This window comes from Micromonospora sp. NRRL B-16802, from assembly GCF_001279555.1.
GTDB lineage: Bacteria > Actinomycetota > Actinomycetes > Mycobacteriales > Micromonosporaceae > Micromonospora > Micromonospora profundi.
Window position 1 is genome coordinate 1 of sequence record NZ_LGEB01000054.1, and the last position, 57,302, is coordinate 57,302.

Annotated in this window: 50 protein-coding genes (1 of these 50 running past the window's edge); 21 read left to right on the forward strand and 29 right to left on the reverse strand. The window is 70.5% G+C overall.

What is annotated here, in order from left to right:
- From ADK66_RS12990 to ADK66_RS13020, 8 genes are all read right to left on the reverse strand, one after another.
- A partial coding sequence (locus ADK66_RS12990) for a hypothetical protein (RefSeq protein ID WP_197281509.1) occupies nucleotides 1-194 on the reverse strand: 194 nt, incomplete at its 3' end.
- Nucleotides 195-454: 260 nt separating this feature from the next.
- Complete coding sequence (locus ADK66_RS12995) at nucleotides 455-1,219, reverse strand: hypothetical protein (RefSeq protein WP_053655090.1); 765 nt, start codon at nucleotides 1,217-1,219, stop codon at nucleotides 455-457.
- Between the two features lie 158 nt (nucleotides 1,220-1,377).
- A complete protein-coding gene (locus ADK66_RS13000) occupies nucleotides 1,378-8,148 on the reverse strand; it encodes a polymorphic toxin-type HINT domain-containing protein (RefSeq protein WP_082377433.1) in 6,771 nt (2,256 codons plus the stop codon).
- Between the two features lie 82 nt (nucleotides 8,149-8,230).
- On the reverse strand, nucleotides 8,231-11,704 hold the full coding sequence (locus ADK66_RS13005; protein WP_197281510.1) for a laminin G domain-containing protein: 3,474 nt from the start codon (nucleotides 11,702-11,704) through the stop codon (nucleotides 8,231-8,233).
- A 92-nt stretch (nucleotides 11,705-11,796) separates the two neighbouring features.
- A complete protein-coding gene (locus ADK66_RS13010) occupies nucleotides 11,797-14,955 on the reverse strand; it encodes a DNRLRE domain-containing protein (protein ID WP_369814789.1) in 3,159 nt (1,052 codons plus the stop codon).
- Nucleotides 14,956-15,227: 272 nt separating this feature from the next.
- Complete coding sequence (locus tag ADK66_RS13015) at nucleotides 15,228-16,193, reverse strand: N-acetylmuramoyl-L-alanine amidase (protein ID WP_053655096.1); 966 nt, start codon at nucleotides 16,191-16,193, stop codon at nucleotides 15,228-15,230.
- The gene (locus ADK66_RS31875; protein WP_167945702.1) at nucleotides 16,193-16,345 is read right to left on the reverse strand and encodes a hypothetical protein; all 153 of its coding nucleotides are present in this window, start codon (nucleotides 16,343-16,345) and stop codon (nucleotides 16,193-16,195) included. The genes ADK66_RS13015 and ADK66_RS31875 overlap by 1 nt, the downstream gene beginning before the upstream one ends.
- A 132-nt stretch (nucleotides 16,346-16,477) precedes the next feature.
- The gene (locus tag ADK66_RS13020; RefSeq protein WP_053655098.1) at nucleotides 16,478-17,263 is read right to left on the reverse strand and encodes an aldo/keto reductase; all 786 of its coding nucleotides are present in this window, start codon (nucleotides 17,261-17,263) and stop codon (nucleotides 16,478-16,480) included.
- Nucleotides 17,264-17,357: 94 nt separating this feature from the next.
- Here ADK66_RS13020 and ADK66_RS13025 point away from each other — a divergent pair, with 94 nt between their 5' ends.
- Both ADK66_RS13025 and ADK66_RS13030 read left to right on the forward strand, forming a co-directional pair.
- The gene (locus ADK66_RS13025) at nucleotides 17,358-18,407 is read left to right on the forward strand and encodes a DNA polymerase ligase N-terminal domain-containing protein (RefSeq protein ID WP_053655100.1); all 1,050 of its coding nucleotides are present in this window, start codon (nucleotides 17,358-17,360) and stop codon (nucleotides 18,405-18,407) included.
- A gap of 14 nt (nucleotides 18,408-18,421) precedes the next feature.
- The gene (locus tag ADK66_RS13030; RefSeq protein WP_053655235.1) at nucleotides 18,422-19,612 is read left to right on the forward strand and encodes a threonine synthase; all 1,191 of its coding nucleotides are present in this window, start codon (nucleotides 18,422-18,424) and stop codon (nucleotides 19,610-19,612) included.
- 49 nt (nucleotides 19,613-19,661) lie between these two features.
- On the opposite strand, the gene ADK66_RS13035 is transcribed toward ADK66_RS13030, so the two are convergent.
- The 4 genes from ADK66_RS13035 to ADK66_RS13050 all read right to left on the reverse strand — a co-directional run bounded on the left by ADK66_RS13035 (nucleotide 19,662) and on the right by ADK66_RS13050 (nucleotide 24,666).
- Complete coding sequence (locus ADK66_RS13035) at nucleotides 19,662-21,038, reverse strand: pectate lyase (RefSeq protein ID WP_053655102.1); 1,377 nt, start codon at nucleotides 21,036-21,038, stop codon at nucleotides 19,662-19,664.
- A gap of 256 nt (nucleotides 21,039-21,294) precedes the next feature.
- On the reverse strand, nucleotides 21,295-23,091 hold the full coding sequence (locus ADK66_RS13040; RefSeq protein WP_053655104.1) for a glycoside hydrolase family 15 protein: 1,797 nt from the start codon (nucleotides 23,089-23,091) through the stop codon (nucleotides 21,295-21,297).
- Nucleotides 23,092-23,119: 28 nt separating this feature from the next.
- On the reverse strand, nucleotides 23,120-23,509 hold the full coding sequence (locus ADK66_RS13045; RefSeq protein WP_053655106.1) for a cupin domain-containing protein: 390 nt from the start codon (nucleotides 23,507-23,509) through the stop codon (nucleotides 23,120-23,122).
- Between the two features lie 263 nt (nucleotides 23,510-23,772).
- Complete coding sequence (locus ADK66_RS13050) at nucleotides 23,773-24,666, reverse strand: sulfotransferase domain-containing protein (protein ID WP_053655107.1); 894 nt, start codon at nucleotides 24,664-24,666, stop codon at nucleotides 23,773-23,775.
- A gap of 91 nt (nucleotides 24,667-24,757) precedes the next feature.
- Here ADK66_RS13050 and ADK66_RS13055 point away from each other — a divergent pair, with 91 nt between their 5' ends.
- Nucleotides 24,758-25,816, forward strand: coding sequence for a beta family protein (locus ADK66_RS13055; RefSeq protein ID WP_053655109.1), 1,059 nt, complete (start codon nucleotides 24,758-24,760; stop codon nucleotides 25,814-25,816).
- Nucleotides 25,817-25,819: 3 nt separating this feature from the next.
- On the opposite strand, the gene ADK66_RS13060 is transcribed toward ADK66_RS13055, so the two are convergent.
- Both ADK66_RS13060 and ADK66_RS13065 read right to left on the reverse strand, forming a co-directional pair.
- A complete protein-coding gene (locus ADK66_RS13060) occupies nucleotides 25,820-26,101 on the reverse strand; it encodes an adhesin (protein WP_053655111.1) in 282 nt (93 codons plus the stop codon).
- Between the two features lie 197 nt (nucleotides 26,102-26,298).
- A complete protein-coding gene (locus ADK66_RS13065) occupies nucleotides 26,299-27,348 on the reverse strand; it encodes an NAD(P)-binding domain-containing protein (RefSeq protein ID WP_231640021.1) in 1,050 nt (349 codons plus the stop codon).
- 132 nt (nucleotides 27,349-27,480) lie between these two features.
- On the opposite strand from ADK66_RS13065, the gene ADK66_RS13070 reads away from it, so the two are divergent.
- Nucleotides 27,481-28,212 carry an MIP/aquaporin family protein gene (locus ADK66_RS13070; protein WP_053655114.1) on the forward strand — a complete coding sequence of 244 codons (732 nt, stop codon included), beginning with the start codon at nucleotides 27,481-27,483 and terminating at the stop codon, nucleotides 28,210-28,212.
- Between the two features lie 51 nt (nucleotides 28,213-28,263).
- Nucleotides 28,264-29,847: a D-alanyl-D-alanine carboxypeptidase/D-alanyl-D-alanine-endopeptidase gene (gene dacB / locus ADK66_RS13075; RefSeq protein ID WP_053655116.1), complete on the forward strand. Its 1,584-nt coding sequence runs from the start codon at nucleotides 28,264-28,266 to the stop codon at nucleotides 29,845-29,847.
- 33 nt (nucleotides 29,848-29,880) lie between these two features.
- Here the strand turns inward: dacB and ADK66_RS13080 are convergent, their stop codons facing one another.
- The 3 genes from ADK66_RS13080 to ADK66_RS13090 all read right to left on the reverse strand — a co-directional run bounded on the left by ADK66_RS13080 (nucleotide 29,881) and on the right by ADK66_RS13090 (nucleotide 32,117).
- On the reverse strand, nucleotides 29,881-30,210 hold the full coding sequence (locus ADK66_RS13080) for a hypothetical protein (protein WP_231640022.1): 330 nt from the start codon (nucleotides 30,208-30,210) through the stop codon (nucleotides 29,881-29,883).
- 125 nt (nucleotides 30,211-30,335) lie between these two features.
- Nucleotides 30,336-31,307: a hypothetical protein gene (locus tag ADK66_RS13085; RefSeq protein WP_197281511.1), complete on the reverse strand. Its 972-nt coding sequence runs from the start codon at nucleotides 31,305-31,307 to the stop codon at nucleotides 30,336-30,338.
- A 216-nt stretch (nucleotides 31,308-31,523) separates the two neighbouring features.
- Nucleotides 31,524-32,117 carry a pentapeptide repeat-containing protein gene (locus ADK66_RS13090; RefSeq protein WP_053655119.1) on the reverse strand — a complete coding sequence of 198 codons (594 nt, stop codon included), beginning with the start codon at nucleotides 32,115-32,117 and terminating at the stop codon, nucleotides 31,524-31,526.
- A gap of 94 nt (nucleotides 32,118-32,211) precedes the next feature.
- Here ADK66_RS13090 and ADK66_RS13095 point away from each other — a divergent pair, with 94 nt between their 5' ends.
- Nucleotides 32,212-33,444 (forward strand): serine hydrolase, encoded by a 1,233-nt coding sequence (locus ADK66_RS13095; RefSeq protein WP_053655121.1) that lies wholly within the window; start codon nucleotides 32,212-32,214, stop codon nucleotides 33,442-33,444.
- 124 nt (nucleotides 33,445-33,568) lie between these two features.
- Here ADK66_RS13095 and ADK66_RS13100 read toward each other — a convergent pair whose 3' ends face one another.
- Both ADK66_RS13100 and ADK66_RS13105 read right to left on the reverse strand, forming a co-directional pair.
- The gene (locus ADK66_RS13100; RefSeq protein WP_053655123.1) at nucleotides 33,569-34,033 is read right to left on the reverse strand and encodes a PPOX class F420-dependent oxidoreductase; all 465 of its coding nucleotides are present in this window, start codon (nucleotides 34,031-34,033) and stop codon (nucleotides 33,569-33,571) included.
- A gap of 44 nt (nucleotides 34,034-34,077) precedes the next feature.
- Nucleotides 34,078-34,716 (reverse strand): DUF6642 family protein, encoded by a 639-nt coding sequence (locus ADK66_RS13105; protein WP_053655239.1) that lies wholly within the window; start codon nucleotides 34,714-34,716, stop codon nucleotides 34,078-34,080.
- Between the two features lie 304 nt (nucleotides 34,717-35,020).
- Here ADK66_RS13105 and ADK66_RS13110 point away from each other — a divergent pair, with 304 nt between their 5' ends.
- Nucleotides 35,021-35,800 carry a D-Ala-D-Ala carboxypeptidase family metallohydrolase gene (locus tag ADK66_RS13110; RefSeq protein ID WP_053655125.1) on the forward strand — a complete coding sequence of 260 codons (780 nt, stop codon included), beginning with the start codon at nucleotides 35,021-35,023 and terminating at the stop codon, nucleotides 35,798-35,800.
- A 97-nt stretch (nucleotides 35,801-35,897) separates the two neighbouring features.
- Here ADK66_RS13110 and ADK66_RS13115 read toward each other — a convergent pair whose 3' ends face one another.
- The 3 genes from ADK66_RS13115 to ADK66_RS13125 form a co-directional block, all read right to left on the reverse strand.
- Complete coding sequence (locus tag ADK66_RS13115) at nucleotides 35,898-36,386, reverse strand: hypothetical protein (RefSeq protein ID WP_053655127.1); 489 nt, start codon at nucleotides 36,384-36,386, stop codon at nucleotides 35,898-35,900.
- Between the two features lie 167 nt (nucleotides 36,387-36,553).
- On the reverse strand, nucleotides 36,554-37,285 hold the full coding sequence (locus tag ADK66_RS13120) for a response regulator transcription factor (RefSeq protein ID WP_053655240.1): 732 nt from the start codon (nucleotides 37,283-37,285) through the stop codon (nucleotides 36,554-36,556).
- Nucleotides 37,264-38,517 carry a sensor histidine kinase gene (locus tag ADK66_RS13125; protein WP_053655130.1) on the reverse strand — a complete coding sequence of 418 codons (1,254 nt, stop codon included), beginning with the start codon at nucleotides 38,515-38,517 and terminating at the stop codon, nucleotides 37,264-37,266. Before ADK66_RS13125 ends, ADK66_RS13120 begins: the two co-directional genes overlap by 22 nt.
- A gap of 132 nt (nucleotides 38,518-38,649) precedes the next feature.
- On the opposite strand from ADK66_RS13125, the gene ADK66_RS13130 reads away from it, so the two are divergent.
- From ADK66_RS13130 to ADK66_RS13145, 4 genes are read left to right on the forward strand one after another with little or no spacing between them, the layout of a single operon-like run.
- A complete protein-coding gene (locus ADK66_RS13130; RefSeq protein ID WP_053655132.1) occupies nucleotides 38,650-39,546 on the forward strand; it encodes an ABC transporter ATP-binding protein in 897 nt (298 codons plus the stop codon).
- On the forward strand, nucleotides 39,543-40,337 hold the full coding sequence (locus tag ADK66_RS13135) for a hypothetical protein (protein WP_053655134.1): 795 nt from the start codon (nucleotides 39,543-39,545) through the stop codon (nucleotides 40,335-40,337). The genes ADK66_RS13130 and ADK66_RS13135 overlap by 4 nt, the downstream gene beginning before the upstream one ends.
- 2 nt (nucleotides 40,338-40,339) lie before the next feature.
- Nucleotides 40,340-41,089 (forward strand): hypothetical protein, encoded by a 750-nt coding sequence (locus ADK66_RS13140; RefSeq protein ID WP_053655136.1) that lies wholly within the window; start codon nucleotides 40,340-40,342, stop codon nucleotides 41,087-41,089.
- Nucleotides 41,090-41,121: 32 nt separating this feature from the next.
- Nucleotides 41,122-41,685 (forward strand): heme-binding protein, encoded by a 564-nt coding sequence (locus tag ADK66_RS13145; protein ID WP_053655138.1) that lies wholly within the window; start codon nucleotides 41,122-41,124, stop codon nucleotides 41,683-41,685.
- An 8-nt stretch (nucleotides 41,686-41,693) separates the two neighbouring features.
- On the opposite strand, the gene ADK66_RS13150 is transcribed toward ADK66_RS13145, so the two are convergent.
- Both ADK66_RS13150 and ADK66_RS13155 read right to left on the reverse strand, forming a co-directional pair.
- Entirely contained in the window at nucleotides 41,694-44,123 is a 2,430-nt protein-coding gene (locus ADK66_RS13150; RefSeq protein WP_053655141.1) for an ABC transporter permease, read from the reverse strand.
- Nucleotides 44,117-44,902, reverse strand: coding sequence for an ABC transporter ATP-binding protein (locus ADK66_RS13155; RefSeq protein WP_053655242.1), 786 nt, complete (start codon nucleotides 44,900-44,902; stop codon nucleotides 44,117-44,119). The genes ADK66_RS13150 and ADK66_RS13155 overlap by 7 nt, the downstream gene beginning before the upstream one ends.
- A gap of 169 nt (nucleotides 44,903-45,071) precedes the next feature.
- Here ADK66_RS13155 and ADK66_RS13160 point away from each other — a divergent pair, with 169 nt between their 5' ends.
- From ADK66_RS13160 to ADK66_RS13170, 3 genes are read left to right on the forward strand one after another with little or no spacing between them, the layout of a single operon-like run.
- Complete coding sequence (locus ADK66_RS13160) at nucleotides 45,072-46,229, forward strand: sensor histidine kinase (RefSeq protein ID WP_231640023.1); 1,158 nt, start codon at nucleotides 45,072-45,074, stop codon at nucleotides 46,227-46,229.
- Nucleotides 46,226-46,909: a response regulator transcription factor gene (locus tag ADK66_RS13165; protein WP_053655145.1), complete on the forward strand. Its 684-nt coding sequence runs from the start codon at nucleotides 46,226-46,228 to the stop codon at nucleotides 46,907-46,909. Before ADK66_RS13160 ends, ADK66_RS13165 begins: the two co-directional genes overlap by 4 nt.
- Nucleotides 46,910-46,937: 28 nt before the next feature.
- Nucleotides 46,938-47,477: a DUF1697 domain-containing protein gene (locus ADK66_RS13170; RefSeq protein ID WP_053655244.1), complete on the forward strand. Its 540-nt coding sequence runs from the start codon at nucleotides 46,938-46,940 to the stop codon at nucleotides 47,475-47,477.
- 34 nt (nucleotides 47,478-47,511) lie between these two features.
- Here ADK66_RS13170 and ADK66_RS13175 read toward each other — a convergent pair whose 3' ends face one another.
- Complete coding sequence (locus tag ADK66_RS13175) at nucleotides 47,512-48,477, reverse strand: MBL fold metallo-hydrolase (protein WP_053655146.1); 966 nt, start codon at nucleotides 48,475-48,477, stop codon at nucleotides 47,512-47,514.
- Nucleotides 48,478-48,630: 153 nt separating this feature from the next.
- Nucleotides 48,631-49,548, reverse strand: a complete 918-nt coding sequence (locus ADK66_RS13180) for a serine hydrolase (RefSeq protein WP_053655149.1) — start codon at nucleotides 49,546-49,548, stop codon at nucleotides 48,631-48,633.
- A gap of 47 nt (nucleotides 49,549-49,595) precedes the next feature.
- Here ADK66_RS13180 and ADK66_RS13185 point away from each other — a divergent pair, with 47 nt between their 5' ends.
- A complete protein-coding gene (locus ADK66_RS13185) occupies nucleotides 49,596-50,558 on the forward strand; it encodes a LysR family transcriptional regulator (protein WP_053655151.1) in 963 nt (320 codons plus the stop codon).
- A 98-nt stretch (nucleotides 50,559-50,656) separates the two neighbouring features.
- Nucleotides 50,657-51,508 (forward strand): aldo/keto reductase, encoded by an 852-nt coding sequence (locus ADK66_RS13190; RefSeq protein ID WP_231640024.1) that lies wholly within the window; start codon nucleotides 50,657-50,659, stop codon nucleotides 51,506-51,508.
- Nucleotides 51,509-51,587: 79 nt separating this feature from the next.
- Here the strand turns inward: ADK66_RS13190 and ADK66_RS13195 are convergent, their stop codons facing one another.
- The gene (locus ADK66_RS13195) at nucleotides 51,588-52,097 is read right to left on the reverse strand and encodes a GNAT family N-acetyltransferase (protein WP_053655155.1); all 510 of its coding nucleotides are present in this window, start codon (nucleotides 52,095-52,097) and stop codon (nucleotides 51,588-51,590) included.
- 133 nt (nucleotides 52,098-52,230) lie between these two features.
- Between ADK66_RS13195 and ADK66_RS13200 the strand changes: the two genes are divergently transcribed.
- From ADK66_RS13200 to ADK66_RS13210, 3 genes are read left to right on the forward strand one after another with little or no spacing between them, the layout of a single operon-like run.
- Nucleotides 52,231-52,785, forward strand: a complete 555-nt coding sequence (locus ADK66_RS13200) for an NADPH-dependent FMN reductase (protein ID WP_053655246.1) — start codon at nucleotides 52,231-52,233, stop codon at nucleotides 52,783-52,785.
- 25 nt (nucleotides 52,786-52,810) lie between these two features.
- Entirely contained in the window at nucleotides 52,811-53,824 is a 1,014-nt protein-coding gene (locus ADK66_RS13205; protein WP_053655157.1) for an ATP-binding cassette domain-containing protein, read from the forward strand.
- Nucleotides 53,821-54,678 carry an ABC transporter permease gene (locus tag ADK66_RS13210; protein WP_053655159.1) on the forward strand — a complete coding sequence of 286 codons (858 nt, stop codon included), beginning with the start codon at nucleotides 53,821-53,823 and terminating at the stop codon, nucleotides 54,676-54,678. Before ADK66_RS13205 ends, ADK66_RS13210 begins: the two co-directional genes overlap by 4 nt.
- Nucleotides 54,679-54,728: 50 nt before the next feature.
- On the opposite strand, the gene ADK66_RS13215 is transcribed toward ADK66_RS13210, so the two are convergent.
- Nucleotides 54,729-55,634 carry an AraC family transcriptional regulator gene (locus tag ADK66_RS13215; RefSeq protein ID WP_053655162.1) on the reverse strand — a complete coding sequence of 302 codons (906 nt, stop codon included), beginning with the start codon at nucleotides 55,632-55,634 and terminating at the stop codon, nucleotides 54,729-54,731.
- Between the two features lie 148 nt (nucleotides 55,635-55,782).
- On the opposite strand from ADK66_RS13215, the gene ADK66_RS13220 reads away from it, so the two are divergent.
- Both ADK66_RS13220 and ADK66_RS13225 read left to right on the forward strand, forming a co-directional pair.
- Nucleotides 55,783-56,088, forward strand: a complete 306-nt coding sequence (locus ADK66_RS13220) for a putative quinol monooxygenase (protein WP_053655164.1) — start codon at nucleotides 55,783-55,785, stop codon at nucleotides 56,086-56,088.
- A 34-nt stretch (nucleotides 56,089-56,122) separates the two neighbouring features.
- A complete protein-coding gene (locus ADK66_RS13225) occupies nucleotides 56,123-57,076 on the forward strand; it encodes an alpha/beta hydrolase (RefSeq protein ID WP_053655165.1) in 954 nt (317 codons plus the stop codon).
- A 67-nt stretch (nucleotides 57,077-57,143) separates the two neighbouring features.
- Here the strand turns inward: ADK66_RS13225 and ADK66_RS13230 are convergent, their stop codons facing one another.
- Nucleotides 57,144-57,302: the 3' portion of an AAA family ATPase gene (locus tag ADK66_RS13230; protein ID WP_053655167.1), read on the reverse strand. Its footprint extends 3,126 nt past the window's final position; the window shows 159 of its 3,285 coding nt (coding positions 3,127-3,285); its start codon lies off the right edge, out of view; it ends in the stop codon at nucleotides 57,144-57,146.

Genomic DNA, 57,302 nt, shown 5'->3' on the forward strand with positions numbered 1-57,302 from the left:
GTGAGCAGGTGACGCGCGAGCGAGGTGAGCCCAGCCGCGTTGCCCGAGATCAAGATCGTCTTCGCCGTCGTCTCGAGCACCTCTATTCGCAGGACGGTGCCGTCGTCCCAGTCGCTGATCAGGCCACGCCGGGGGTCGTACGGGATGACTCCGACGACGGCCGGCTCCTTCGGCGGCTCGTCAGGGTCGTTCACAGCTGGCAGACCTGAGCATCCACATCTTCGGAGCTTGCCGCAAGCCCGAAGGAGACGGTTTTCATTTCGAGGAGCGTTTGTTCGGTTTCGCCGGCGGTGTTATCACGGGAATGACGTACCGCCCCGCGCGCCCAGCCCCGCGCGATCCGCCGTTGCCCTCTATCTGACCGCTGGGGCATCTGGCCTCGCCAAGCTGTGCTCGGCGAGGCCAGTTCGCATCCACCCAACAGAGACGCCTGAGGCTACAACAACATACTAGATCACGGCATAGCCTTCAATCGGACGCCCGCATCCTCGGCCGCACGTTCTGCTGCGCTGATTATTGAATCAACTTCCCGCGAATACAATCCGAGGTCCTCTACTGCCTGCACAAACGTCATGATCTTTGCATGCAGCATGAGATCGTCCGGCGCATCGATAGCGTCGGCCGATTGAGGTAGAAGCACGTCTCGGACGACGGCCTCCGCAAGAATCCGGTCCAGCCGAGGGTCGCGAGAGGATTTCGCCACCCGAGCCGCGAACCTGCTCACAAGATCCGCGGATGAAGGAGGCGGAAATCGTTCCCGCAGCACGGCAGTGACGGCCCGGTCAATGAGGTCAGCCGCCGCCTCGCGGGACTCCTCATCAGGCAGCGCTGACAGTAGTTGTCGGTCATAGGAGGCTTGCGCTTTGAGGATCTGTCCGACCACCGTCTTGGGCCCACTCGCAGGCAGGGCACCTCCAAGCTCTGCAGTCGTGGGCCTCTTGCGGACTTTGCGACGCAGTCGGTCGGCCCGCATTTCGGCCGCGCGCACCAACTCGGCACACTGCTCGCCACTCGGGAACTGGCTCTGCGCCAAGTCGACGAGAATCGGCAGCATGTCCTTCTTCACTTTCCGGCTCGCAGCAGGGGAATTGTTGAAAGCTAGTTCAATTAACTCAGTAGTGTCGAGATCAGACGCCGACCTGCCCGTTCGGTTGATCACGCCCTCCAGGTACACGGCTACACGCTGGCCGGACGCCTCTCGGGAGAACGTGCGGCGCATTGCTAACACCCATGCTTGAAATATCAATTCCGGCGTGGATTTGGGATGCACCAGCAACCAAATGGCATGCGCACGGTCTCCATCTCTGAGAAACCGCCATACTGCACGCCCTGCGGAACTGAGCATGTGCTGAGGACCGTCATTGACGCCATGATTCATCATTTCCGCCCTCTGAAGACCCCTCTGGCGATCACAACTATGCCCAGAATACCACCAAGGACCGGATCATCCGCGGCCTGCTTCAGGGCCTTTTCCGCCCCCCTTACCGGAGCCTCGCTGCGCGTACGGCGCTCCTTGATACCTTCTGCGCTACGGACAATTCGATTATCTTCAGTAAGATTTGCCTCTTCCGTCCGATCACAGGTACAGCCCTGCGGCTCCCGCAGATCGCGGTTTGGCACAGATGTTGGCCCTCCGTGTACCGCGCAACTCGCATTAGAATTGTGGACGAGGACTGATGTGTCACCGGCACCCACATAATACGTGTGAATGTCGTCGACCGTGAGGTTGTATACCGTTTGTTGGGCGGTCCAACGCTCGATTGCGGAGACTTGAACAAGAGTGCCGGCCGAGGTGCGGAGCCACTGGCCAACCGACAGGTTTGTGGCATCCACCCATTCGCGCAGATCTGGGACCCAGAACGGATGCTCGTCCGTAGCTACCACACTGCCGGCACTGTCTTCGCCTTGCCCAGCGACACCAACCGTGATGCGGACCAGGTTCTTGGCTCCCGATCCGATGATGGTTGCCACCACCTGCTTGGCGGCAGTACCACCAGACAGCGCATCGGTGGCCAGGATCACATCTCCGGGCTGGATGTCCTCAATCGGCTTCCGCGTGCCGTCAGCCATAAGAACAAGAGTTCCTGGGGCGAAACTGTTGCACTTACCGAGCTTCAAGAAGTCCTTGGCACCGTCGATCAGGTCGCCGAGAAGGCCCTTGGTTCTCGTGACGAGGTTGCCGAACTTCTTCCACTTCCATGGAGCGCCGTATCTAGCCGCCAGCTTGCCGATTGCTCCACCGATGGCCGAGGTGGCGACGTTGATGGCGGTGTTGAGACAGCCGCCCATGTCGCCCTTGAGGAAGCAGTCCAGGGCATCGGTGATGCCCAACTCGTCCATCAGGATCTTCGCGAGGGCCTTGGCCGCGTTCAGGAGCTTCTGCTTCGCCCGCGCGATGCGAGCCTGGCGCTCCTTCTCGGCTGCTGCTGCCGCGGCCGCACGGCGGTCCTTTTCGCTGGCCCGGGGGTTGTTCCACGCGTTGATCGTGGGCTCGTCCGGGTCGTACGCCTTCGAGCAGCCACCACAGCCGTCGTTGTGTCCCTTGACCTTGTGGTAGTTGCCGTACATGTCCTCGTAGTCGGCACCGGGACCGCAGGCGTCGTCGGAGCACGCCTTGAGGCCGTCGGGGTCGGAGTACGAGATCGGGTTGTTGTTGGCGTACGCGTACCCGTGCATCTGCTGCGGGTCGTTGACGTCGATGATCGGGTCGACGGAGATGAACCGACCGGTGACGGTGTCGTACTCGCGGGCGCCGATGTTCACCAGGCCCGTTGTCGAGTCCTGGTTGCCGTTGACGAAGCCCTTCTCCGTCGGCCACTGCCCCGGTGTTGGTGGCGTGCCTCGGGACTCACCGAACGGCGTGCTGCGCCGGTGCACGATCGCACCGTTCTCGTCGACAGTCGCCTGACCCGTGCCGTGGTGGTCGGAGGCGACGTAGTGCAGACCGTTGATCTTCCGAACGATCGTGCCGCCGCCCGGCAGGGAGTAGTAACGGGTGCCGTCGGTCGCCCTGGTGGTGTGGTCGAGCCGGACCTCCATGCCCGGCAGGTAGAGCGTCGTCGCGGTCGGCTCCTTGCGGAGCATCCGGGAGCCGTCGACGTCGTACAGGAAACTGGTCTTTTTGCCCGTGGCGTCGGTGACGGACTCGAGGTTGCCCTCGGCGTCCCACTTCAGGGTCTGGTCCTCGCCGACCTTCGTCCGCTTCGTGGTGTTGCCCGCCGCGTCGTAGCCGTACTCGTGGAGCTTCGAGCCCGCCGGCGTCGTCTCGGTCATCTTGCTCAGGGTGTGCGGCTGCGGCTGGCCCGCGGTCGGATAGGTGTAGACGCGCTCCTTGAGCGAGGTGCCGTTTGCGGCGAACTGCGACTCGGTCTTGCGGTTGCCCACCACGTCGTAGGTGTAGGAGTGGTGGTACGGGGCCACCCCACCCACACCCGTCGTCGACGGGCCTCCGGCACACGGGTCGGTGGCGGTGCTCGCCGACGTCCAGGCCCGCTCCATGCGGCGCAGGTAGTCATAGGAGAAGCACTGCACGTCCCGGGTGCCCGAGGGCGTGTCGGCGATCCGGGTGATGTTGCCGGAAGCGTCGTAGCTGTACTGCGCGTCGATGTCGATGACCGGCGCGCCGCTGCGGTCCAACCGCTGGTGGGTGAGCCGCTTGGAGCCCTGCTCGTACCCGTAGGTCGACCAGACCTTGTTGGCGCCGAGCTTCGCCTCGGTCTGGATGACCTCACTGGTCGCCGAGTAGTCGACGTCCGTCAGGTACGGCACGTCGCCCTCGGTCGCGGTCAGCCGCTCCATGCTGTCGTACGTGTAGGCGATGCTCTCGAACGGCAAGCCTCCACCGTCGGACATGCCCGTCGCCCGAACGGTGCCGTCCTCGTTGTACTCGGCAGCGAAGCTGTACAACCCAGCGAGTTCCGCGCCGGCGTGCTCGGGCACCTGGTAGTAGGTGGCGTGCGGCCGGTAGAGCTCGTCGTAGGCGGTGTAGTAGGTGGCGTACTCCGCCCCGTCGATCCACCGGCTCGTCATGGAGAGCTGCCCGAGCATCTCCAGGTCGTACGTCCAGCTGCTGAGCAGTTCGCCGGTCTCGGCCGCCCCCTTGTAGCTGGCGGTGGTCCGGCCGATCGCGTCGTACGTGGTGCTGATCGTCTGCTGCACACCGTTCGTGGTGCTGGTGAGCCGGTCCAGGTTGTCGTACGTCATCGTCGACGTGCCGGCATCCGGGTCGATCGACTTGACCTTGCGGCCGAGCTGGTCGTACTCGTGCTTCCAGACGTTGCCGGCGGGGTCGGTGACCGTCGCGAGCTGGCCGGAGCGGTTGTAGGTGTAGAGGGTCTTGTCCGAGGCGCCCGACGGCCCAGTGCCCTTGTACTGCAACAGTTGGGTCGTCTGCCCGAGAGCGTTGGAGATCGCCGTGGTGGGGGTGCCGCCCTCCGGCGGGTCGACCGAGACACGGTCACCGCCGTACGTGGTGCTGGTGCGCCACTTCTCGTTACCCGCTACCGCGAAGATCTCCGCCTTGACCCGGTCGGCCCCGTCGTAGACGTAGAGCGTCTGGCCGTCGACCTCACCGTTGCGGGCGGGGAAGATGGCGTCCGTCGGAGCACCGGCGGCGTTGTAGGTCGCGTACGTCTTGTCGAGGTTGCCGGTCGCTGTGTAGAAGGTGTCCGCGATCATCCGGGTGCCGTTCGGCCCCTCGGTCTGCACCTGGCGGGGCCGCAGCAGACCGTCGTGCAGCTTGTACTCGACGCTGTACGAGCCGTCGTTCTGCCTCTTCTCCGTCTTGACCGCCACCGGCTTGTCGGTGCGGATCAGGTAGCTGTACTTGATGCTCGGGCTGTCGCCGCTGCGGTCCGGCATCCACACGTTGGACAGCCGGCCCAACGCGTCGTACTGCAACCTGCTGACCAGGTTGTTCGGGTCGGTCTGCTTGACCGGGCTGCCCCAGGCCGGGGCGTACTCGGTGGTGGTGACGTGCTCGAGCGGGTTCGTCTCGACCACCTTCGTGGTCAGACCGTTCGTCTCGGTGTACGCGGTGGTGGTGGTCTTGCCCATCGCGTCGGTGGCGCTGAGCGGCCGACCGTACGCGTCGAAGGTTCCCGACGCGGTGGTGATGTAGGTGGCGGTGGTGCCGTTGTGGCTTGCCATCCGCTCCGACTTGGTCGGGTTGCCAAGCGTGGGCGCCACCCCGAACGCCTTGCCGTCGTAGAGGGTGCGGGTGTCGGAGATGACCTGGGTCTTGCGGTCCACCGGCGAGGTGCCGCACGACACCGACAACGACTCGGTGCGTGCCACCAGGCTGTACAGGTGAAGGCTGGGGTTGTCGGCGTAGGTGGTGGTGTTGCACGCCTCGTCGCCTGCGACGTCGACGTCACCGAGGTTCTCGGTCTTGGTGACGCGGCCGAAGTCCGTCTCGAAGCTCGAGATGTTCTTCGTCTCCCGCCAGCCACCGGCGGCGAGCGCCACGAAGTTCCTGGTCACCGAGGTGTTTGTGAACCAGGCCTTCTTGTCACCCCAGCTGTGCGACTCGGTGGCGGTGTTGTGCCGCCACGGGGTGGCGATGCTCCGGCTGACCACCGACGCGCCGTCGTAAACGGTGCTCTCCAACTGGTGGCCGGAGAACTGGTCGTAGTCGACGTGCTCGACGCCGGCGGAGTCCTTCACCCGGACGTCCCGGGTGTCGCTGCTGCTCGGAATCTTGTCGCCGTGCATGCCGCGCAGATAGCGGTACTCGGTCTTGGTGGTCTGGGTCTGACCGTTGCCGACGGTGACGACGACCTTGCCGTAGCCGCGCCACTCACCCCAGGTGAGGTCCTTCGGGTCGGAGATCCCGTCGGGGTCGGACTTCCGCCAGGCGGCGCCGTCCTGGTAGTCGTACCTGGTGACCATGTCCGGTGCGCCACCGGTCCGGTCGGTCTCGATGACGGCGGCGACCACGTACTTGAAGAACCAGTCGGTGATCGGATCACCGCTGCCGTACGGGTTCCACTTCACCGGGTAGCAGCGCTTGGTGCTGTTGCCCTCGGTCGGAAGCGCGCTCTTGGAGCAGTCCGGTGCCGCGTAGTTGACGTCGATCTGGGCACCGGTGTCCGTCCACACCGTGGCGAGCCGGGGCCGCACCAGCGGACCGATGTTGTCGTCGTCCCGGTCGACCCGGTTGGGCAGCTGGAGGTTGCCCAGCTCGACCGACGGCATGGCGATGTCGTCGCCGTACATGCCGGTGTGGGTGATCTTGTGAAGCCAGAGGGTGCGGGAGGCGTCCCCGTTGTCCAGGAGCTGGTGGTCGAGCTTCCAGTTGTCGACGGCCGTCCAGCCGCTACCCTCGCGGATCTCGGTAGTGATCCCCGTGAGCCGGGCCCGGGTCCAGAAGGTGGGCGTGATCTGGTCGGTCTTGCACTTGGTGTCCTTGTTGCAGTTGCGGTCGAAGGGCACGTCCGGCCAGTGCGGCGCGGTGGTCGCGTTCAGATCCTGCGGGTCGCAGTCGACGGAGCCGTTCGGCAGGCAGCGCTCCTTGACGTCGAACCGCACGCGCGCCGGGGCGTTCGTGGTGTAGACGGCGTTGTCCCGCTGGCCGTAGTCGATCCGCTTGAGGTAGCCGCCGCGGTGGTACGGCACGCCGTTGGCATCGGTGCGCTTGCCGCGGGCGTAGTAGTTCGTCTCGGGCGTGTAGAAGTACGAGCTGACGTTGCCGTAGCGGTCCTTGACGTAGTCGAGGCTCCAGCGCCACGCCTGGTCACAGTGCGAGGCGGTGAATCCACCGGACGTGCTGTTGCACGGCTCGTTGGCGTCGTCGCCGTAGACCGGCAGCGTCCAGGTCGACCCGGTCACCTCTTTGCCGCTGCTCCAGCCCGGAAGCTTGTTGAGGCCGAAGAAGTACTGCGTGCCGTCGGTAGTGGTGACCTTCCAGTGCTCACCGTCGTTGTCGCCGTTGTCCGCGCCGGTGAGCCGCTCCACCTTCGAGCCGTCATCGGTGGCGAACCTCCAGGTGCTGCCGCTCTTGACCAGCTCGGTCGACTTGCCGTTGAGCAGGATCGTGGCGTTGTCGTACGCCCAGCACTGGTCGGCGTACTGGTCGTGCCCGTCCTCGGCACAGGACTTGTAGCGGCGTTCGATGTGCCCCGGCTCGTAGTTGAAGCCCTCACCCACCCAGGAGCCCTGGTTGTTTGTGGCTGCGGTACGCCCGTCGACGGACTGCGACGAGTACGCGAGCGTGATGCCCGGAGCGCCGCCACCCGGAACCGGGGGCGTACGCATCGGGTAGCTCCAGGAGAAGCCGCCGGTGGACGGGGCCACCGACCACTTCGACGACGGCGCGAGCTTCGTCGCGCCGAAATCGCCCTGCGAGGAGGATTCGGCTGCGGCCAGCGCGAATGTCGTACCCGCCGCCGCGGCGCTGACCGTGGCGAAGACAGTGCGGGATGCACTGTCGTTGACTGTCGGCACCGGCTCTATCGCGCAGCCGGCCTTCTCCGGGGTGGTGAGCGCACACTCTGGCAGCTTCACCAGCTTCAGGCGGGCACCGAAGTCACCGCCGAACGCACCGGCAAGGCCGTCGTAGCTGACCCCCAACCGGACGTCGCCAGCGCCCTGCTGGCCGTCGGTGCGGTTCAACTTGATCAACGGACCGTCGACGCGGGCCCGTTCGGACGCGGCGCGGTCGAGAACCTCGACACGTACCTTCGTGGGCGCGGGAACCGGAGGCGTTGCCGCCTTGGCGCCGGCCTTCGGCGCTGGCGGGGCAACAGCCGACAGCGACACGGCGAGTCCGCCGGCCTTGCCGGTCGCGGCCGGTCCCGCGTCGGTTGCGGAAGCGCCGGTACGCGCGCCGGCCTGCGCCGGCGTCCCTGTCGGGGCAGGGACAGCGATCTCACTGGCTCCGGCCGACGGCCAGGTGACAGTGACGGGAGTCGTCGTGGCGGGGGCGGCCCCCGGGTTTGCCGTGCGCGGCTTGACGCCAAGCGGCGCACGATTCGGCACTGTCTTGCCGACGTCGGTCGCCGTCGGGCGTTGGCGTTCGGCGGCAGTCGATGCGGGGGCATTGGCGACCTGGATGATGCTCGCGGTCATCACGACAGTCATTGCCCAGGACACTGGTCGCACCGCCCGGCGCTGCAACACGCCGGACGCGCCCAGAAATCGGGAGAACATCCACCCTCCCCAGGGTTGGTTTGGAAAGAAGGCACGGGGTGTCGGGGCCGCCCCCGAAGGGACGGCCCCAACGCCGGTGGTGTCAGAGGTTGGGCTGCTCGACGACGAGGCTGGTCCGGTCGATCTTGACCTTGTCCGCCATGCCGTTGTAGATCCGGATGTCGTCTATCGCGCCGGAAAGGTTCTCCCGCTCGCTGCCGTTGGCGAAGGCCCGGCCGAACTGGACGTTGCTCACGGCGGGCAACGGCTTCTCCAACTGGAATCCGAGAACCTGGCCGTTGAGGTAGAACAGCAGCTCCCGGTTGTATCCGTTGTAGACAAGGGTGATGTGGTCGCCCTTGCCGACCCTGGACGGTTCCCGGTCGTGCTGGGTCGCCTCGTACACCGGCGCGGCGCCGGTGTCGGTGGTGGCAGCCATCTCCCACAGGCCGTCGGTGTTGGCCCGAAGGACCACGACGCTGTTGTTGTTGGTGCCCTTGATGGAGATCGCCGTCATCGGATGGTTCTTCGAGCCGCTCGTGAACCGGACCCGGGCGGAGATGGTGAAACTGCCCGCCGGGTCGATGAGCGGGGTGGCCGTCTCGGCGTACTGCCCGGCCTGGCCCTGGAACTGGAGGTAACCGGCGCCCATCATCCCGGTGATCGGGTTGCCCCGGACGAGGCTGCTCTCCTGCCCGAGGCGCAACGCCTCGCCGCCCGCGTCGTAGTTCGGGCTGGACTTGTTGGCCTGGGTGCTCAACTGCCAGTAACCCTTGCGGTCGAGCTTGTGCTTCTCCAGGCCGGCCACGTCCTCAGCGACGACCGGGCGGTCGAACACGGAGACGTCCGCCATCGCGCCCTTCCAGAAGTCGGAGTACCCGCCGCCCTTGAAGGTGTGGCGGCCGAACTGGAGAGCACCTCGGGCCTGGACCAGCGAACGCCGGTCCTTGACGGCTGGAGTGCCCGAACCGACCTGGAGGGAGATCTTCTTGTTCGGTCCGTCGAAGATCGCCGTGATGAAGGTCCAGGCGGTGGTCGCCGGACCCGCCGTCACCTTCCACTCACCCAGGTTGATGACGTCGTTCGTGGGCATCCGGAAGAACCAGGACCCTTGCTCGACGCCCAGGCTGAAGCCGGGTTCCCCGGTGGCGTCCTGGCTCACCGCGACCTGGCGTCGATTGGGGTCGTCCACCCGGTACCAGCCCGTTATGGAGAAGCTCTGGTCGGTGCCCACCACCGAGTTCTCGGTGACGAGGTACGCGTTCGACGTGCCGTCGAAGGTCGCGGCCGTGTCCCACGTGCCGAGCGACCCCGGTACGCCGAACGTGACGCCACTGCCGATCCTGGCGTCGTGCGAGCCCATCTGGTCGTCTGCCGCCCTTGCGCTGGCGATGTCCGACAGCGGCCACTGCGCAACCGGCGGGCGCTTACCCACCCGGAAGGTGCAGGTGGCAATGGTGCTGGACCGCTTCGCCATGTCAATCGCCTTGACGAAGAGTTGGCGCGGCCCCTCCTTGTCGGGCGTCCACCTGATCGTCACCGGTCCACCGTTTGTGGTCGGCTTGACCGAGGTCGAGGCACCGCCGTTGAAGTTGTACACGTACTCGACCACGTCGGTGGCAGCCGAGTCGAAGGTGAAGCTGCCCTGGACACCGATGGAACCGCGCCACTGGTCGTCGTCGAGGCAGTCCGCTGTGGTGTCGGCGGCATCCCCGGGCAGATACTCCGGCGAGTCCACGTCCGGCGCGCTCGGGCTGGTCTTGTCGTAGTAGAACTGGCAGACGTTGCGTGAGCCTTCGGAGCTCCACGGCCCCCAGCTCACCCCGTCACTCGCCCGGACCTCCCAGGAGATCGGTACGTTCTGCGCGATGTCGCTTGGCACGTAGTAGTTGAAGAGGGAACCGCTCGCCTTCAGCGGCGTGACGTAGCTGCGGGTCTGCAGGCTCCCGCCGGCCGGCGTCCAGGTGACCTTGAACTCGGCCTTCACCTGCTCGGTGTGCGCCGACGAGTGGTCGGGGTCCCGCAGGATGGCGTTGAGCCGCGGCGGCACGTCGGTGTAGGGCGCGCCCGTGCCGTACACGCAGCCACCACCGGGTGACATCGTGAGTTCCGACTGGTTGGCGATCACCGGGGCGCGGTTGTAGCGGACCGAGAGAACGCCGTTGTCGCAGAACCGCTTGGTGTGGCTGGATGCGGTCTCGCTTACCGAGCGCAGACCGAGGGTGATGTTGCTCCAGCCCTTGCTGACCGCCTGCTGAACCGCCGGTTTGGCTTCCCATTCTGTGTTCTGGTTCGTCGAGGTGCAGCTCGACTGCACCTTTGTCGGCGAGTTGGTCGCGAGGTGCGTGGCCCCCGACCAGCTCGATCCGCCGGGCTGGTTGCTCCAGTTCGTACTGGACTTGATCCCGGAGGGCATCAGGTAGAGAGCAGCCGCACGGGCAGTGCTGTTGTAGACGTGCTGGAGGGTCACCCGGAACTTGGCCTCCAGGATGGTCTTGCCGGCGTACGGCGTGGCCAACTGGTAGAAGAGGCGCTTGACCTTGGAGTTGTTGCAGGACTCCGGGCAGAGACCGACGCGCTCGTGCCGCTTGGTGTCGAACTTCCAGTACTCCTCGGACGGGTAGCCGCTGTCGACCATCGCCCAGGCGCTGTTGGTGCTGCTCTGCCACACCGGGTCGACGTACACCGGGAAGGTGGTGGCCGGGTCGGCGAGCATCGCGGCGTCCGGGGTGAGGCTCAGCGTGCCGGAGCTGTAGTCGAGGCCCACCTGCTCCACCCGGGAGGTCTCCCCCGGGCCCCGCGCCGAGGCGTCGTTCGGATCCGCTGGCTCGGTGGTCGCGGCGGAGGCCCGCTGGGCTTCGCCGCCACCCTCCTGGTTGCCGCTGTCCCACATGGTCGGGGCGTCGGCCTCCATCACCGGGTTGCCGGTCGCCGGGTCGAGAGCGACGACGCCCCCCTCGGCGGTCTCTTCGATGTCGAGGCCCTCACCTGTCACCCCGAGCCGGAGGTCCCGCAGCTCGGGCAGGTTCGCCGCCTCGGGGGTCTTCAGCACCAGGACGTGGGAGAAGCCCTCGACGGTCACGTTGGCCACCAGGTCGACGTCCGGAAACACCTCCGGGTAGGTGGCCTGGTCGCCACTGATGGTCGGGGTGGGCAGCGCGTTCGGCCAGGTGAGCGTCATGACCCGGAAGTCACGCTCGATCACCATGAGGGGCGTGGTGCCACCTCCGGACAGACGCATGTTGAGCAGTGCGGCGGTCGGCGTGATCGTCCCGTCCGACTGGGCTACGAGGGCCGCGTTCGCCGGCACCCAGGTGTCGCCCTGCAGGACCCGTACCGCCTGGTTGTACTCGTTGGCGATCAGCGTCCCGTCCGGCTGGGCGAAGACATCCCGGTATTCGCCGCGCTGCGCGAGGACCTCGACTGGCTGGTTGAGGTCCGCCGCCGCGATCAGCGCCTCGGCTTCGGTGTCGCGGACCGGATCGGTTTCCACTGCGGCCACCGGCGCGGACGGCAGGGATGGTTCGGGCACGGCCACGTAGGCGGTGCTCGCGAGCAGGCCGGCGAGGCCCGCCATGAGGCCGAGCGTGAAGAGTCGACCCCGCTTTCTCGTACGACCGGCCACCGCCAGGTCCTCCCCCGTTGTACTGCGCGAATTCATGCTCTTCATCAGTTGACCGCCGCCCCGAACGTGCTCACGCTGGCGGGGATCCCGTTCACGCCTGGCTGCCAGGTCTGGCTGGGCGTCGTCGAGCCGCCGGCCAGGCTGGCCCACGTGAAGCCGTAGACGGCGTCAGTGCCGTACGGGGTGCCGACCAGCAGCCGCTGCGACGTGGCGCCGAACGAGGTGCCGACGATCTCGCTCGCCCGGACACTGCCCGGCAGGCTCGACCCGTTGCGTTGGAGCACCACCGGCGTGCCGATCGAGGTGACAAGTGCGGGAAGTACCAACACCTGGCCGAAGTCGGTCACCGAGGTGTCACCCGACGAACCGTCCTTGCCGGGCATCCCCAGCGCCATGAACATCGTCGAGTTGGTGCTCTCGACGGACGGGTTCGTGTTTGTCACAACGACCTTCTCGCCCAGGTAGTCACCGCCGGTCACGAGCGGGTTCTGCGGGTTGTGGGTGATCGCCGGACCCACCTCGGTGTAGGTGTTGCTTGCGGTGATGTGGAAGCGCTGCACCATTCCGGCATCCGACTGCGCCGGTTCGATGTCCTCACCGGGCACTCCGACCACCAGCAGGGAGCTCGCCGCGTCAGCGGCCGTTCCGGCTGGGCGGTACGGCGCGATGGCGATCGACTTGCCGAAGTTGTCGTTGGCCTCGGAGGTGTCCGAGACCGACGTCGCGTTCTGGTTGAGTTCGGCGGCGAGCGTGGGTAGCCCGTTGGTGAGCGTGTGGCTGTAGACGTTCACCGCACCGGCGAACTCGGCAGTGCCGATCGCCTCGCCCGGAGAGCTGACAGCCCAGTGGTGCTTGGACGCGGCCACCGCGTACCCCGTGCGGTCGTCGATCTCGGCAGCGCCGGGGACGCCGGCGCCCTGGCTCATCGCCACGTTCACGGTGCCCCGGATGTAGTGGACGATGCCGCTGACCGGCGCGGTGGTGGAGAGTCCCTCACCCGGCGCACCGATGACGAGGTAGGGCACACCCCTGGCGGTCCGACTGCCGGCGACCGCGTAGCCGAACCAGTCGTGGGCCTCGGCGGTGTCCGGCACATTTGTGACGTCCTGGTGGTAGACCAGCGTGGCGGGTCCCTGCGCCAGGCCGGCGGGTGAGCCGAGCAGCACGAGCACCACGCCGGCGTCCTGGAGGCCGTTGACGTCCTGGAAGGGAACGCCCACGGCGAGGTCGGTGCAGCCGTCGTTGTTGGCGTCGTACGGAGAGATCGCGGTGCCGAAGCGGTCGCTCGCCTCCGGTGTGCCGGGCACCTTGGCGACTCCCTCGTACAGGGTGTGCACCGTCGCGCCGCCGCCGTAGCTGACATGCAGCTGACCGGCGCGTACCTGGCCGTTTACCACTGCCTCCGGATCGGCGATCGCCACATCCGCGACGCCGTCGCCGTTGAAGTCACTGTCCGTGCCAGCGGTGCAGCCGGTCACCGGCGGCACCGTCGTGTAGACCTGCATCTCGCAGAACGAGGACCATGTGTCGCTGCCGCTCACCCCGTCGGACGCCTTGACCCGCCAGCGGTAGATGCCGCCATCGGCGAAGACACCGGCGGGAATCGTGGTCGCGACGGTGGCGCCGTTGGCGACGCCGGTGTAGACGTCGGAGCCGATCGCCGCGTCAGCGTTCATCGCCCACCACTCGAACGTGACGGTCATGGCGGTCGCGTCGGCGTCGGCGACGGTGGCCTTGAGCTGCGGGGTCACCGAGTTGACGATGGGACGGCCGGGGCCTGTCGCGCAGGTGGAGGCCGGCACCGTCGAACGGGCGGTCACCGTCGGGTACGAGTTGTAGGTGACGGTGGCCTTGGGCACTGTGGTGGTGACCGAGTAGGTGCGGGACCGGAACTGCTTGAAGGACGTCGAGTCGGTCTCGTCGGTCGCCCGTATGCCCATGTCGGCGCGGGTGTCGCCACCGTCGGCCGCCCGTTGGAAGAAGCTTGTGGCGGAGACGCCGACATAGTTGTCGTCACAGCTGCTGTCGAAGCCGGCCGACGCCGTGGTCACCTTCTCCTGGTGGGTCCAGGTCGGTTGGTTGCTCCACACGATGCCGTCGGCGATGGCGCCTGTCGTCCAGAGCTCCCAGGACCGTCCGGCGCACTGCACCGACCACCAGTTCCACAGCGAGATGGTGGCCGTGTTGATCTGCTTGCCGACGAGGGCTGTGGTGTCCCAGCGGGCGAACGACCGGGTGATCGGTCCGGTGGGGCCGAGCTTGCCGAGACGCAGGTCGTCAGCGCTGCCACGGTCGATGCTCTCGTTTGCCTGCACGTACGTGTCGTACGTGGTGGAGAGCGGGTTGATCTGCGGATCGATCGTGATGGGGTACTTCCGCTCCGGGGCGCGGAGCCATTTCTGATCCGGTGTGAGGGTAAGCGCGAATCCGTGGTCCGCCGCGGCTCCAGCGGCCTTCGCGACTGTCGAGGCGACCGGCACCTTGCTGACGGGCTCGCCCTGGGCATCGACACGCGCGTCCCACATCATCAGCGCCGGGCTCGTCGCGATGGTCCGCCCGGTCGTGTCCCTGATGGTCGTGTCGCCACCGACGCCACGGTGGACGTCCGCGACGTTGCGCCCGGTCACCGGCAGCGACAGCGTCGCCACCCGACTCAGGGCGGCGGGGCTCTTCACGACGAACAGGGTCTCCAGGCCGCTGCGGCTGGCCCGGACGACGAGGTCGACGCCAGCGAGGGCGTCCACGTACGTCGCCCGGTCGGCACTGAGCTGCGGCTCGGGAAGCGCGCCGGCCCAGTTGACCGCCACTCGGTCGTCGCCCTTGCCGACGGCTGCCAGCTCGTGGGTGCCTGACGGCTGGGAGCCGGAGATCGTGAGGTCGTAGGGGTGTGCGGCGGGTCGGATGGTGCCGTCCGGGTCTCGCCGAAGGTTCAGGTCGATCGGGACCCAACCGTCGCCTCGGCGGACCCTTGTCGGGCCGAGCGACAGCTCCGCCCTGAACTGCCCGTCGGGCAGGGCATAGACCTCGGTGGTTTCGGAGGTGAGGCTCTTGACCTGCACCGGTTTGCCGGTCTTGCGGGCGGCCCGTAGGGACACCGCCTCGTCGGACCTGATCTCTGTGCCACCCGTTACGCCATCCGGACCGGCGGCAAGATACTCCGCCGGTTCGCCCGGAATGCCCGCTAATGCGGCTGCCGTGAGCACGGCTACGCCAGCCGCGAGGCATGCGCGAACGGTGGCCGTCTTTCGACGTGCCACAAACCCTCCCCCGTGATTCAGATATTGATGGGGACTGTAGGGATGAGACCGCTCTACGCACAAGTACCTTTACAAAGCGTGATCACATAACCGGCAAGGCGGACAGCTCGCCTTCGGCGCTCACCCGCTGTTGTAATTCCTGCTCAAAACCCTTCGTCGTACGCGCACACGAAAGGCCCGCGCCCGGCCATGCCGGGTGCGGGCGCGGGCCTCCCAGTTCAGAGTCGGGTGAGACGGACGGCGTCGGCGATGACCAGTCCGCTGGCACCGCTCCACCGGCTCACGCCGACCCGGTTGGCATCGCCGGCCGGCAGCGTGAACGTGCCCAGGCTGCGCCACTGGCCGCCGGTGGCCCGCTGGTCGACGGTGATCGTCCGGTTGCCGCTGCTGGTGGCGACGATGTACGGGGTGGCGCTGTTGTAGCCGGCGTTCGCCGGCCACCAGGCTTCGACGCGGTAACTGGCGGTTGCCGGCACGTTGAACCGGTACCACGCGACATCGCTTGCTGCGACCGGGTCCGCGTACCTGTAGTCGGCGCCGTACCGCTGCCCGGAGTACGTCGAGACGCCCCAGTTGGCACTCGCGGTGAACCTGCCGGCGGTAGTGTTGTCCACCGTGGATGACCACGCTGTGCCACCGCCGGCCATCTTCGCCGCCACGTCGGCCCGCATCACATTGAGGTCGATGAAGGACGGGTCGATCTTGCCGGTGGTGCTGGTTTCACGGTGGCCCCGGGCGTAGCTGCTGTCCCGGCCCAGTCGCTTGAGCACGGCGGCGGTGGCGGCGATCGACGCGTTGTACTGCGCCGCTGTCATCTCCTGGTTGACGCCGTTGTAGTCGATCTCCCAGCCGATCATGAGCGTGTTGCCGTCGCCCGCCGGGATCGGCCCACTGCCGCCGCTCACACCTGCGTGGTTGCACCGGCCGGCAGAGATGACGTGGAAGACGCCGTTGTAGTCGACGAGCGCCTGGCAGAGCGGGCCGGGCAGATCCGACCGGCCGTTGATGCAGATGCCGAGCGCGGGGTGCGGGTTGCTGGCGCTGGAGGTCGAGGCGGTGTGGTGCCAGAGCACCCCGATGGGGTCGAAGGAGCCCGGCCGCATCCGGTTGAGCCAGTCTCCCTCGACGACGACCTGGACCCCGGCACCGCGCAGCACGTCGACGAGCCAGGGAATCGTGGCCATCAGGACTCCCCGAGCAGGTCGGCCAGGCACTCGGCCTTCGGTGCGGCGCTCGCCGGTGTGGGCCGGACGACGACGGTAAGCGCGGCGGCCACCAGTGCCGGGATGGCGAGCACTTTGCGGCGGCGCAGACGGGTGGATCGGGACGTGGCCATGGCGCTCCTTCGGCGGACGACGTCGGGCTCTCGATCGGATCGACGATCGTGATGACCGGCACGCTATACCGCGATGAGCGTCTATGTCGATAGCTTTCAGCAGTCGGACGCAGGCTGAAGGAAACCGCCTTATCAGGTGCCCGCCAGCGCGTCGATGTCGCGCATCTCCTCAGCGGTCAGCGAGAAGTGGAAGACATCGAAGTTGGCGCTGATCCGCTCCGGCGTCACCGACTTCGGGATCACCACGATCTCGTGGTCGATGTGCCACCGCAACACCACCTGAGCTGGCGAAACGTCGTGCGCGCCAGCGATCCGGGTCAGCACCGGGTCGCTGAGATCGGTGGTCTTGAACGGGCTGTAGCCCTCCAGCACCACACCCCGGTCCCGCAGCTCGGCGTGCCGTTGCCGGTCGTACAACATCGGACCCCAGCGGATCTGGTTGACAGCCGGGTTCTCCTCCGTCGACTGGATCAACTCGTCGATCTGCGCGGTGCTGTAGTTGCTCACCCCTACCGTCCGGGTCAGGTTCTCGTCCCGGGCGGCCAGCACCTCCCGCCACATCGGGATGCTCTCGGCGGCCGACGGGGGCCAGTGGATCAACCAGAGGTCCACCTGGTCGACGCCGAGCGCCTCCAGGCTGGCCTCCAGCGTCTCCCTCTCCCGGCCCACCCGGTCCGGTGGGAGCTTGGTGGTGATGAAGATGTCCTCCCGACGCAGCCCGCTCTCCTGCACCGCCCGGCCGACTTCCCGCTCGTTGCCGTACATGGTGGCAGTGTCGAGGTGCCGGTAGCCGGTGTCGAGCGCGGCCAGGACGGCTTCGTAACCCTCCGTGCCGGTGGCCTGCCACGTGCCGAAGCCGAGCAGGGGCATCCGCACGTCACCGGGGAGCATTGCGGTGGGCTGGTCGGTGTGGTCCATGAGGACCGTTCTACCCCGCCGCGCCCCCTGCCGCAGAGTGAACCGGACACTCCGGCAGGCAGCGCGACGATCCGCTGTGTCGGAGAATGCGTGTGTGAAGGACCGGCTGGACGAGTACCGGCGACGGCGGGACGCGACCCGTACGCCCGAGCCCGTGCCGACGCGCAGCCCCACACCGGCAGAGCCCGGCGAGGGCGAGGGCCGCTTCGTCATCCAGCAGCACCACGCCCGCAGCCTGCACTGGGATCTGCGCCTGGAGCACGAGGGGGTGCTGGCGTCCTGGGCGGTCCCCCGCGGCTTGCCCCGCGACCCCGGCCGCAACCACCTGGCCGTGCACACCGAGGACCACCCGATGGAGTACCTCGACTTCTCCGGCGAGATCCCCGCCGGCGAGTACGGCGGCGGCCGGATGGTCATCCACGACCGGGGCACCTACCGCCGCGAGAAGTGGCGCGACGACGAGGTGATCGTGACCCTCGCAGGCGATCGGACCTCCGGCCGCTACGTGCTCTTCGCCACCGGCGGCAAGGACTGGATGGTCCGGCGCACCGACCCCGCGCCGTCCGGCTGGACGAGCATGCCGGACCTGGTCCGCCCCATGCACGCCACGCCGGCCACCAGGCTCCCCCGCGACCGGGGCGACTGGGGCTACGAGCTGCGGTGGGACGGCGTGCGGGCCATGGCGTACGTCTCCGGCGGGCGGCTGCGGCTGCTCTCCGAGACCGACGAGGACATCACCGGCGGCTACCCGTGGCTGCGCGCGATGGCCGAGGCGCTGGCGCCCACCGAGGCGGTGTTCGACGGGGTGCTGGTCCGCATCGACGGCACCGGTCGGGTGCGCCCGGCCCGCCCGGCCAGCGGCAGCCGGGTTCCGGCCGGCGCCCAGTACCTGCTCGTGGACCTGCTGTGGCTTGAGGGCGTGAGCAGCGTCGACGTGCCGTACGCGCAACGCCGGGAACTCCTCGATGGGCTGGCCTTGACCGGCACGCACTGGCAGACTCCGGCGTGGTTCCCCGGCACCGGCGACGAGGCGCTACGTACCGGGCGTGAGCAGGGCCTGCCCGGTGTGATCGCCAAGCGGTTGGATTCGGTCTACGAGCCGGGCCGGCGCAGCCGACGCTGGCAGAGCATCGACGCGGCCTGATGGCGAGGAGCGACGTGTACCTGACCCATCTGGACTGCCCGCGCTGCGGCCTGGAGTACGCCGCCGACACGGTGCAGAACCTCTGCGCATGCGGCTCCCCGCTGCTGGCCCGCTACGACCTGCCGGCGGTGGCGAAGGCGGTCGCCCCGGAGCGTTTCGGTCTGCGCCCGGCCGACCTGTGGCGCTACCGGGAGCTGCTGCCGGTCCGCGACCCTCGGCACGTCACCACGCTCGGCGAGGGCTGGACGCCGCTGCTGCGCGCCCCGGCGTACGGCGCCGAGATCGGCATCGCGGACCTGATGGTCAAGGACGAGGGCCTGATCCCGACCGGCTCGTTCAAGGCGCGCGGCGCGGCGGTGGGCGTCAGCCGGGCGCGTGAGCTGGGCGTCGAGCGGATCGCGATGCCCACCAACGGCAACGCCGGTTCTGCCTGGGCGACGTACGCGGCGCGGGCCGGGATGGGCGCCACGATCGTGATGCCACTGGCGGCGCCGACCATCTGCCGGCGCGAGTGCGTGGCCGCCGGTGCCGATCTGCGGTTGGTCGACGGGCTGATCAGCGACGCCGGCCGGCGGGTGGCCGAGCTGATCGCCGAGTCGGGCGGGGCGATCTTCGACGCCGGCACGCTGCGCGAGCCCTACCGGCTGGAGGGCAAGAAGACGATGGGGTACGAGATCGTCGAGCAGCTCGGCTGGCAGATCCCGGACGTGATCATCTATCCGACGGGCGGTGGGGTCGGGCTGATCGGCATCCACAAGGCGCTGCACGAGATCCGGGAGCTGGGCTGGGTCGGCGACAAGCTGCCCCGGCTGGTGGCGGTGCAGTCGACGGGCTGCGCGCCGATCGTGCGGGCGTTCGCCGCCGGCGAGGACCGGGCACGGCCGTGGGAGGACGCGCGCACAGTGGCGTTCGGCATCACAGTGCCGGCACCCCTGGGCGACGAGTTGATCCTGGCCGCGTTGCGGGAGTCGGCAGGCACCGCGGTGGCCGTCGACGACGTGGAGATCCTGGCCGACCTGCGCGACTTCGCGGCCCGCGAAGGGCTGTTGCTCTGCCCGGAGGGGGCGGCCTGCCTGACGGCGGCACGGCACCTGCGCGCCGGTGGCTGGATCCGCGCCGACGAGCGGGTGGTGGTGCTCAACACGGGCTCGGGTCTGAAGTATCCGGAGACGGTGGACGTCTCCGGCGTACCCGTGCTGACCTGAGCTGGTGGCACCGGCGGGCCGTGCGGCCGCGCCGGTGCCACCGTGCTGGCTACTGGTAGGTGATGTCGGACGGTGAGTAGAAGCAGTTGACGCCGTCGGCGCCCTCACCGATCTTTGTCGGCTCGCTGCCCTTCGGCACGCCCTTGTACTTGACGCAGATCGAGGTCTCCCGGTCGGCGTCGCCGATGATCGTGATCCGGCTGAAGCGGGCGGTGTCGCCCCAGTTGGTGTTGATGCCGGCGATCGCGTCGGTGTCCCGGACGACCACGTTGTCGATCACCACGTGTCGCTGGTACGACGTCGAGCAGTTGCCGCAGGCCCGGTAGAGCTTGCCGGCGTTCTCCACCCGGAAGTTCTTGATGTAGACGGTGCCCGAGCCGTTGTGCTGGAAGACCTTGTCGCTGGCGGACCGGGCGCCACCGCCGTCGACGGTGTAGGTGGTGCCGCCGCGGAAGGTGGCGGCGTCCTCGCCGACGTCCTCCCACCACACGTTGATCAGGGTGCAGTTGCCCTCGCAGTGCACGCCGTCGCCGGCCGGCGCGCCGATCATCACGTTGCGCAGGGTGGCCCCGGCGGCCAGTTCGAACATCGGGTCCTGGCTCTCGCTCTGCCCACCGTCGCCGATGCCGTAGTAGCGCTTGAGTCCACCGTCGAAGGTGCCGGAGACCGGGATCGTCGCGTCCACCTTCTGGCTGCCGGTGGGCGTCGGCCAGCCCGCGGGCGGCGCTGTGGTCGGGCCCGGCGTGGTGGGCGGTGCGCTGGTCGGAGGTGCGGTGGTGGCCGGCGGGGTGGTCGGGGTGCCACCGCCGGACGAGTCGACAGCCACGTCGTCGAAGCCGCCGCTGGCGTACGCGGTGACAAGGCCGATCCGACCCGCACCGGACAGGCTGTTGCTGCCGGAGGCGATCTGGGTGCCGTTGACGAAGCCACGGATGGTGCTGCCGCTGGCCTCGATGCGCAGCGTGTACCAGGTGCCGGTGCTGATGCCCAGCGACGCGGAGCCGATCGCTGTGATGCTGCTTCCGTTGACGGCCTGCAACTCGGCGCGGCCGGAGCCGAGCAGTGCCAGCCGGTACATCTTGGTGCTGCTTGTGGACCGGGCGGCCAGCCCGACCAGGGCACTGGACGAGCCGAAGCTCGCCGGGCGGACCCGGGCCTGCACGGAGTAGTTGGTCCAACTGGTGTCGCCTGCGAACTGCCGGGCCAACTCGCTGCCGGCGTTGCTCTGGTTGAACACGCCCGCGCTGTCGACAGCCCAGGTGCCACCCGACTTGGACCAGCCGGAGGCGTCGCCGTCGTTGAAGTTGTCGGTGAAGACAGTGGCCGCGAAGGCCGAGGTCATGCCCGCGACGAGGGCCGCGGTGGTCACGCCGGCACCCACCGCCAGCAGCAGTGGTCGCCGGCCGGGGAGTCGTCTCTTCTGCACAGTTGTCCTCCTTGGCGCATGTGGTGGTGGTCCCTCGACCGTCCGTACGGGGACGTGCGGCAGGACGTGCTGCCCTGGCGGGGGGATCGGTGTGCTCTCCCCGTCGGAGGCCCGGCTCCGGGACGGGTGAAGCGGGATCAAAGCCGTGGGAAAGGGCTTTCCCGCCCCCCTTGAGGCTAGGACTGCCCAACCACCACCGTCAATGGATTGCGCTTGCAGGTCTGTTGCAGGATTCGCGCCCGCAGACGGGCCTCGATCAGTAGCTGTCCGGCTCGGTCAGCCGCCAGGCAGCGTTGATCAGACCGACGTGCGACAGCGCCTGGGGCGTGTTGCCGAGCTGCGTCCCGGTGTCCATGTCGATCTGCTCGCTGAACAGGCCCACGTCGTTGGCGAACCCGACCACCCGCTCGAACAGCTCCGTGGCCCGCTTCCGCTCACCTGCGATCACGAGGCACTCCACCAGCCAGAACGAGCACAGCAGGAAGCCGCCGGGGTCTGTCGTCCACCGCCGGACCAGGCCGTCGTCGGAGCCCAGCTCCCGGGCGATCATCTCGATGGTCGCCCGCATCCGCGGATCGGTGGCCGGCAGAAAATGCGCCACCGGCAGGATCAGCGCCGAGGCGTCCAGCTCCGACGAGCCGAACGCGCCTGTGAACGCGCCGATCCGGTCGTTCCACCCCTCGCGCAGCACCGCGTCGCGGATGTCGTCGCGGACCGCCGCCCAACGGCCCGGGTCGGCCCGGTCACCCAGCCGGTCGGCGAGCCGCACCGCGTGGTCCATCGCCAGCCAGCAGAGCACTTTTGACGACAGGTAGTGGCGCTCCTCGTCGCGGGTCTCCCACATGCCCCGGTCCGGCAGCCGCCACGTCGCGGCGACCTGCTCGGTCAGCCCGAGCACCATCTCGCCCAACTCATCCTCGAAGGTCGCGCCGAGATAGTCACGCAGCCGCCACACCGCCGAGGTGACCTCACCGGGCACGTCGAGCTGGCGCTGCCGCCACGCGTCGTTGCCGATCCGGACCGGCCAGCTGTCGCGGTACCCACGCAGGTGCGTGCACTGATGCTCGGACAGGTCACGCTCACCCTCCAGCCCGAAGAGCACGGGCACCGGCTCGTCGCCGATCCGGCCGATCGAGCGGGCCGCCCAGGCGAACAGGCGCGACGTCTCGTCCGGGCAGGCCGCCACCCAGAGCGCGCGCATTGTCAACGAGAAGTCCCGCAGCCAGGAGAAGCGGTAGTCGTAGTTGCGGTCGCCGCCGATCTGCTCCGGCAACGACGTCGTCAACGCCGCGGCGACCGCGCCGCTGCGGGCGTAGGTGAGGCCGGTCAGCACCGTGGCGCTGTGCCGGACCAGTTCGGGGTACCGGCCGGAGTAGGAGTGCGTCTGCCGGTACGCCTCCCACGCCCGCGTCGTCTCGTCGAGCGCGGTCAGCGGGTCGAGTCGGACCGGCGGAGCCCCGTACGTCTCGCCGAACGCCACGTCCATTCCGAGCACCTGCCCGGCGGAGATCTCGAACTCGTGGGTCACCCGGCCCCGGTCGGGTCGCAGCGGTAGGTCACCGGCGCGCAACACGAGCACCACAGGGCCGGCGCCGGCCAGCACCCCGCCGTCCGGCTGTTCGTGCAGGTACGGCGTGAGCAGGCCGTACTCGGGTCGCGGCGCGAAGTCCAACGCCATCCGTACCCGCCCGGACAGCCCTTCGACGACCCGGACCAGCACGGCGGGCGAGTTCATCCCCAACTGGTGGGCACGCGCGCCGGTCTCGGCGGCCAGCGCGTCGGTGACCGCCACGCTGCCCTGCGGCGTGTGGTGCACAGTCCGCAGCACAAGCGTGTCCGGCCGGTACGCCCGCTCCACCCGGTGGCCGGGGCCACCCGCCCCGGCCGGGGCCAACCGGAAGTGCCCAGCGCTCGGGTCGAGCAGCCGGCCGAACACGGACGCTCCGTCGAACCGGCTCGGGCACCACCAGTCCACGGATCCGTCCTTACCGACAAGCGCACCGGAGCGGGCATCCGAGAGGAACGCGTAATCGGAGATCGGCGGCTGCTCCACCCGCCGGGGGTACCCGGTCGAGGATCGATCAGGCCGGCGGCTCGTCCTTGCCGGCGGCCTCGGCCTCGTCGGCCTCCTCCTTGGTGTGGTGCACGGCCTTGTCGGCGTGCTCCGGCGGGCCGTAGACCGTGTAGAGCACGAGCGGGTTCGGGCCGGTGTTGACGAAGTTGTGCTTGGTGCCGGACGGTACGACGACCAGGTCGCCCGCGACGACCTCCCGCTTCGCACCGGCGACCCGGGCCTCGCCGGTGCCGCTGACGAAGGTCAGGATCTGGTCGATGCCCTCGTGCACCTCCTCGCCGATCTCCCCACCCGGCGGGATCGTCATGATCACCAGCTGGGTGTGGTCCCCGGTCCACAGCACCCGCCGGAAGTCCGGGCTCTTCTCGGCGACTGTCGCAATCGTGAAATGCTCCATGGTCCGCTCATACCCCGTTCGACGGCTCGTCACGCCGGGACTGGCAAATGGTGGAATTCCCCACGGCCGGCGGGTTTGCATCCGTGCGGAACGGGGATCGACCACCCTGACCGGCGCTAGTTGCCGGCCGAGCCAGGTCCCCGCTGGCGTACCGCCGAAACGGCTGCGATGGTGGGAGACGGCCAGAGCGCGGCGACGTTCCGACCACGTGTCGAACGGCGCCGTGCGCTCGTCTGCAGGGCCGGTCCGCGCGACCGCGTCGGTCAGGCGTCGCGGTGCAGCCAGTCGAGCAGGTCGGGCGGCGCGAGGGCTGCCGTACGGGCGCGGTAGCGGGCCAGGCCGGCCGCGTCCAGCAGATCCCGGCCCTGACCGGAGCGGCCCTGACGGAAGAACGCGCCACGGTCCCGCAGTACGCCGCGCGTGTCCGGAACGAGGAGGTCGGCGCGCTCCCGCATCCGGCCGAAGGTGGCAGCCTCCACAAGCTCGGGCCAGCGCCCGGCGGGCACCGCGAAGCCCCACCGGTCGGCCAGCAAGCGCATCTGCCCGCCGAGGTCGGCCTGGAGATCGTCGTAGTGCACCAACTCGACGTTCGGCTCGTGCCGGCGGGCCCAGGCGTCGCTCAGGTGCCACAGCACGCCGGGCAGCGAGTCCAACTCGGCACGGGGGTCCACCTCGCGGTCGACCCAGCTCGGCAGCCACTGCTCCACCGGGAGGCGCTTCCGAGGTGGCCCGACCGGGGCAGGCTGACCGGTCAGCTCGGCGAGGCGGGCCCGGTCCAGGTTGCCGGCCTGGTGATAGAGGGACACTGCCATGTCCAGCGGGTGCCGGGCCACCACCACGTAGTGCACCCGGGGATCGAGTGGCACCCCGTCCAACGGGGTGTGCGTCTTGATGAACCGTCGGTGCGGCTGGGCTGCCAACCGGCCGTAGACAGCGTCGCGAGGCTCGACCAGCCAGTCCAGCCAGGGGGACAGCTCGGTCAGCGGCGCCGGCAGGTCCGGGGTGCCAAACACCAGCAGCGCGCAGATCATCTGCATCCAGGTGGTGCCGCTCTTGGACCGGGTGCTGATCACGATGTCACCGTCGCGGAACGGGAACCCGACCCAGCGGGCGCTGTCCTCGTCCTCGGAACGGTAGCGGTGGGCTGGCGCGATCACCGGACGAGCGTAGTCGGCGAACCGACAGTCAGGCAGCGGGTTTTCCCGTCGACGGTTGGGAAGGCATGCGAATGCCTGGCTAGATTGAATTATGGTGCCCGCCCACGGGGGCCGGGCGGCGCAACCGGTCTACCGCCCCATCCTCGCCAGCCACCGACGCGGCGAACTGGAGGCGTTGAACCACGTCGACTCCGCAGCCGCCCCTCTGCTCGCGCCGATCCTGGAGATCAGCGTCGCCGACCGCTCCACGATGGACGTTCTGCGTCGACTGCCGGCCGGTCTGCTGCCGGCCGTCGACGTCACCGACCTGCCCGACGTGGCCGACACGGAAATGGTTCGTTGGGGCGTACCGCTGATGCCCGTGATCGGGCTCGCGGAGAGCGACAGGCGGCTGGTCGCGCACGGCGCGGCGGCCCGGGAGTACGCCGGGCGGGCGCTGATCCGGCTGCGCGCCGCCCGGGACCGGGCGGGGCCGGACGCGAGCACCACAGCTGTCGAACGGATCTGGCGGTTCACCGGGCTGGCACCGGAGCAGTGCGACCTGCTTGTGGACGCAGGTGACGTGTGCTGCGCGGCAGACGTGCGGGTGGCCGAGCCACGGGTACGGCGGCTGCTGGGCTGGGCCCGCCGCCACGCCTGGCACTCGGTCACCGTGGCGGCCGGCGGGATGCCGCCCACCCTGTCCCGGCTGCCCAGCGACGAGCCCGTCCGGTTGGACCGCTGGGACTGGCAGCTCTGGCGGCGACTGACCGACACCGGGGTCGACTACGGCGACTACGGCGTCGGTCCGGCCACACCTGGCAATGGTGACCCCGGCGACCGGCTGCCCACAGTGCGCTACACAGCTGACGGCGGCTGGTGGGTCTACCGCTGGTCGCGGCGAGGTGGGCGGGGCGACGACCGGTTCGCCGACCTGTGCCGCACGCTGGTGGCGGCACCGCACTGGCCGAGCACCGGCGCCGCGTTCTCGTGGGGCGACCACGAGCTGCTGCGCCGGGCCCGCCGAGGTGCCGGCGCCGGGTCGACCGCCAACTGGGCGGCGTGGAGCACGTCGCACCACCTGGCGCACGTGCTCGCCGCGCTGACCCGCCCGGACAACGACACGGCGCCCGGGTGGGTCCCGCCGCAGCGGGGACGATCGCCCAGGTAGGAGCTACTGCCGCTCGGTGAAGCCGAACTGGATGATGCCCTCGTCGTCGACTGTGGCGTCCACCGAGGCGTCGCCGAGCAACTCGACGGCGTCCGCGTCGAGGAAGATCCGGGCACCCTGGTTGTCGACCACCTGGTCGCCCTGCTCCGGCTCGGGCACCAGTTCCACTGTGAGCGACCCGGCGTCGGCATCGGCGGCGATCCGCACCCCGCCGTCCTGGGCAACGTCCTGCTGGTTGGCAAGGTCACGGATGACGAGCACGGCGTTGTCGGTCATGGTGAGCATGTGTGGAACTCCTCGTGGATTATGGGCACGCGGTCGCATTTCGCGCAGACCGGGCAGTCGGCCTCCCGCACGAGACACACGTGGGAGACGGCAGGAGAGGCGAACGGGCATCGCCGTCGCGTCGAGATCGGGGCAGCTGAGGGCCCCTTCCCTGCCCACGGTGCCCGCTGTCGGGCGATCCGTCAAATAGAGCCACGTCAGTCGAGAGCGGGGGCGGGTGCGAGCAACGCGCGAATCTCGTTGACCGCCGCGCGGCCGGCCCGGTTGGCGCCGATCGTGCTCGCCGACGGGCCGTAACCGATCAGGTGGATCCGGTCGTCGGTGACGACACGGGTGCCGTCCATGACGATTCCACCGCCCGGAGCGCGCAGCCCGAGCGGGGCGAGATGGTCCAGCGCGGCGCGGAAGCCCGTGCACCACAGGATGACGTCGGCCCCGACGAACCGCCCGTCGGCCCAGGTCACGCCGTCGGGCGTGATCCGGTCGAAGATGGGTAGCCGGTCGAGGACGCCGCCTTCCTGGAGCCGGCGGATCTCGGGGGTGAGCGGCAGACCTGTAACGCCCACCACGCTGCCCGGCGGCCGTCCGGCGCGTACCGCGGTCTCCACCCGGGCGACCGCGGCCCGGCCCAGCTCGGGGCCGAACTCACCGCTCGTGAACTGCGGTGGGCGGCGGGTCACCCAGGTGGTGCTGGCCGCGACCGGGGAGATCTCGGCGAGCAGTTGCACCGCCGACGTACCGCCGCCCACCACCACGACACGACGGCCGGCGAACTCCGCGGGCCCCCGGTAGTCGGCAGTGTGCAGCTGCTGCCCCCGAAACGAGGACCGGCCCGGGTAGTGCGGCCAGAACGGTCGGGTCCAGGTGCCTGTGGCGTTGATCAGTGCCCGCGCCGTCCACGTGTCGTTGTCGCCGTGGACGTCGAGCCGGCCGTCCGGGCGGGAGCGCACGGCGCGGACGCGTACCGGTCGCCGGACCGGCAGGCCGAACGCCCGCTCGTACCGGGCGAAGTAGGCGCTGACCACCTCGGCGGCCGGGCGCTGCGGGTCGGCGGATGGGAAGGGCATCCCGGGCAGGTCATGGAAGCCGTGCACCCGTTCCAGGCGCAGGGTCGGCCACCTGTGCTGCCAGGCGCCGCCCGGCCCGTCGTCGCCGTCGAGGAGGACGAAGCCGCTTCCCGGGGTGAAGCCGGTGCGGCGCAGGTGGTATCCGGCGCTCAGGCCGGCCTGGCCGGCCCCGATCACCACGACGTCGACGGAATGGCGGCCCACACGCTGTGCAACGCCGGGATGACCTTCGCTGTGCCCGGGGTCGCCCGTCACGCCTGTTACAGAGCCGGTTTTGCCCCTAATTGCCTGAATCACCCCTAGGCTGGGGAAATGGATGATGCCCGCCGTGCGGCCGCCGAGTTCCTCGGCACGCTGCTGCTGGTCTTCTTCGGCGTGGGAGCCGCCGTGGCCGCCCGGGTCCAGGGTGGCGTGGTGGTGGTCGCGCTGGCCTTCGGGTTCGCCATGCTGGCCCTGGTCTACATGATCGGTCCGCTGTCCGGCAGCCACGTCAACCCGGCGGTGACCCTCGGCGTGCTGCTCTCCGGAAAGATCTCGCTGCTCGGCGCTGTGGCGTACTGGATAGCGCAGTTCGCCGGGGCGACAGTGGCCGCCTTCATCCTCTGGGGGCTGACCCGCTGGGGTGACGTGGCGGACCAGACCGGAGCGCTGGGCTCGAACGGGTACGGCGCGCACATCAACAGGGGCGGCGCGGCCGTCCTGGAGATCGTGCTGACATTCCTCTTCGTGCTCGTCGTCCTGGTCGTGACCAGTCGCAGCGAGAACCCGGGCACCGCCGGAGTGGCGATCGGGCTGGCCCTGGCCGCGACGCAACTGGTCGGCGTGACGCTCACCGGCGCGGCCGTCAATCCGGCTCGCGCCTTCGGCCCGGCCGTCTTCGAAGGTGGCGTGGCCCTGCGCCAACTCTGGGTGTTCATCGTCTTCCCGCTGCTCGGCGGGGCGCTCGCCGCGCTTGTGGCACCGCTCGCCATGGGCGCGCAGCGGCACTACTGGGGCGGGCACGCCAAGTCCGTGGGGCGACCGCCGGAACCCGAACGGCAATAACTTTCGGCCCAGCCTCTTTCCTGGCGATTATCTGCGTGGCAGCATCGGCGCATGCATCGCCGTCTCTTCCCGCGAGCCCTAGCGTTGCTCGCGCTGGTCGCCACCGCGGCCACCGCTGGCGCGCCCGGCGCCACCGCCGAGTCGCCCACCCCGGCGACGACCCGGCTGCGCGCCACAATCGACGCGATCCTCGCCGACAACCGGCTGGCCGGCGCCCAGGCGTCGGTGGTCGTCGTCGACACCAGCACGGGGCAGACCCTGTACGACCGCAACGGCGACAGACGTCTTATCCCGGCCTCCAACACCAAACTGCTGACCTCGACGGCCGCGATGGAACTGCTCGGCCCCGGGCACCGGTTCACCACCGACGTGCAGACCACAGGTAAGCGTCGCGGCGGGCTGCTCTCCGGCAACCTCCACCTGCGCGGCGGCGGTGACCCGACAATGCTGGCAGCGGACTACGACGCGCTCGCCGCGCAGGTCGCCGCCGACGGCGTACGGGTGGTCAGCGGCAACCTGATCGCCGACGACACCCGTTACGACAACACCCGGCTGGGCCCCGACTGGACGTGGGACGACGAGCCGTACTACTACGCCGGGCAGGTCTCCGCGCTCACCGTCGCGCCGGACACCGACTACGACGCGGGCACCGTGATCGTGCACGCCGCGCCGGCCGCCCGGGCCGGTGCCAGGCCCGTCGTGAGCACCACCCCACCCACCCGGTACGTGCGGATCGACAACCGCGCCGAGACGGTAAGCGAGGGCGAGACCTCGATCTCGATCGAACGCGAACACGGCGGCAACACGATCGTGGTGACCGGCCAGATCGCGGTCGGCGACGAGCCCGCCAGCGACTGGGTGACCGTCTGGGAGCCCACCGGCTATGCGGCCGAGGTCTTCCGGGCCGCCCTGCACCGGCATGGCGTGCGCGTGCTCGGCCGGACCGTGCTGGGCCAGCCGACCCCGGAAACGGCCCACCTGGTGGCCCGGCACGACTCGATGAGCCTGGGCGAGCTGATGACGCCGTTCCTCAAGCTCTCCAACAACGGGCACGCCGAGGTGTTGACCAAGGAGATCGGCCGGGTGCTGTCCGGTTCGGGCACCTGGTCCGCCGGTCTCACGGCCATCAGCGAGTACGTCGCCGATACCGGAATGGACACGGGCACGCTTCGCCAGCGGGACGGCTCCGGGCTGTCGCGTCGCAACCTGGTGCCGGCCGCTGAGTTCGTCGACCTGCTCGCCGAGGTCCGGGCCGAACCGTGGTTCGCCACCTGGTACGCGGCGCTGCCCATCGCAGGGCAGCCTGATCGGTTCGTCGGCGGCACGCTGCGCAGCCGGATGGCCGGCACCCCGGCGGCAGGGAACGTGCACGCCAAGACCGGCAGCCTGACCGGCGTTTCCGGCCTGTCCGGCTACGTCACCACTGCCGACGGCCACCTGCTGGCGTTCTCCATCCTGCTCAACAACTATCTGACGGCGTCGGTCAAGACGCTTGAGGATCAGATCGCCGTGGCACTGGCCGGTCATCGCGAAGGCGGCACCAGCACCGCACGGGTGGCGCCGCCTTCAGTGCCGGACACGCCGCGTACCCCGGAGGGCGTGGAGTGCTCCTGGGTCAAGCCCATCACCTGCTGAACGACGGCGGGGGCCGCGTGCCTCAGCCGACGTTCAGGCCGGGCGGTCCGGTGTGGGGGGAACCGCCGCGGGATCGCCGCGCTCGATGAGCGCGGCGATCTCGGCGGCCCGCAGCCCGCGCAGCGTCAGCACCCTCGTGCCCCAGCGGTGCAACCGGCACGGGTGCGGGCTGGCGTCGTTGCGGCACACCACTCCGCCGGACCACCGTCGGGGCGCGTGCACCACCACCGCCCGCACCGCGAACTGGGCGTCCTCGCCCGTGACGTACGGCGGCAGGGGAATGTCGCGGAGCACCTCCCCGGGCACCTCATCGGCGCCGGGGGAAACGGCGGGATGGACGCGGTGGGCGGTACTGCTGCTCATCTGCGCTGCCTCCACAGTGGATGGGCGGACGGGATAGCAGAAAGTTACGACGCCATCGACCGAGCGCGACGGACAAACTGTCCCAGCTCGTGGACCCGACCGGCCGATCAGCGCAGCCGGCCCGATCAGCGCAGCGCGACGGCCTGGAGGCCGACGTTGCCGCAGTGCTCGGTGAAGACCTTCTCCACCGTCCAGGTCACCACCAGCCGGGCGCCCCTGGGCAGGACGAACCGGATGGTGAACTGGGCGCTCCGACTGGTGTACGGGTCCTCCAGCCGCACGGTGCTGATCGGCCCTCCGGTGGACAGTCGTGCGTCGAGCCGACCGCGCGCCATCCACGTCCCGGCGTACAGGTGGACGGTGCGCGGCTCGCCACTGCCCTCGACCGCGAGGCTGAAACCGTTGCCGACACCGCAGGTGTAGACGCCGTTCGAGCTGCCGCCGACGGTTCGCTCCGGCGTGCCGTCGGACCAGCGGACCACCTCCTGGTTGCCGTCCCAGGCGACGCGGTTGCCCCTGCCGCCGGCGTCGACGATCTCCCCCGTGCCGGCGCGCTTGCTGACCTTCGAGTTGCCGCCGCGCAGCCCCCAGTGCATCCAGTCCCGGGCACCCACGGCGCTCAGGTCGATCTCGGCGGGCGCCTCCACCTGGCTCACCGACAGCACCGGCGCCGCTGGCGCCCTGGGCGGCGGGGCGGACGGCGGAGCGGGCGCGCTGGGGGTGGGGTCGGGCGAGGGCGGGCGCTCCCGGGGGCGCAGACCCGGCGTCGCCGGACCAGCCTCGTTGGTACGTCCCTCGGCGCCGGGAAAGCCTGTCGGCCGGGACGCTCCGGCCGGCGCGCCACCCGGCCCCCCGCCCGCGTCGCCGTCGGGCTCCGGTGCGGCGCGCGTGCCGAGGTACGTACCCAGGACGATCAGGCAGACGAGCGCGGCGATGCCCTCCAGGGCCCACCGCCTCCTCCGCCGGGCGCGGGCGATCCTGCGCAGTGCGCTGCGGTTCTGCGCGGCGTCGACGGCGTGCGCCCGGTGCGACGCCGGCCGGTGGGTCGGCTCGTTCGCGCCCTGGGACTGCGCCCGCGTGCGGTCCTCGTCCGCCACCGACCCCTCCACTCCGCCGCCCGACCGCGATCGGCCGCGGCGGATCGCACCGTCCACTGTGGGCCGTCTCACGTTTGCACCGGCGTGGTCGACACGCTAGATCCGGACGGGTGGGCGTGTCCAGTCCGGAACCGGACGGTATCGGACAAGTCCTGCCCAGCCTGGGTGGGACCGGCTGGCGGACCTCCGAGGCCGCACCGACCGGTACGCGCCCGGTCAGCCGATCCGGAAGCCGAGCGCCTGTGCGATGACCAGTGCCTGCTCGGGGTCCACGATCGCGCCGGCCCGCTCCACGCTCGTCGGGTCGAGTGCGGTCAGGTCGCTGCGCCGCAGGTCGGCGCCCCCGAGGCGGCACTTCTGCAGCTGCGCGCCGGAAAGGTCGACGCCTGTCACGGTGGCGCCGGTCAGGTTGGCGCCGCTCAGGTCCACCTCGCGCATCCGCACGTCACTCAGCCAGACGGCGCGCAGGTCGGCGCCGGGCAGCGCGACGAACGACCAGTCGCCGCCGTCGACCCGCAGCGGACGAAGGTCGCACTCCACGAAGGTGCTGCCGACCAGCTTGCAGCCGGTGAACTCCGCCTCGAAGAAGTTGCACCGCTTGAAGACGCAGCGGGTGAATGCCGAATCCACGTGCCGGGACGCGTTGAACAGCACGTTGCCGAACGTGCACCCGGTGAAGACAGCGCCCCGCGTGACGGCCTCGGTGAGATCGACCTGGAAGAACTCGCAACCGACGAAATGCCGGTCGGTGAACTCCTCGCCGTACCAGTCCTCGTGGCGGAAGGTCACGTCCTCGGTCAACTCCGGCATCCGGTCAGGCTAGTGCCACCCACCGACGGCAGGACGTCGCCTCCGCCCGGTAGCCCCTTCCGGTACTGCGGTACCGCCAAGTAGGTTCGGCGACGTGAGTGTGGCTCGGAGCATGGACCCGGATCAGATCGGCTTCGACCCGGCGCGGCTCGCGCGGATCGACGAGCACTTCGGCAGGTACGTCGACGACGGGCGGCTCGCCGGCTGGCAGGTGGTGGTCACCAGGCGCGGCGAGGTGGCGCACTCCTCGACGTACGGGCTGCGGGACCGGGAGTCGGGTGCCCCGGTCGAGGCCGACACACTCTGGCGGATCTACTCGATGACCAAGCCGGTCACCTCGGTCGCGGCCATGATGCTGTGGGAGGAGGGCCGCTTCGAGCTGACCGACGAGATCAGCCGCTGGCTGCCGGAGTTCGCCGACCTGCGGGTCTACTCGAAGGGTTCGGTGCTCAAGCCGTACACGGTGCCGGCTGTCGAACCGATCCGGGTGTGGCACCTGCTGACCCACACGGCCGGCCTGACGTACGGCTTCATGCAGACCTCCGTTGTCGACGGGCTCTACCGGGCCGCAGGCTACGACCTGTATCCACCGGCGGGCGTCGACCTGGCCAGCGCCTGCGCGGCGTTCGGCGAGCTGCCGCTGCTCTTCCAGCCCGGCACCGCCTGGGGCTACTCGGTCGCCACCGACGTGCTCGGCCGGCTGGTCGAGGTGGTCTCCGGGCAGAGCCTCGACGCGTTCTTCGCCGACCGGATCTTCGGTCCGTTGGGCATGACCGACACCCATTGGTGGGTCGACGGCGACCGGGCCGACCGGTTGGCCACGCTGTACGCGCCCGACCCGACCACCGGACAGGCGGTCCGGCAGGACCGGATCGGTTCACTGGCGCACCACAAGCCCGTCCTGCACTCCGGCGGCGGGGGTCTGATCTCCAGCGCCGCCGACTACCACCGGTTCACCCAGATGCTGCTGCGCGGCGGCGAACTGGACGGCGTACGCCTGCTCGGGCCGCGCACCGTGCGGTTCATGACCCGCAACCACCTGCCTGGCGGTCAGGATCTGGGCACCCTGTCCACGGGAGGCTTCGCCGAGACCACCCTCGACGGGATCGGGTTCGGTCTCGGTTTCGCTGTGGTCGACGACCCGATCCCCAGCCGGGTGCCGAGCAGTGTCGGCGAGTACTACTGGGGTGGGGTGGCAAGCACCGCCTTCTGGGTGGACCCGGCCGAGGAGGTCACGGCGCTCCTGTTCACCCAGCTGCTGCCGTCGAGCACGTACCCTCTGCGCTCCCAGCTACGCCAACTGGTCTACGCCGCCCTGGCCGACTGACCCGAACGACGCCCCTCCCCCGGCCACCGCTCAACCCCGTCGATCATGAGGTTGGCGGGCCAGTGGATCACCTTGGGACCCGTCAACCTCATGATCACGGGAGGCAACGCGGCCTCGCCCGCCATTAGTCGGCTAGGCGGGGCGGGAAGCCGCCGGTGGCGATCGGACCCCAGGCGTCGATGGTGACCCGGATCAGCGACTTGCCCTGGCGCACCATCGCCGCCCGGTAGTCGTCCCAGTCCGGGTGCTCGCCGGAGATGCTGCGGAAGTACTCGACGAGCGGCTCCAGCGCCTCGGGCAGGTCCAGCACCTCGGCGGTGCCGTCGAGCTGCACCCAGGGCCCGTTCCAGTCGTCGGAGAGCACGCAGGCCGACACCCGGGGGTCGCGGCGGATGTTGGCCACCTTGGCCCGCTCGGGGTAGGTGGAGATGACAAGCCGCCCCTCGGCGTCGACGCCGGCGGAGACCGGGGAGGACTGCGGGCGACCGTCGGCCCGGGTGGTCATCAGCACGACGCGGTGTCGCGGGCGGAGGAATTCGAGCAGGGCGTCCCGGTCGGCCCGGGTGTTCGTCGCGATGTTGCGTGCCATGACTCCCGTTCCTACCAGGGCGGCGGAGCGCCAGCGGCGGCGGGTCAGCGCGGGCGGGCGGCGGCGCGCGGCACGGCCTGGGCGGGCACGCGGGGCCGGCCGGCGGGCCGCCAGGCCCGGCCGCTGGCGTAGATCACCCGAAAGCCGAGGTACGAGGCGAGCGGCGCCCAGTGCGCCGAGCCCATCCGCAGTTCGGCGGCATTGTGCCGCTGCCCATTGACCAATATGTCCAGCAGGACGGTTTCGAAGGCCGCCGATTCAACCCAGTCGACTTCCCGGGTAAAACCGCAGATCAGGGCCGCTCCGGTGACGTCCAGGAACTCGCGCAGCACCGCGTCGGAGGCGCGCAGGACGGAGCAGCTGCCGAAATAGAGTCGGCGGCCGTCGCAGCGACCGGCCATCAGCTCGGCCACCTCGTCCAACCCCACCGACTCCCGGTCGGTGAGGCAGAGACGGCTCGGCTCGCCGTGCATGGCGAAGAAGCCGACGCGGTGGTCGGCGTACTGCTTGAGCAGCCAGCGGTCCAGGAAGTAGAACAGCTCGTCCCGGGTGGCCGCGCCCTTGTGGATGTAGCGGATCTTGCCGAGCCGTTCGAGGAGTTCGAGGGTCGGCAGCACGGAACCCCTGTCGTTGAGGTCGCGGTGCCACTGACCCTCGACACAGAAGACGCCACCGCGTGCCACTCGCACCTCCGCCAGTCCGCCGCTCGCGCTGACGTTACCGGGCACCACCGACCTCGGGACATCGCCCCGGCTGTGACTGATTGCGACGTTCGGTCGGGTTGGCGTATGCCCGGGGCGATCCGGGGTGAATGGCTGTTTCGCAAATGGGCGTATTCCCAGGCAGTACCCAGGAACGGCAAATCGCGAGGACAATTCTCGTTAATTGCCGCCAACCGCCCTGATCGGTGCGAGGGTGGAAATCACGGGACGTCCCGGTCGATGTCCCGGGAGCCACCCCATTCGCTCTCCTATCGGGAGGACTTCTGTGCGCGTAAACACCTTGAAGCGAGCTGCTGTCGCTTTCGCCCTGGCTCTGCCCGGGGCAGCGATCGCCACGGTGGTCGCCGCGCCAGCGGCCCACGCGGACGCCTGCTACACCTGGAACCGCAACCTCTACCAGGGCCGATCGGGCGATGACGTCCGCCAGTTGCAGATCCGGGTCGCGGGCTGGGCTGGCAACCGGAACATCGTGGAGAACGACGGCCGGTACGGCCCGAAGACCGCCGCCGCTGTCAAGCGGTTCCAGCAGGCGTACGGGCTGCGCGCCGACGGCATCGCCGGACCGCAGACCTACGCCAAGCTGTACCAACTCCAGGACAACGACTGCACGCCCGCGCACTTCAGCTTCAGCGAGATGGACAACGGGTGCGGCAGCAGCGGCTGGAGCGGCGGCCCGCTCTCGGCGAGCCAGACCAAGCAGAACGCGCTGCGCACGATGTGGAAGCTGGAGGCGCTGCGCAAGAGCCTCGGCGACAAGCCGCTCTACGTGTCCAGCGGGTTCCGCAGCCGTGCCTGCAACGACCGCGTCGGCGGCGCGTCGGACAGCCAGCACCTGTACGGCCACGCCGCCGACGTCACCTCGCGGACGTCGTCGCTGTGCCAGATCGCCCGCAACGCCCGCAACCACGGCTTCAGCGGGATCTACGGACCGGGCTACCCCGACCACGACGACCACATCCACGTCGACTCGCGTCGGGAGAACAACAGCGACCGCAGCTCGAACACCACGAGCTGGTCCGCCCCCGACTGCGGGATCAACAACTGAGTTGACGGCCGAAGCGACGCCGGCCCGGCACGCGGTGGGGACCCTCCGCGCCGGGCCGGCGTCGTGTACGCCCCGGGCAGGGCGGGGGGTGAGCCGCTCAGCTCGCCCGGGGCCAGCGCGGCGCGGTGACGGGGGGAGTCACCGGCCGGCCAGCGGCTGTCGGTCGTACCCCGGGAGGAACGACCCGCGCGGCCTGGTGCCGCGTCGGCAGACCGGCACGACCGGGTGGCGGGGCCGGGTATCCGGCCGCCGCGGGCCGGGAGCCGGCGGGACGCGCGGGCGACGGCCCGGTGGCGGTGAACGGAAAGGGCACGTGCACGAACGGGTTGCCGTGCCGGATGAGCGCCTCGATCTGCCGCTCGTTGAGCCCGTGCGCCTCCAGCACCCGCCGTCCCCAGCGGTGCAGGCGGCAGGGGTAGGAGGCGCCGTCGTTGCGGCACAGCGGCCCGGTCGGCCACTCCTCGGCGGTGTGCACGACCACCGCCCGGACCGCGAGCCGGACGTCCTCGGGTGTCAGCGGCGCCGGCATCGGCACCTCACCCAGTACCTGGTCGATGGGATCCGTCGACTGCTCACCAACTCGCACGGCAGGCCTCCCGCAGTTCGGCAGCGGTACGGCGGACCCACCGCACCGACATCCTCAGCAATTGGTACGGCCGGCATCGGACGAAAGTTCAAACCTGGTACGCCGTAAGCGGTGCCTCGCACGAGAGCACGCGAAAACCGTTGTGAGCGGGTCGGCGGAACGGAGCTTCAGACCAGGCCGGCGTCGTGCACGAGCAGGGCCACCTGGACCCGGTTGTTGAGGTCGAGCCGGGTCAACAGCCGCGAGACGTACGCCTTCACAGTGGCCACGCTCATGAACAGCTCCCCCGCGATCTCCGCGTTGGTACGCCCCTGCCCCAGCGCGACCGCCACCTGCCGCTCCCGCTCACTGAGATCGGCGAGCAGCCGCAGCGCCCGCTCCCGGCGCGGGTCCGGGCCGACCGGGCCGGAGACGGAGGCGGCGGTCACGTGGTCGATCAGCGTCCGGGTCACCGTCGGGGAGAGCGTCGCCTCACCGGCGGCCACCCGGCGTACGGCGTGCACGATCTCCGCTGGCGGGGTGTCCTTGAGCAGGAAACCGGCAGCCCCGGCGCGGAGCGCCCGCAGCACCTGCTCGTCGGCGTCGAAGGTGGTGAGCACCAGCACCTCCGGCGGGTGCGGCTGGGCGCGCAGCGCCTCGGTGGCGCTCAGCCCGTCCACCCGTGGCATCCGGATGTCCATCAGCACCACGTCCGGGGCGTACGCGGCGACAGCGGCCGGCACCTCGCTGCCGTCGGCCGCCTCGCCCACGACTGTCAGGTCAGGCAGGCCGCCGAGGATCATCGAGAGCCCGGCCCGGACCAGCGCGTCGTCGTCCACGATCAGGACCCGCACGCGCGGCGCCGCCGGCCCGCTGTCGGTCCCGCCGGAGGGCGCTGTCACGCCGGCCACGGCAGCCAGGCGGCCAGCCGGAAGTCGCCCGCCTCGTCCCGCCCGTACGCGAGTCGGCCGCCGGCCAGGGTGACCCGCTCGCTGATGCCGACAAGCCCGGTGCCGGCGCCGGGCAACTCGTTCCCGCTGGGCACGCCCACCGGCCACCGGTTACCGATCGCCACTGTCAGCCCGGTGCCCGGCCCGCCGGACACGTCCACGGTGACGGCCGCTCCGGCAGCGTGCTTGCGGGCGTTCGTCAGCCCCTCCTGCACGATCCGGTACGCGGCCCGGCCCAGCGCCGCCGGCACCTTCCCCGCGTCGACGACGCTGTCGTTGACGTTCACCCGCACCCCGGCAGCCCGCGACTCGGCGATCAGAGCGGGCAGGTCGGCGAGGGTGGGCTGGGGCGGCTCCGGCGCATCGCTGCCGCCCTCACCTTCGGCCCGGAGCACGCCGATGACCTCCCGCAGGTCCTGGAGGGCGGCGTGTGCGCTGTCCCGGATCACCCCGGCCGCCCGGGCCACCTCGTCCGGTGGCGCGTCGGGGCGGAACTCCAGCGCGCCCGCGTGCAGGCTGAGCAGGGAGATCCGGTGCGCCAGGACGTCGTGCATCTCGCGGGCGATCCGGGTGCGTTCGAGGTGGCGGGCCTGGGCGACGCGCAGCTGCTGCTCGGCCTCCGCCCGTTCGGCCCGGTCCCGCAGCGACACGATCAACTGCCGCCGGGCGCGGACGAACATCCCCCAGGCCAGCACGGCGAAAGTGATCACCACGCCCCAGGTCACAGTGGCCCAGTAGGGCATGTTCGGATCCGGACGGGTCCAGCTGAAGACCAGGTTGGTGAGCAGACCCATCCCGGTCACCGCCACCGCGACGGCGGTCCGCCGGTGCACCACGAGGGTGAAATAGAAGATCAACAGCGGGATGGAGGCGGCCATCGAGAACAGGTTCAGCGGCAGCGTCGCCACCGCCAACCCGAGCGGCCACCGCCGACGCAGCCAGAGCAGCCCACAGCAGGCCAGCCCGATCAGCGCGTCCGCGCCCACCATCCAGTCGTACGGCAGCGCTACCGCCGTCTGCGGGTCGGGCGACAGCGCGTCCGCCGTGACGTACAGCACCCAGAGCAGGCTGAGCAGGAACGCCAGGCTGTCCACCACCCAGTCACGGGTCGTACGGCGCGGACGCACACGCTCGGGCTCCGCCGGCACCACCAGCTCCCCCGGCAGCAGCCAGGGGTGTTCCGGGACGGCGATGCTGGTCACGCGCCAATGCTAGGCAGCAACAGCCGCCGGCAACCAGCTACCAAAGTCGAGACCCGCCGGTCGACCAAAGTCGGCGCGGCACCGACCGCCGGCCGCAGCGGATGGCCGGGTGGCGCGGGCAGGCTCAACCGCATGATCACCGTGGAGAACCTCACCAAACGGTACGGGCCACACCCGGCCGTGGACGACGTGTCGTTCCAGTGCGAACCGGGCACCGTCACCGGCTTCCTCGGGCCCAACGGGGCCGGCAAGTCCACCACCATGCGGATGATCTGTGGCCTCACCGCGCCGACCGCCGGCCGCGCCACAGTCTCCGGGCACCTCTACCGGGACCTGCCCAACCCCGGCCGGGAGGTCGGGGTGCTGCTGGACGCCTCCGCCCAGCACGCCGGGCGCACCGGCCGCGAGGCGTTGACGCTGTCCGCGTACACGATGGGGTTGGACCGGCGTGAGGTCGCCGCGAAGCTCGACCTGGTCGGGTTGAACACGGTGGCCGCCAAGCGGCGGGTGAAGGCGTACTCGTTGGGCATGCGGCAGCGGCTCGGCCTGGCGCACGCGCTGCTCGGTGACCCCCGGGTGTTGATCCTCGACGAGCCGGCCAACGGCCTGGACCCGGAGGGGATCTTCTGGATGCGCGGCCTGCTGCGCGACTTCGCCGACCGGGGCGGCACCGTGCTGCTCTCCTCCCACCTGCTGCGCGAGGTGGAGGCGGTCGCGGACCGGCTGGTGGTTATCGGGGGCGGCCGGATCGTGGCCCAGGGCAGCAAGGACGAGCTGCTGGCCGGCGGCGGGACTGTGGTGCGGGCCCGCGACGACGCGGCACTGCGCCGGGCCCTGGACGCCGCCGACCTGACCGCCGCCGAGAGTGCCGACGGCCTGCTGGTGCAGGCCGACGCCGAGGCGGTCGGCCAGGCCGCGGCCGACGCCGGCGTCGCGCTCGCCGAGCTGCGCCCCGCCAGCGGCGGTGGCCTCGAACAACTCTTCCTCACGCTGACCGCCGGCGAAACCACCAAGGAGGCCGTCCGATGACCACCACCACCGCGCCCTCCGCCAGAGCGGTCGCACCATCGCACCATGCCCCGGTACGCCGGCCGTCGCTGCTGCGGCTCACCACCGTCGAACTGCGCAAGCTCGTCGACACCCGGGCCGGGCGCTGGCTGCTTGTCACCATCGGTCTGGTCGTCGTCGCGATCGTCACGCTCCTGCTGATCTACGCCGAGGACGCCGACCAGACCTTCGTCACCTTCTTCGTTCCGTCGCTGCTGCCGGTCAGCCTGCTCCTGCCGGTCCTGGGCATCCTGTCGATCACCAGCGAGTGGTCCCAACGCACAGCCCTCACCACGTACGCGCTGGTTCCCCGGCGGCAGCGGGTGGTGGCCGCGAAGCTCGTCGCGGTGGTGCTCGCCGCGCTCGCCTCGCTGCTGATCAGCCTGGCCGTCGCCGCCGTCGGGACGCTCGTGGCGTCGGCCACCGGCGGCGCGGGCACCTGGGACGCCGACGGGTCGCTGATAGTGCACGCGGGGATCGTCCAGGTGGCCAGCGTGCTCATGGGCGCCGCCTTCGGCCTGCTGCTGCTCAACCCGCCGCTGGCCATCGTCGGCTACCTGCTGCTGCCGACCATCTGGACGGTGCTCGGCGAAGTGGTCCGGCCCCTGAACCGCCCGGCCGACTGGCTGGACACCAGCCGGACCATGGAGCCGCTGTTCACCAGCCATGTCACGGGCGGGCAGTGGGCGCGGTTGGCGGTGTCCCTGCTGGCCTGGCTGGTCCTCCCGCTGGCCGTCGGCCTTATCCGGACACTCCGCCGGGAGGTGTCCTGACCATGGACGTCTCCGGCGCCCGACCACACACGGTGGTCACCGGCGGCCCGCTGGAGCTGGCCGTCATGTGGGGTGGCTTCCCGCTGCTCGGCGCGGGCGCCGGATGGCTCCTCTCGGCGGCCACGGGCTGGCTCACGCGGCTGCCCTGGATGCCGTTCGGCGACCTGATCGAGTGGTTGGACCGGCTGCCCGAGCCGCAGGCCACCGCCGGCACGATCGCGGTGGGCGTCCTGGCCGGCCTTGTCGTCGCGGGGGTCGGCACCGCCGAGCGGCTGATCGTCACCGTGGACGCGGCGCAGGTCCGGCTGCGCCGCTCCGACCAGAACCGCACGATCGCCCGCGTCGACACCCGGGTGGTCTTCGTCGACGGCGGGCACCTGGTGCTGCTCGACTCCGAAGGCGCCGAGCTGGCCCGCGAGTCCACTGACCTGCCGGCCGACCGGCTGGCGGCGGCGTTCCGGGAGCACGGCTGGGGCTGGGCCGACGACGACCCGCACCGGTCGGCGTACCGGCTGTGGGTGCCCGACCTGCCCGGCCTGCCCGCCGGGGCGGACGCACTGCTGCGCGCCCGCGAGACGGCGATCGGCAAGGACCGCAGCGACGACGTCCGGGAGCTGCGCCGGGAGTTGGGCAGGCTCGGGGTGGTGCTGCGCGACGAGGAGAAGCGCCAGTACTGGCGGCTGAGCGGCAGGGCCGTCGCCCCCGGGACGGAGCAGCGGACTTCGCCCGAGCGGGAGCCGCACGACCGGTAGCGTCAATCCCAGGAGATCCTGGGAGCGCGCCGATGACCGAACAGCAGCCGTACCGGGTGGTGTCTCGACACCCCGGCTTCGAGTTGCGCCGCTACCCGGCCCACCTGGTGGCGGAGATGCGGGTCCAGGCGTCGTTCACCCGGGCGCCGATCGAGGCGTTCCGGCCGCTGTCGGCCTACATCGGGGGCGCCAACCGTGCCCGGCAGCCGATCGACGTAGCCACGCCGGCGCCGTCGACGGCCGACGGCTCGCAGAAGATCGCCATGACCGTGCCGGTGGTGCAGGTAGAGGGCGAGTGGCCCGGCGCGTACCTGATCCAGTTCGTCATGCCGGCCGCCTGCACCGCCGCCACCCTGCCCGAGCCGGTGGACGCCCGCGTGCGGATCCGGGAGATCCCGCCGCAGCTCGTGGCGGCGATGCGTTTCTCCGGCCGGTGGACGGAGCAGGCGTTCGGCCAGCGGGCCACCATGCTCGGCCGGTCGGTCACCTCGGCCGGGCTGCAACCCACCGGCGCCATCCGGTACGCGCGCTTCGACCCGCCGTGGAAGCCGTGGTTCCTGCGCCGCAACGAGGTCACGCTGCCGGTGGCGGAGTGAGCGGGCGCTCATCCGACGACGCCGACCGGGGTCCGCGCCGGACGGTGCCGCAGTGACCGCCAGGTCGGCAGCACGCTCGCCAGCACGGCGAGCAGCAGGCACAGCCCCACCACCGCTGCGATCACCGACCAGGGCACCACCAGGTCGACGGACGCGCCGACCTGCTCGGCCAGGCCGGCGCGGATGCTGAGCAGCCCGACGAACGCGACAGCGCCACCGAGCAGCGCGCCGATCAGCACCACCAGGGCGGACTCGGCGGTGACCAGCCAGACGACCTGCCGCCGGGTCGCCCCGGCCAACCGGATCAGCCGCAGGTCCGCTACCCGACCGGCGGCGGCCAGCAGCAACGTGTTGGCCACCGCGATGGCCCCGTAACCGGCCGACACACCGATCAGCAGCAGCGTGAACAGCCAGACCAGCCGGTCCTCGGCGGCGTCCGCCTCGGCCGCCCAGGTGGCGACGTCGACGATCCGCGCGCCGACCGGCGGATCGATCCGGTCCCGGACGTACACCGTCGAGGTCAACGCCGACGGGTCGTGCGCCCGCACCACGGCCCGGGGCACCAGCAGGTGGCCCGGCAGCGAATTGTCGGTGACGACCGCGACGACCCGCAACGACACCGCAGTTCCGTCGGCGAAGGTCAGCTCGTACGGCGCGGACGGCAGAAGATTCGCCGAGGCGGTGACCACCACTGTGTCGTCTCCGCGCAGCTCCTCCAGGGAACCGGCGACGACGGTGAGCGCCCGGTTCGCGGCGGCGAAGCCCGTCGGGTCGACACCGAGCGCGGTCAGTGGCCGGTTCACCGTCTGCGTTGCCGGATCGGTGCGGTAGACGGTGGTCGGCAGCAGGGCGGTGCCGCCGGTCGCGGCGACTGCCGCATCCGACAGACCGGGCGTCCGGTCCGGCACGACGATCCAACCGCCGTTCACGTTGTCCGCCCGGCCCGCCGCGTACGCGGCGGTGGTGGTGCGCACCATCCCGGACACCAGCACCGCGAAGGCGACAGTGAGCAGCACCGGCGCGGCGATCGAGGCGGTCCGCCGGGTGGCGGTCGACGCCCCGCCCCGGACCAGCATCCCGATCGCCCCACCGCGCCGCCGCACCGGAGACCGCAGCAGCCGCACCACCGGCCCGACCATCGCCGGAGAGAGCACTGTGGCACCGGCCACCAGGGCCATCACCGCGTACAGGGCGTACGACGCCGCCACCCGGGGCTCGTCCGCTGTCGCCGTCCCGACGCTGAGCGCGATGCCCGCCACGACGAGAAGCGCGCCGGTGGCGACCCGGGCACGCCCGATCGGTCGCTGCTCCACAGCGGCCTCGCGCAGCGCCTCCAACGGGCGGACCCGCGCCGCCCGGCGCGAGGCCGACCAGACCGCCAGCAACGCGATCACCGGCCCGGCCGCGAGCGAGACCGCGACCGGCCAGACGGCGTATCCGACCCGGAAGGTCGACGGCTCGAACCCGGCATCGACGAGCAGGCGACCCACCACCGGGGCGAGTACCGCGCCGACCAGCAGGCCGACCAGCCCGGCGCTGACGCCGACGACGAGCGCCTCGGCGCACACCATGCGGCGGACCTGCCGGGCGGTGGCGCCGACGGCGCGCAGCAGGCCCAGCTCCCGGCGGCGCTGCGCGACGGTGAACGCGAAGGTGGAGGACACCACGAACACCGTGACGAAGCCGGCCAGGGCCGCCGTGGCGCTGAGCACCTGCATGCCGATCCACCGGGTCCGGGCGTCGTTGCGCGGCTCCAACGCGCCGCGCGCGTCGCCAATCAGCACCCGACCGTCGCCGCCGACGACACCGCGAGCCGTCGCGGCGACCCGCTGCGGATCGGCCCCCGCCGCGAGGACCAGCCCGATCGCCCGGACGCCGGGCGCGAGCGCCGCGGCGACCTCGTCGGCGACGTGCACGCCGGGCCCGTCGACCAGACCCGTGACGGTGTACGCCTGCGCACCCGTCGCCGTAAGCAGCGTCACCGGCGCACCGATACGCAGGCCGAGCGCGCTGTCGACGACCACCTCGCCGGGCCCGCGCGGCGGCTCACCGGCGGTGAGGCGCGATCCACCCAGCTTGGCGCTGGCCCAGCCGTGCCCCTGCTGAGCGTCCTCCCGCCGGGTGTCGACAGCGGAGGGCCGACCGTCGACGAGCGGTTGGGCGTAGAAGGTCCGGTCCGGTACCGCCGCCACCACGCCGGGCAGCGCGGCCAGCCTCCCGGCGAGTCCCGCCGCCGTGTCGGCGGACCACGGGCGGGTCGGCACGAACTGGTCGGTCGACGCACCCGCTTCGGGGCTCTGCACCACGACCGCCGCCCGCGCCAGGCGGTCCGGCACCTGCGGACGTCCGGAGGCGAGCAGGAGGGTGGCGGTCGCGACCAGCGCGACGCCGATGGCGACGGCCACGAACGCGCTGGCCGACCGTCGGACACTCAGCATGACCGCTCCCCCGCCGTCTCGACGGCGTGCCGCGACGAGCCCGCCGGGTCCGCCTCCCGCTCGGCGATCCGCGCCGCGACGACCGCAGCGGAAATCGCGCCGTCCAACTCGTCGACGACCCGGCCGTCGGCGAGCAGCAGCACCCGATCGGCGTACGCGGCGGCGGCGGGATCGTGGGTCACCATCACCACTGTCTGCCCGTGGTCGTCGACGAGCGCACGCAGCAGCCGGAGCACCTGCCGGGACGCCGCACTGTCCAGTGCCCCGGTCGGTTCGTCGGCGAACACCACGGCCGGGCGGGTGATCAACGCTCGGGCCACGGCGACGCGCTGCTGCTCACCGCCGGACAACTCACTCGGCCGGTGCCCGGCCCGGTCGGCCAACCCGACCGCGTCCAGAGCGGCGGTGACGTCCCGGGCCGGTGGGCGACGGCCGGCCAGCCGCGACGGCAACTCGACGTTCTGCGCGGCGGTCAGCGTGGACACCAGGTTGAACGCCTGAAACACAAACCCGATCCGGTCGCGCCGCAGCCGGGTCACCTCGTCCTCGCGGAGCTGGTCGAGGCGGACGCCGTCGATCGCGACGATCCCCTCGGTCGGGCTGTCCAACCCCGCCGCGCAGTGCAACAGAGTGGACTTCCCCGAACCGGAGGGGCCCATCACCGCCGTGAACGTCCCGGTCACGAAGCTCGTCGTCACGCCGTCCAGCGCGGTCACCCGCCGGTTTCCGGTGCCGTACACCGCGCGCAGCCCCGTCAGGGTCACCGTGTGTGTGGTCATGGCCACCACAATGCAGTCCCCGACGGGTGGCGCGCGTCGTACCGGCGCGGACAGTTTCCGCCAGTGCCCCGGGTGGAGACGACGGCCCGAAACCGCCGCCAGGTCGTCCCCCGGGATGACCACCCGTGGACGGACGCCGAGCGGCGAGCCGGCCGATACCGTCGGACCGGTGACCCCCACCCTGCTGACCCGGCGGCTGCGGCCGACGGACCTGTACATCGCGGACACCCTGCTGGCGGTGGCGGTCGGCGGGCTGCTCTGCCCGTACGCGGCCCTGGAGTCACCGCTGCACGGTGGCGTACACGAGCCGCTCTGGGTGTCAGTGCTCGTCGGGATGGCCCTCGGGCTGCCGCTTGCCGTACGCCGCCGGTGGCCGTTGACGGTGGCCGCCGTGATCAGCTCCGTCGCCACCGTCGCCCTGGTCACCGGGGTGATCCCGAACTTCGCCGCCGCCGCGCCGGCGCTCGCCATCGGCCTGTCCTTCTACACTGTCGCGGTGTCGACGGCCACCCGCCGCTCGATGCTCTGCGCAGCCGGTTGTCTCGCGTTGGTGAGCGTCGCCCTGGTGCTCACGGCGGGCGATCTGTGGTCGCGGACCGGTGCGGTCGTCTACGCCGTCGTCATGATCGCGCCCGCCTGGGTGATCGGCTGGCTGGTCCGGGAGCGGCGAGCCCTCGCCGCCCGGCAGAGTGACCACCTGGTCCGGCAGGCCACCGCCGAGGAGCGCCTGCGGGTGGCACGCGAGCTGCACGACGTGGTCGCCCACACGCTGAGCCTCATCGTGGTGAAGGCGGCAGTCGCCAACCACGTCGCCGAGGCGGACCCCCGCGAGGCGGGCGCCGCCCTGCGGGTGATCGAGGAGACCGGCCGCAACGCCCTGGCCGACGTCCGCCGGGTGCTCGGCGTCCTGCGCGACGGCACCTCGTACGCCCCGGCACCCGGGCTGGACGAGCTGCCCGCGCTGGCCGAGCAGGCGGCGATCGGCGGCGTCGACGTACGGCTCGACGTACGGCGGGAGGCACCCGACGGCATCGTCCCGGAGTCGGTGGGCCTGGCGGTGTACCGGATCGTGCAGGAGGCGGTGACCAACGTGGTGAAGCACGCGGCACCGGCCGCCTGCCGGGCTACCGTGACCGTCACGCCCGGCGAGGTACGGGTGGAGGTGACCGACGACGGTCGACGTCCGGTGCTGACCGGCAGGGAGGGGCACGGGTTGATCGGCATGCAGGAACGGGTGGCGTTGCACGGCGGGGAGTTCCGTGCCGGACCGGGCGCGCACGGCGGTTTCGCGGTGACGGCCAGCCTGCCCTACCGGGTGGCCACGTGATCCGGGTGCTGATCGCCGACGACCAGGCGCTGCTGCGCGGCAGCTTCCGGCTGCTCGTCGATCTCGCCCCGGACTGCACCACTGTCGGCGAGGCGGGCACCGGCGTGGAGGCCGTCGCGTTGACAGCGCAGCACCGGCCGGATGTCGTGCTGATGGACGTCCGGATGCCGGAGATGGACGGCATCGAGGCGACCCGGCGGATCTGCGCCGACCCGGCGATCGCCGGCAGCCGAGTCATCATCCTGACCACGTTCGACCTGGACGAGTACGTCTACGGCGCGTTGCGCGCAGGAGCGAGCGGGTTCCTGCTCAAGGACACCCCACCGGCGGATCTGCTGACCGGGATCCGGGTGGTCGCCGCCGGAGAGGGGCTGCTCGCGCCGACGGTGACCCGCCGGCTGATCGACGAGTTCGCCCGGCGGGCGGAGCCGGCCCGGCCACTGCCCCGCAGACTGAGCGGGGTGACCGACCGGGAACGCGAAGTGCTCACGCTGATCGGCCGGGGCCTGTCCAACACGGAGTTGGCCACGCACCTCAGTCTCAGCCAGGCCACCGTGAAGACCCACGTCGGGCGGCTGCTGACCAAGCTGAGCGTCCGGGACCGCGCGCAACTGGTCATCGTCGCCTACGAAACGGGCCTGGTCGGTTCCGGTGCGTCGAGGCCGACCGATCTACGCTGAGCGGATCAACCGCAGCGAGGAGGAGCCGATGACCCGGTACGTCGCCCTGCTGCGCGGGGTCAACGTCGGCGGCGTCCGCCTCGCGATGGCCGACCTGCGCCGGATCGTCACCGACCTCGGGCATGACGACGTCAAGACGTACCTGCAGAGCGGCAACGTGGCCTTCGGCAGCAGTGTGCGCGACGCCGAGAAGCTGGCCGGCGGGATCGAGCGGGCGCTCGCCGACGAGCTGGGGTTGACCGTTCCGGTGCTGGTGCGCAGCGGTCGGGAGCTGGCGGCGGTGGCCGGCGGCAACCCGTACGCCGAGCGGGAGGACGACCCGACGAGGCTGCTGGTGGCCTTCCTGCGGTCCGCGCCGACCACGTCCGCCGTGGACGCGCTGACCGTGCCCGGCGGCGAGAACGCCGCGTTCACGGTGACCGGCCGGGAGGTCTTCCTGCACTTCCCCGACGGCGGCTACGGGCGGTCGAAGTTCACCAACGCGTACCTGGAGAAGAAGCTCGCCGTGGTGGCCACCACCCGGAACTGGAAGTCGGTGCGTGCCCTGGCCGAGATGGCCGCCGGCTGACCCGGTGGGGGCCGCGGGCCCCCACCGAGGCCGGTCAGAAGTGGTACGCGGTCTCGTACTCGGGCACCAGCACCCGGCTGCGCGGCGAGATCCGGCGGATCGCCGTGATCATCTCGTTCAACCGGGTGCGGTCGGCGGGGGCGACGACCGGCGGGTTCCGCAACGCGGTCTCGAAGTTGTCCCAGTGCACCGGCACGACGACCTTCGGGTAGTCGAGGCCGGCGAGCAGCCGGGGCAGGTAGTCGCCGGTGGTGGTGGCGTTCTGCATGGCCACCATGGCGACGTCCGGCGCGAGGCCGGTGAGGTTCCGCTCGGCGACGTCGCTGGCCCCGGTGAAGTAGACCGACGGTCCACCGTCGACGCGCAGCAGGTAGCCGAGCGTGTCGCCCTCCGGAAGATCGGCGATGGTCGCCGGCAGCGGCGGCGGGCTCACCCGCACCCCCGGAAACGCCACCGAGTACGAGGCGTTGCGACTGTGCAGCGAGCCGACCACCTCGATGGTGTGGTCGCCGAAGTCCAGCACCTCGCCGCCCTTCACGGCGCTCAGCTGTGTCGACGGCACCCCGTAGGCCAACCCCAGGTGGTACGCGGTGAGCGTGCCGAAGACCCGCGCGCCGGTACGGCCGGCGATGTACGGCACGTCCATGAAGTGGTCCCAGTGGGTGTGGGTGACGAGCACCGTCGTGGCCCGGTCGACGCGCCTGTCGATCACGTCGGTGCGCACGGTCAGCTTGGCCGCCTGGTTGAACGGGCCGGTGAACAGGCCGGTGTCGATCCGGCTGAGGTACGGGTCGACCAGGACGGTCCGGTTCCCGATGTCGACGCGCCAGCCGGCCGTCCCCCACCAGCGGAAGCTGACCGCACCACTGCGGAGGGTGGCCGGCGCGGGGGCCGCGGCCTGGGCGGGTGCGGCCGAGGTGGCGACGAGGCCGCCTGCGGAGACCAGGGCGGTGGTGGCTGCGGTGTCGCGGAGGAAGCGGCGGCGGTCGAGATTGGGCATGCGGATCTACTCCCCGTGGTCGGGCGATCGGTCGACACGAGCCAATCAGCGCACACCGGCCCAGGTCCAAGATCCAACACCGCCGACTCCGATACGCGGTCGCATATCGGGCCTGTCCAGAGGCCGTGCTCCACGGCTCGGACGGGCGGAAAATCAGCCCGCGCGCAGCGCCTCGACGGCGGTCCGGGCCGCCTCCCCCATCGCCAGGTCCACGTCGATGCGGCGCGGGGTCAGCCGGTCGGCGCGGGCGAAGATGGCGATGGCGTACCGGCCGCCGTCGGGGTATTCCGCGACCCCGGCCTCCAGGTGCAGACCGGGCAGGGTGCCGGTCTTGCCGGACACCCGGACGCCGGGCGGGAACCCGGCGGCCAGGCGGGTCCAGAAGATCTGCCGGGCCATCCAGGTGCGGACCATCGCGCAGGCCGCCGCAGGCCCGGCCTCGTCCCGCCAGATGAGGGTGAGCAGCCGGGTGATCTCCCGGGCCGTGCTGGACGTGGTTTGCAGGGGGTCGAAAACCCGCATGGCCCGGACCCGGTCGTCCGGCAAGGTGGGGAAGATCCGGGCGAACTCCGCCTCGGTCCGGGCGCCCACGTCGGCGAGCATCACCTCGACCAGTTCCCGGGGACCGCCCAGAACGCGGGTACGGGTAAGCCCCAACTCGGCGGCGAGCATCGGCAGCAGGTCCGGGCCGACCCGGCGCAGTAGCAGGTCGGCGGCCGTGTTGTCGCTCACCGACATGGCGAAGTACGCGAGGTCGCGCAGCGACACCTCGACGTCGTCGGCGCAGCCGGCCACACCCCAACCGCCGAGCCGGTCGTCGGCGGTGACCAGGATCCGCTCGGTCGGGTCGAGCTGACCGGCCTCGACCTGCCGGGCGAACTCCAGCACCAGCAGGATCTTGAAGATCGAGGCGATCACCACCTGCTCGTCGGCCCGCACCCCGACCTCCCGCCCGCCACCGAGCTGGCCGACCGTCAGATCCAGGTTCACGGCGTCCAGGTCGACGGCGTGCAGGCTGGCGGTCACCCCGGCGCCGGCGAAGATGGCCTCGATGCGTTCCCCCACGTCCACGCCCGCACGGTACCGGCGGGCCGTCGACGCTGGCGTAGGGTCCGGCCGTGGACCTGCTCCGACACCTGCGGCACTTCGTGGTGGTCGCCAACGAGCTGCACTTCGGGCGGGCGGCCGAGCTGCTCGGGATGGCCCAGCCGCCGCTGAGCCAGTCGATCCAGCGGCTGGAGCGGGAGCTGACCGTCGAGCTGTTCGACAGGTCCCGCCGTCAGGTGCGCCTCACCACCGCCGGTGAGCTGCTGCTCGGCGAGGCGGAGGAACTGCTCGCGGGTGAGGGCCGGCTGCGCAGCCTGATGGGGCAGGTCCGCGCGGGTGAGCTGGGCGTGCTCCGGGCCGGCGTGCCGCCGGAGACCCCCGCCGTGACCCTGCGCGCGCTGCTCGACGGGCTCACCACCCGGGCACCCGGCCTGGACGTGGAGCTGCACGAGCTGACCACCGCCGAGCAGACCCGGATGCTCACCGAACGCAACCTCGACGTGGGGCTTGTGCACCACCCGGTCGACGCGGACGGGCTGCGTTTCGGCGCCGCCGTCGACGTACCGCTGGGGGTGTTGCTGCCGCGGACCTCGCCGCTGGCCCGCGGGCGGGACGTGACGCTCGCGTCGCTGGCCGGCCTGGACCTGGTGGCCGTGCCCCGGGCCACAGCGCCGGGCTGGCACGACCACCTGCTGCGGGTGTGCCGACGGTACGGCTGGCGGCCGGCGCGGGTCCGGCCGGCGCGCAACCCGGAGTTCCTCTTCGGGCTGGTGCTGGCCGGCGGCGGGGCGGCCCTGGAGCCGGCCACCGTGGCTCGGCGGGAGCCTCGGATCGCCTGGCGGCCGATCGCCGACGCGCCGCTTGCCAAGCGCACCTCGGCGGCGTGGCCGGACCGGTCCGCGCATCCGGCGGCGCCGATGTTCGCGCAGCTCGCCGCCGAGGTGCTTGCCGACGCCGAACCGGCACCGACCAGGGCTGACCCGTCGGTGCCGGCGGCGCGGCCGTGGCCGGTGTTGTTCGACACGACCGGGTGAACCGGCCCCGCCTGCGCTCGCCGCGCTCGCCCTCGGGCGGTGAATCGGTGGCCGGCCCGGGTATGGATGAAACGACACACAGACGCGAAGGAGCCGCAGTGGCCACGACGATCCCCGACATCAGCCTGAACGACGGCAACACCATTCCGCAGCTCGGCTTCGGGGTGTTCCAGATCAAACCGAAGGACACCGTCGCGGCGGTGAGCAAGGCGCTGGAGGTGGGCTACCGGCACATCGACACCGCCGAGATGTACGGCAACGAGGCCGAGGTGGGCCAGGCGGTGCGCACGTCGGGGCTGGACCGTCGCGAGGTCTTCGTGACCAGCAAGCTGAACAACGGCTTCCACCGCCCGGACGACGCCCGCAAGGCGTTCGACTCGACGCTCTCCGCCCTGAAGATGGACTACATCGACCTGTTCCTCATCCACTGGCCGCTGCCGACCCTGTACGACGGCGACTTCGTCTCCACCTGGAAGGTGCTTGAGGAGTTCCAGCGCGACGGCCGGGCCCGCTCGGTCGGCGTGTCGAACTTCCAGGTGCCGCACCTGGAGCGGCTGGCCGCCGAGACGAGCGTGGTGCCGGCGGTCAACCAGATCGAGGCGCACCCGTACTTCGGCAACGAGGAGGTCCGCGCGTACGACCGCGAGCACAACATCCTCACCGAGGCGTGGTCGCCGATCGCGCAGGGCAAGGTGCTGGGCGATCCGACGGTCGTCGACATCGCCGAGCAGCTCGGCCGGACCCCGGCGCAGGTGGTGCTCCGCTGGCACGTGCAGCGCGGCGACATCGTCTTCCCGAAGTCGACAACCCCGAAGCGGATCGAGGAGAACTTCCAGATCTTCGACTTCCAGCTCGACGACGCCGCGATGGAGCGGATCACCGAGCTGGACAAGGGTGAGGCCGGTCGGCAGGGCTCGCACCCGGACACGTTCGACTACGTCCCCCGCTGATCCCGGCCGCCGCCGGGCGGGACATGCTGCCGCGAGCGTGATGCCTCAGAGTCATCAGAATGACTCTGAGGCATCACGCTCATGTGGGCGGGGCGGTCAGGTCGAGCCGCCAGTCGTTGGCGCGCATCATCCGCCCCGGCGGGTATTCGAAGCCCGTCTCGCCGAGCAGCGTGAAACCGGCCTTGCGGCAGACCGCGTTCGAGGCGGGATTGTCAACCGAGGGGTAGGCGTGGGCGTAGCGCCGGTCCCGCCGGGCGCGGACCACGTCGACAGCCGCACGCACCGCGACGGTCGCCAACCCCTGCCCCCGGTACGCGGGCAGCACCGCCCAGCCCAACTCGTACACCGGCTGGTCGCGCCACTCGCGGCCCCAGTAGCCGACACTGCCCACCCGTGCCCCGTCCGGCAGGACCAGCGTGAACATGCAGCCCTGCCCGCCCTCGGCGAAGTGCACGTAGCGTTCGTGTCGGGCGAGCACCTGCTCGTCGGTCTCCGGGCCGCCGGTGTGCCTGCGGGTGTCCGGTGAGTTGAGCTGCCGCAGCAGGTCGAGGTCGTCCTCCTGCCACGGCTGGATGCGTACCTGCGTCATCGTGCTCCCCTGTTCGTCGGCCCCAGTCAAGCCGACGCATCCGACATCCCGCGCCGAAACGCCACCCGCTAGATCAGATCTAGCGGGCGATCGGCCTTGCCTCGCGCCTTGAGGTTGATGGGAGGAGGTGACGATGACACCGTTGGAACTCGCTGTCATCATCGGCAGCACCCGGGAGGGACGGGCGGGCGACCGGGTCGCCAGCTGGTTTCTCGACGAGGCCGCGCGGCACGACGACCTCACCGTGACTGTCGTTGACCTCAACGACTACGACTTCCCGGCCAGCTATCCCGCTGAGCCGACGGCGTCCATCCGGGCGTTCGTCAGCGAGGTGGGTCGGGCGGAGGCGTTCGTCGTGGTCACCCCCGAGTACAACCACAGCTTTCCGGCACCTCTGAAACAAGCGATCGACTACGCGTACGACGAGTGGCAGGCCAAACCGGTCGGCTTCGTGTCGTACGGCTGCCGGTCCACCGGTCTGCACGCCGTCGACCAACTGCGCACCGTCTTCACCGCCCTGCACGCCATGACGGTGCGCGACGTCGTCGGGCTCGACCTGCTCGCCGGTGAGCCGACGCCACTCTGCACCGACGAGCTACGCCGTGACATCCGCGCCCTGCTCGACCAGCTCCGCTGGTGGGGCCTGGCGCTTCGGAACGGCCGGGCCGCACGGCCCTACGTCTCCTGAACACGTTCGACGAAAGGTTTCCATCATGAGTAGACGCACCACCGGCCTGGCCATCGAAGCCGAAGGGCTCACCCGCTCGTTCGGGGACACCAAGGCGCTTGCCGGCATCGACCTTCAGGTGCCCGCCGGCACCGTCTACGGCCTGCTCGGGCCGAACGGGGCGGGCAAGACCACTGCGGTCCGGGTGCTCGCGACGCTGCTGCGGCCCGACGGCGGATCGGCGCGGGTCTTCGGGCACGACGTGGTCACCGAGGCGGACGCGGTCCGCAGCCGGGTCAGCCTCACCGGCCAGTACGCCTCAGTCGACGAGGACCTGACCGGCACGGAGAACCTGGTGCTCCTCGCCCGGCTCCTCGGCCTGCGCAAACCGGCCGCCCGCGACCGCGCCGCAGCTCTGCTCGCCGCGTTCGGCCTCACCGAGGCCAGCGGCCGCCAGGTCAAGAAGTACTCCGGTGGGATGCGGCGGCGTATCGACATCGCCGCCAGCATCCTCAACACGCCCGACCTGCTCTTCCTCGACGAACCGACGACCGGTCTCGACCCGCGCAGCCGCAACCAGGTGTGGGAGATCGTCCGGGCCGTGGTGGCGCACGGCACGACAGTGCTGCTGACCACGCAGTACCTCGACGAGGCGGACCAGCTCGCCGGGCGGATCGCCGTCGTCGACCACGGCCGGGTGATCGCGGAGGGCACCCCGGGCGAGCTGAAGTCGTCGGTGGGCTCCGGCACGATCCACCTGCGGCTACGGGACCCCGGGCAGCGTCCCGAGGCGGAGCGGGTGCTCCAGGCGGCGCTGGGCGTACCGGTGCAGCTCGAAGCCGACCCGGTCGCGCTGCTCGCCCGGGTCGGGGAGGCCGGCACCGACCTCGAGGCCAGCGCCCAGGCCGCCCGCGCGCTCGGCGACCTGGCCCGCGCCGGCATCGTCGTCGACAACTTCTCCCTCGGTCAGCCAAGCCTTGACGAGGTCTTCCTGGCCCTGACCGACCATCCCGCCGTGCCTGCCGACGAGCGGGACGACCAGCTGGAGGCAGCCCGATGAGCGACACCACAACGACCACCACCGAACGGGCTCCGTCGGTCTACGTACCGTCCGCCGAGGCGCTGGCAACGGTCCTCGCGCCCGGAGCGCGACCGCCCCGACCCAGCGCGCTGGGGGCATCGCTCACCTTCGGCTGGCGGGCCATGCTGAAGATCAAGCACGTGCCGGAGCAGCTCTTCGACGTGACCGCGTTCCCGATCATCATGGTGCTGATGTTCACGTACCTGTTCGGTGGCGCCCTCGCCGACAGCCCGCGCGACTACCTGCAGTTCTTCCTGCCCGGCATCATGGTGACGAGCGTCGTGATGATCACCATGTACACAGGCGTCGGCCTCAACACCGACATCGAGAAGGGGATCTTCGACCGCTTCCGGACCCTGCCCGTGTGGCGGCCGGCCGCCCTGGTCGGGATGATCTTCGGCGACGTGCTGCGTTACATCCTCGCCGCCCTGGTCATCCTCGGCGTCGGGTTGGCGCTCGGCTTCCGGCCCGACGGCGGGGTCGCCGGGGTGGCCCTCGGGATCGGGTTGCTTGTGGTCTTCTCGTTCACGTTCTCCTGGGTGTGGACGTTCTTCGGCCTGGTTCTGCGCAGCGAGAAGTCGGTGATGGGGGTCAGCATGATGGTGCTGTTCCCGCTGACGTTCCTCAGCAATGTCTTCGTCGAGCCGAGCACAATGCCCGGCTGGCTCCAGGCGTTCGTGAACGTCAACCCGGTCACGCAACTGGTGGCCGCCGTACGCGCCGCGATGGCCGGCTCGTCGGACCCGTCCAGCACGATGTGGTTGCTGGCGTGGAGCGCTGGCTTCCTGGTCGTCTTCGGCACGCTGACCATGTACCGCTACAACCGCCGCTGATCCTGCTCCGTCCAACGGGCGCCGCCACGACAGTGGCGGCGCCCGTTTGGTCAGACGACCGCTGGCACCTCGATTCGGGGTACGGCGCGCAGGCGGGTGGCGTCCTGGCTGGGCGGCGCGCCGAACTGGCGACGATATTCGCGGCTGAACTGCGACGGGCTCTCGTAGCCGACACGGATGCCCACCCCTGTGACGTCGTTGGGGTGCGTGGCGAGCAGCAGTCGTGCCTCCTGTAACCGGATCTGCTTCTGGAACTGGATCGGGCTCATCGCTGTCACGGCCTGGAAGTTGCGGTAGAACGCCGACACGCTCATCCCGGACAGCCGGGCCAGATCCTCCACCCGGAACGACTTGGCGTAGTGGTCACGGATCCACCGGACCGCCCGGGCGATGTGGCTGAGGCTGCTGTCGGCCAGACCGAGCTGCCGGACAGCGGCACCCTGCTCGCCGGTGAGAAGCAGCCACAGGATCTCCCGTTTGACCAGGGGCGCGAGCACAGTGACGTCCCGGGGTCGGTCCAGCAGCCGAAGCAGTCGGATCACCGCGTCCCCGAGGTCGTCGGGAGCGTCACTGACCACCATCCCCGATGGCGTCGGCCCGGCAAGGGGCGGCAGGTCGCCCGGCGCCGCCTGCAACAGCAACTCCGCGACCATTGCCGGCTGCAACACCAGCCCGAATCCCAGAGCGGGCGCGTCCGCGCTGGCCTCGGTGAAGCGGCCGGTGACCGGCAGATCGACCGACGCCACAAGGTACTGGCCCGCGCGGTACTCGTACACCCGGTCGCCGAGCGCCATCCGCTTCGCACCCTGCGCGATGAGGGCCAGCACGGTGCCCGACATCGACGTGGTGGGCGGGGCCTGCTGCTCCACCTTCGAGATCAGCACCCCGTCGATGTCGGTGCTCATGTCCGGCCGGGCGTGGCGGGCCAGCAACGCCCTCAGCTCGTCAAGGTTCACGGTCCGATTGAAGCACGATACCGATCCTCGCCAAAACGAGAGGATCAGGCAAGTGGCAGCGAGCATTCTTCTAACGTTTCCCCTGGTAGGGGTGCTTCCATTGGAGTGTCAGTTTTCCAGAACGGCTCGACGATGAGGAGTTTCACCCATGACCGTCCGCCACGGGTTCCAGGCCACGATGACCGCCCAGCCGGGAAAGGCCGACGAGCTGATCCAGCTGCTGCTCGACGCGCCGTCGCTGCCCAACGACGACTGCCTCGTCTTCCTGGTGTCCCGATCGGCCTCCGACCCTGACGTCGTACACGTCGTCGAGGGCTGGACCAGCGCCGAGGCGCACAGCGCGTTCTTCGGCGGCGAACAGGCGCAGGCCCTTGTCGCGAAGCTCCAGCCGCTGCTGGCCGGCGAGTCCACGTACACCGACGCGGTGCCGGTCGGCGGCAAGGCGACCTTCTGAAACCGGCGACCAGACACCAACGGAAGGACCCTCGATGAACACCCCTCGCCCGACCATCGACCCCGAACTGCTCGTCCCCCTGGCCGACCTGCCGTCCATGCCACCCCTCGGCCCCGAGGTGATCGAGCTGCTGCGCCAGTTCCCCCAACCGCCGATCGAAACCCACCTGGCCGGCCGCTCGGTGCAGCGGCGGGAGGTCACCGTCGCCGCCTCTGACGGCACTCCGATCCCGCTGTCAATCCTCAGCCCCACCGACCGTGCCGCCGGAGCGCCCTGCGTCTACTGGATCCATGGCGGCGGCATGATGTGGGGCGACCGGTTCTCCAACATCGACGTCCCACTGGAATGGCTCGACCAGTTCGGCGCCGTCGTGATCACCGTGGACTACCGGCTGGCCCCGGAGGCAACTGGCGAAACCCTCGTCGACGACTGCTACCAGGGCCTGCTCTGGGTGGCCGAGAACGCCGCCGACCTGGGCATCGACCCGGCCCGTATCGTCGTGGCCGGTGCCAGTGCCGGAGGTGGCCTGGCCGCCGGTGTGACGCTCATGGCCCGTGACCGAGGCACCCCCCTCATCGCCGCCCAGTTGCTGTCGTGCCCCATGCTCGACCATCGCAACGAGACCACGTCCAGCCGTCAGTACAGCGGCCCGGACGGCGTGTGGACCCGGGAGATGAACGAGTTCGGCTGGCGCAGCGTCCTCGGCGGGCACACCGCCTCCGCGTACGTCTCCCCCGCGCTGGCCGACGACCTGTCCGGCCTGCCGACCACCTACATCGACGCCGGGACCGCCGAGGTCTTCCGCGACGAGGACGTCACCTACGCGACAGGGATCTGGGCCGCCGGTGGTCAGGCCGAGTTGCACGTGTGGGCCGGCGGCTTCCACGGGTTCTCGGCGCTGTTCCCGCAGGTGCGCGTCTCGGCCGCGGCCCGTCGCGCCCAGGCCGACTGGCTCGCCCGAGTCCTGAACCCCCAACCCAAGGACTGAGCCGAACCGGCGGCCTGCGCAGCGCGCCCATCTCTTCGAAAGACCATCGGGGTACGCCTCGAGGTGTTCAGAGCCGCCAGGGCACCGTCTCGGACGGCAGGTAGCGGCAGGTGCTGCCGGTCGAGACGGCTTCGCGCAGGTGACCGGCCAGCGCTGGGTGCCGCTCGTCGAGTTTGCGCATCGTGTCCCTGATCCGGGCGGTCACCGTCTTGCGGGCCCGCTCCGC

Bases quoted from the DNA above. Each gene is read 5' to 3' on its own strand.
- ADK66_RS13020 (WP_053655098.1), bottom strand. From the start codon at position 17,263: ATGGACCACACCGACCAGCCCACCGCAATGCTCCCCGGTGACGTGCGG.
- ADK66_RS13090 (WP_053655119.1), bottom strand. From the start codon at position 32,117: ATGCCGGAGTTGACCGAGGACGTGACCTTCCGCCACGAGGACTGGTAC.
- ADK66_RS13155 (WP_053655242.1), bottom strand. From the start codon at position 44,902: ATGACCACACACACGGTGACCCTGACGGGGCTGCGCGCGGTGTACGGC.
- ADK66_RS13145 (WP_053655138.1), top strand. From the start codon at position 41,122: ATGACCGAACAGCAGCCGTACCGGGTGGTGTCTCGACACCCCGGCTTC.
- ADK66_RS31875 (WP_167945702.1), bottom strand. From the start codon at position 16,345: ATGGCCACGTCCCGATCCACCCGTCTGCGCCGCCGCAAAGTGCTCGCC.
- ADK66_RS13015 (WP_053655096.1), bottom strand. From the start codon at position 16,193: ATGGCCACGATTCCCTGGCTCGTCGACGTGCTGCGCGGTGCCGGGGTC.
- ADK66_RS13140 (WP_053655136.1), top strand. From the start codon at position 40,340: ATGGACGTCTCCGGCGCCCGACCACACACGGTGGTCACCGGCGGCCCG.
- ADK66_RS13170 (WP_053655244.1), top strand. From the start codon at position 46,938: ATGACCCGGTACGTCGCCCTGCTGCGCGGGGTCAACGTCGGCGGCGTC.
- ADK66_RS13000 (WP_082377433.1), bottom strand. From the start codon at position 8,148: ATGTTCTCCCGATTTCTGGGCGCGTCCGGCGTGTTGCAGCGCCGGGCG.
- dacB (WP_053655116.1), top strand. From the start codon at position 28,264: ATGCATCGCCGTCTCTTCCCGCGAGCCCTAGCGTTGCTCGCGCTGGTC.
- ADK66_RS13220 (WP_053655164.1), top strand. From the start codon at position 55,783: ATGACCGTCCGCCACGGGTTCCAGGCCACGATGACCGCCCAGCCGGGA.
- ADK66_RS13175 (WP_053655146.1), bottom strand. From the start codon at position 48,477: ATGCCCAATCTCGACCGCCGCCGCTTCCTCCGCGACACCGCAGCCACC.
- ADK66_RS13055 (WP_053655109.1), top strand. From the start codon at position 24,758: ATGGTGCCCGCCCACGGGGGCCGGGCGGCGCAACCGGTCTACCGCCCC.
- ADK66_RS13045 (WP_053655106.1), bottom strand. From the start codon at position 23,509: ATGGAGCATTTCACGATTGCGACAGTCGCCGAGAAGAGCCCGGACTTC.
- ADK66_RS13210 (WP_053655159.1), top strand. From the start codon at position 53,821: ATGAGCGACACCACAACGACCACCACCGAACGGGCTCCGTCGGTCTAC.
- ADK66_RS13135 (WP_053655134.1), top strand. From the start codon at position 39,543: ATGACCACCACCACCGCGCCCTCCGCCAGAGCGGTCGCACCATCGCAC.
- ADK66_RS13200 (WP_053655246.1), top strand. From the start codon at position 52,231: ATGACACCGTTGGAACTCGCTGTCATCATCGGCAGCACCCGGGAGGGA.
- ADK66_RS13205 (WP_053655157.1), top strand. From the start codon at position 52,811: ATGAGTAGACGCACCACCGGCCTGGCCATCGAAGCCGAAGGGCTCACC.
- ADK66_RS13080 (WP_231640022.1), bottom strand. From the start codon at position 30,210: ATGAGCAGCAGTACCGCCCACCGCGTCCATCCCGCCGTTTCCCCCGGC.
- ADK66_RS13195 (WP_053655155.1), bottom strand. From the start codon at position 52,097: ATGACGCAGGTACGCATCCAGCCGTGGCAGGAGGACGACCTCGACCTG.
- ADK66_RS13060 (WP_053655111.1), bottom strand. From the start codon at position 26,101: ATGCTCACCATGACCGACAACGCCGTGCTCGTCATCCGTGACCTTGCC.
- ADK66_RS13070 (WP_053655114.1), top strand. From the start codon at position 27,481: ATGGATGATGCCCGCCGTGCGGCCGCCGAGTTCCTCGGCACGCTGCTG.
- ADK66_RS13130 (WP_053655132.1), top strand. From the start codon at position 38,650: ATGATCACCGTGGAGAACCTCACCAAACGGTACGGGCCACACCCGGCC.
- ADK66_RS13150 (WP_053655141.1), bottom strand. From the start codon at position 44,123: ATGCTGAGTGTCCGACGGTCGGCCAGCGCGTTCGTGGCCGTCGCCATC.
- ADK66_RS13005 (WP_197281510.1), bottom strand. From the start codon at position 11,704: ATGGCGGGCCTCGCCGGCCTGCTCGCGAGCACCGCCTACGTGGCCGTG.
- ADK66_RS13100 (WP_053655123.1), bottom strand. From the start codon at position 34,033: ATGGCACGCAACATCGCGACGAACACCCGGGCCGACCGGGACGCCCTG.
- ADK66_RS12995 (WP_053655090.1), bottom strand. From the start codon at position 1,219: ATGCGCCGCACGTTCTCCCGAGAGGCGTCCGGCCAGCGTGTAGCCGTG.
- ADK66_RS13225 (WP_053655165.1), top strand. From the start codon at position 56,123: ATGAACACCCCTCGCCCGACCATCGACCCCGAACTGCTCGTCCCCCTG.